Raw genomic sequence first — 57,671 nt, 5'->3', positions numbered from 1 at the left:
GCGGCAAAGGAAAAATGATCTTCCTTCAGAAAGGATACAGGAGTTAGATGATATCGGGTTTATTTGGGATATCTTGTCTTATGAATGGAACGAAAAAATAACTCTTCTTAAAAAATTTAAAGAAAAACATGGTCATACAAAAGTTCCACAAAAAGAACCTATTCTTGGACTGTGGGTAACGAATCTTAGAAGCAATAAAAATAATTTTTCTTCAGAAAAGATACAGGAGTTAAATGATATTGGGTTTATTTGGGATATTGCATCTCATGAATGGAAAGAAAGAATTAGTCTTTTAAAGCAATTCAAAGAAAGACACGGGCATACAAAAGTTCCGCAAAAAGAACCTATTCTTGGACAGTGGGTGTCAAATATAAGGCAAAAGAAAAATAGTCTTCCTTTAGAAAAGATACAGGAGTTAGATAATTTTGGGTTTATTTGGGATGTCCCATCTTATGAATGGAACCAAAATATCATTCTTCATAAGGAGTTCAAAGAAAAGCATGGACATACAAAAGTGCCACGAAAAGAACCTATTCTTGGACAGTGGGTGCAAAATATAAGGCAAAAGAGAAATAGTCTTCCTTCAGAAAAGATACAGGAGTTAGATGATATCGGTTTTAGTTGGGATAATCATCATGCCGATTCATGGAAAAAAAATATTATTCTTCTAAAGGAGTTCAAAGAAAAGCATGGACATACAAAAGTGCGACATAAAGAACCTGTTATTGGAGAATGGGTTGCACGTTTGAGATCAAAAAAAATTGATCTTTCTCCAGAAATGATACAGGAATTAAATGATATCGGGTTTATTTGGGATATCTTGTCTTATGAATGGAACGAAAAAATAACTCTTCTTAAAAAATTTAAAGAAAAACATGGTCATACAAAAGTTCCACAAAAAGAACCAATTCTTGGGACTTGGACAAATAGTATAAGAACAAGAAAACATAAACTATCGCATGAAAAGATACAGGAATTAAATGATATCGGGTTTAGTTGGGATAATCATCATGCCGATTCATGGAAAAAAAATATTATTCTTCTAAAGGAATTCAAAGAAAAGCATGGGCATACAAAAGTTCCACAAAAAGAACCAATTCTTGGGACTTGGGCAAATAGAATGAGAACAAGAAAACATAAGTTATCACAAGAAAAGATACAGGAGTTAAATGATATCGGGTTTAGTTGGGATAATCATCATGCCGATTCATGGAAAAAAAATATTATTCTTCTAAAGGAATTCAAAGAAAAGCATGGGCATACGAAAGTACCATCAAAAGAATCTATTCTTGGACCGTGGGTGTCAAATATAAGGCAAAAGAGAAATAGTCTTCCTTTAGAAAAGATACAGGAGTTAGATGATATCGGATTTATTTGGGATATCTTGTCTTATGAATGGAACGAAAAAATAACTCTTCTTAAAAAATTTAAAGAAAAACATGGTCATACAAAAGTGCCACGAAAAGAACCTATTCTTGGACAGTGGGTGTCAAAAATAAGGCAAAGGAAAAATGATCTTCCTTCAGAAAGGATACAGGAGTTAAATGATATCGGGTTTATTTGGGTTACTAGCAATAAAAAAAATCTTTGATAGAGATTTCGATTTTCATGTTTAAATGTAGTGTTATATTGGTGTTATATGAGTTTTGCGTTCCTTGTAATCTATTGCTATAACAGTAGTTTGGGGTTAGGTAGTGTATTCGCTATTTATTTCAACATATTTTTTAGAAAGATCGCACCCCCAAGCTGTGCCTTTCGATTCGCCAGAATTTATATTAATCATAATTTTTACAATATCATCTACCAAATATCTACCTTTCATTCTGGACTTAATATAGTCTGTAACTTTTTGTGGATCATATTTATTTAACTTGCCTTTTTCCAAAATGTGGGCGTTTCCTATATACAAGTCAACGTCATTAAAATTAAATTTAACTCCAGAATTACCTGCAGCAGAAATAATTCGTCCCCAATTTGGATCACAACCATGTATCGCAGTTTTTACCAAGGCAGAATTACAAATAGATTTCGCGAGCATAATTGCATCATCTGTATTTTTTGCTCCTTGAACCAAAACTTCTAATAAACAATTTGCTCCCTCTCCATCCCTTGCAATATTTTTTGCCAAGTTCTGACATACAATATCAATCCCTTGTTGGATAATTGGAAAAAACCTTTTTTCAATTTTCTCTCCTGCATTTATTCCAACAAAAGAATCATTTGTGCTTGTCTCTCCATCAACTGATATTGCATTAAAAGATTTTTGAACCGCAATAGCAATCATTTTGTCCCATTCTTCTTTTTGAATACCCGCATCACAGGTTAGAAAAGCAAGCATTGTAGCCATGTTGGGGTAAATCATTCCTGAACCTTTTGCAAATCCTGCTATTTTTATTTTTCTACCTTGAATAATCGTCTCTATTGACACTTTTTTTAAAGTCAAATCCGTAGTTAAAATTGCTTCTGCTGCATTTGCAAAATTATTACCCTTTAATTCACTAACTAAATTCGGTAAATTTTTTACTAAATCATTTATTTTTATTGGAACACCAATTACACCAGTTGAGCACATTAAAACTTCTTCTTCTTTTATTCCTAAAAGTTCCGCAACCTTTCCTGTTGCAATTTGAAAATGTTGAATGCCAAGATTTCCTGTACATGCATTTGCTTGACCAGAATTAATTAATATTGCTCTTACAAAACCTGAAGTTGTTTTAATCCTTTCCTCACAAATATCCACACAAGAAGCTCGAACAATTGATTGGGTAAACATCCCACTAAAAATACTTCCTTCTGGAGCGACTATTAGTGCTAAATCTTTTTTATTAGAAGCTTTTAAACCAGCAGATACCCCAGCAAAAAGAAACCCCTTAGGTGTTACCTTTCTGTCATCAACAAACGACCAATTGGAATCTAACTGGCTCAAACTTTTTGGTATTTTAATTCATAATAACTACTCTTTAAAACTAAAGAAACTAAGTAATTAGATTATTATTAATTATATGGATATTCTTCAAAAATTAAAAAACAACCAAAGAAGGATTGGTTTAACAGGAGGTATTGCAAGTGGGAAAACAACCATAACTAATTACATAAGAAAACATAAAAACATACCAATATTAGATGCAGATCATTTTTCAAGAGAATTAATCAAACCAAACACATATGGATATAAAAAAATTTTAGATTATTTTGGAAATAAAATTATTGATAATAAAAGCAATTCAGAAAGGGAAATAAACAGAAAACTTTTAAGGAACATTATTTTTAAACATTCAGAAAGCAAGGAATGGATTGAAAAACTACTTCACCCTTTAATTAAAGAAAGAATGATAGAAGAATGCAGTCAATACAGAAATAATCAAACTATAGTATTGGTTATTCCATTATTGTTTGAAGCAAAATTTGAAGATATTTGCACTGAAATATGGTTAGTTAAATGTCCTAAAGAAATACAAAAAAACAGACTTATCACAAGAGATAAAATTAGCGAAAAAGAAGCATATGAATTGATAAATTTTCAATTAAGTTTTGAAGAAAAAAGAAAATTCTCAGATATTATTTTAGAGAATTCGGATGATCAAAATAAATGGATCAATACGATAAATGAGCTTCTTTAAGCTTTAGCTATTTAATTTTTCCATAAGAAGTTTATTTGCAAGTTTAGGGTCAGCTTTACCTTTTGTTCTTTTCATAAGTTGACCAACAAAAAAACCAAGTAACTTAGTTTTGCCATTTTTAAATGCTTGGACTTCATTTGGATGTTCATTTATAAGTTCATCAATTATTGGTGAAATACTTGAAGAATCAGATATCATTGCCAACCCTTTTTCTTCAACTAATTTTTTCGGGGAAATATTTTTTTGAATAAGTTCAGGTAAAATTTCTTTTGCAATTTTTCCACTAATTATATTTTTTGAAATCATGTTAATCATTTCAGCAAGATTTTCAGGACTAAGCTTTAATTCACTAAAACTTAGTTTGTTTGATTTTAAATAGCCCACAATGTCACTTGTTACCCAATTTGAAGCTAGTTTAGCCTCAGCACCATTTGCTACTGTTTCTTCAAAAAAGTTTGCCATGCTTATTTCATCAGAAATTACCCTTGCATCATATGCAGACAACCCAAATTGACTTACGTATTTATATCTTTTCTTTGAAGGTAATTCTGGTAGTTCTTTAAACCATATTTCTTGTTGGGCTTTTGTTATTTCAATTGGACCTAAGTCAGGATCAGGAAAATATCTATAGTCACTACTACCTTCTTTTAATCTCATACTTTTCGTTAATTGCTTAGCTTCATCCCATAACCTTGTTTCTTGGAAAATTTTTCCTCCATTTTCATAAACTTCTATTTGTCTTGCTATTTCATAATCACAAGCCTTTTGAATTGCAGAAAATGAATTCATATTTTTTATTTCCACTTTGGTACCAAAAGGAGCATTAGGTCCTTTTCTTACTGAAATATTGACATCGCAGCGTAATGAACCCTCTTGCATATTTCCGTCTGATACCCCTAGATATCTAACTGTTCTTCTAATCTCTGAAGCGTATTCAGATGCCTCTTTACCTGATCTAATATCTGGTTTACTTACAATCTCACACAATGCTATTCCGGCACGATTGTAATCAACTAAAGAATACTTAGAGCCAGCTAATCTATCACTTCCTGAATGGACTAGTTTTCCGGCGTCTTCTTCCATATGTAGCCTTTCTATACCAATTTTTTTTATATAAGGTTCTTTGTCCTTTTCAATTATTTCAACCTCTAACCAACCATTTTCAGCTAGTGGCTCATCAAATTGTGAAATTTGATAATTTTTAGGAAGATCAGGATAAAAATATTGTTTTCTATCAAATTTACAATGTTCTGCAACGTTTAAATTTAATGCTAACGAAGTTTTTACAGCATACTCAAGAACAGTCTCATTCAGAACTGGAAGAGTTCCTGGTAAACCACAAACTACAGGATCTATATGGGTATTAGGTGCATCACCAAAAGCTGTTGACGCAGATGTGAATATTTTACTTTTCGTATTAAGCTGTACATGAGTTTCCAAACCAATCACAGCTTCCCAAGATTCCAAATTGTTCATTATTAAAAGTCTCTTTATTAATATTATTGGATATAAAGGAAAAGAGGACCAAAACACAAATAAAAATATTAATTTTTAAATGGCACAAGAAACCAAAAATTCAATATTAATCATTGGAGGTGGACTTTTAGGTTTATCTATTGCTTATGAATTTTCAAGAAATAGCTTCAAAGTTTTAGTTTTAAGCAAAAACAGAAATGAATCAGCTGGATTTGTTGCTGCAGGAATGTTAGCTACTCATGCTGAAGGGCTCGAAGATGAATTACTAAAATTTGGCCAAGAAAGTCAAAATCTAATTCCAAAGTGGATACAAAGTATTGAACAAGATAGTAATATTAAATGCGGTTTAAAAAAATGTGGCATTGTAGTTCCTTTTAAAAACAAAGAAGATCTTGAAGCGTTTCCCACTTATGAATATGGAAAATATTTAAATCACAAAGATCTTCAAACAGAAATCAATGGAATGAATTCTATTTGGAAACATGGTTTACTTTTTGAACAAGATGGTCAAATAGATAACCGAAGAAAACTGATGCGTGCTCTTGAGAGAGCATGCTCCTTGAATGGAGTCGAATTTCAAGAAGGATCAGAAGTAGAGGATTTAACATTCGAAAAAAACAAAATTACAGGTGCAACAGTTTTATGTGCCACTGGGGAAATAAAAAAAATTAACTGCGAAAAAGCAATTATATGCAGCGGTGCGTGGAGTAAAAAAATTTTTAAAAAAATTCCAGTCTTTCCTGTAAAGGGACAAATGCTATCAATACAAGGTCCAACAAATTTTTTAAAAAGGGTTATTTTTGGTCCAAAAACTTATCTAGTACCCCGTGATGATGGACTTATTATAGTTGGAGCGACAGTTGAAAAAGATTCAAAATTTAATCAAGGTAATACTCCTAATGGAATAAAACAACTGCAAGAAGGCATTCGCTCTTTATTGCCAGAAGCTATTAATTGGCCACAAATGGAACATTGGTGGGGCTTTAGACCTTGCACACCAGATCTAAAACCAATAATTGGAAAATCAAAAATTGAAAATCTTTATATAGCTACAGGACATTACAGAAATGGAGTTTTATTTTCTGCAATAACAAGTGATCTTCTTTTGAAAATAGTTCAAAATAAAAATCTCAAAGAAATAGAGAAAAGCTTTTTAGAAAAATTTAGTTTAGATAGATTTGCGATTTAAATTTTAATTTTCAGATCGCCATTTCGAATCAGAAGTTTCCCACTCACATAATTCCTCTTCGTTAAACCATAGATTAATTTCAAATTTTGCTGTATCTTCTCCATCAGAACCATGAATAATATTCCTCCCAATATCAATAGCTAAATCACCTCTAATTGTTCCAGGCTCTGCTTCCAGAGGTTTTGTTGCACCTATTAGTTTTCTAGCACTCAAAATAACTCCTTCGCCTTCCCACACCATTGCTACAACAGGACCACTTGAAATAAAGTCTACTAAATCACCAAAAAAGGGTCTTTCTCTATGTACTCCATAATGATTTTGAGCAAGTTCTTTTGAAGGAATTAATTGCTTTAATCCAACCAATTTAAATCCTTTTTTTTCAAATCTGCCAAGAATCTCAGAAACATATCCTCTTTGAACTCCATCTGGTTTAATTGCAATAAAGGTTCTCTCTTTGGTCATTTAGTTAATAATCACTCTATGTATATTCAACTTTTGGGTGGTAACTTGGCAAGTAATCATTAAAATAAAAGATATTGTTTTAAGTTATTTTCAAAAACATTTATTAATCACTAAGACATAAATTGACCAATTTTGAGCCGAAAAAATTCAAGAATATTTGGACTATTGAAGATAGTATTTCGTCTTATAATATAGACAAATGGGGAGATAAATATTTTTCTATAAATTCCAAAGGAAATATATCAGTAACTAAAGATATAAAATCTGAAAATAAGATTGATCTTTTTAAGCTTGTCAAAGAACTTAAGAGTAGAGAAATAAATCCTCCATTAATCATAAGATTTAATGATATCTTGAAAGATCGAATAAATGCATTACATGACTCTTTTTTAAAAGCAATAAAAACCTATAAATATAAGAACATTTATCAAGGCGTTTTTCCTGTCAAATGTAATCAACAGAAAAATGTCCTAGAAAAGATAATAGAGTTTGGTAGCCAATGGAATTTTGGTTTAGAAGTAGGAAGTAAATCAGAACTATTAATTGGCCTTGCACTTCTTGAAAACCAAAATTCATTACTAATATGCAACGGATATAAAGATAAAAAATATATTGAAATTGCTACTTTGGCCAGAAAACTCGGCAAAAATCCAATAATAGTTATTGAACAACGAGATGAGGTAAAAAGAATTATTCAAGCAGTTCAAGAACTTAAAGCGACTCCATTGATAGGAATTAGAGCAAAGTTATCAAGTAAAAGTAGTGGTAGGTGGGGTAAATCTATTGGAGATAATTCCAAATTTGGATTATCAATCCCAGAAATTATGTTGACAATAAAAGAACTAAAAGAAGCAAATCTTATCAACGAAATGAAATTGCTCCATTTTCATATAGGCAGTCAAATAAGTGATATTGCTGTGATCAAAGACGCATTACAAGAAGCGAGTCAAATATATGTTGAACTATGCAAACTAGGCGCTCCAATGCAATATATCGACGTTGGGGGTGGATTAGGAATAGATTTTGATGGAACTAAAACCTCCTCCAACACTTCTACTAATTATTCTCTCCAAAATTATGCTAACGATGTAATTGCAACTATTAAGGATTCATGTGAATTAAATAATATCAAGCATCCAACCATAATCTCAGAAAGTGGAAGAGCAATAATTAGTCATTGTTCAGTTTTAATTTTTAATGTCTTAGGAACAAGTCATGTCAGTTCCAAACTACAAATTTTTGATAAAAAAAATCAACAATTAATAATTTCAAATTTACTTGATACTTTCTATGAATTAAAAAAACTTAAAAATAAAAAAATAAATTTATCTCAAATAATTGAACTATGGAATGATGCAAAAAAGTTTAAAGAAGATTGCTTAGTCGCTTTTAGATTAGGATTTTTAAGTTTGGCAGAAAGAGCTTATGCCGAAGAACTTACTTGGGCTTGCGCAAAAGAAATTTCTAATAACCTGAATAATGATGAAATCAATCACCCTGATTTATCTGAAATTACAGAAACTCTTGCATCAACTTATTATGCAAATTTATCTATATTTAAATCTATTCCTGATAGCTGGGCAATAAATCAGATTTTTCCAATAGTACCAATACATAGGCACTTAGAGGAGCCGTTCTGCAAAGGCAACTTTGCAGATTTAACTTGTGATTCAGATGGGAAACTAAATAATTTTATTGATAATGGAAAAATTAAATCACTACTAAATTTGCATAAGCCAGAAGAAGATAAAGATTACCTAATTGGAATTTTTATGACTGGAGCCTATCAAGAAGCATTAGGAAACTTGCACAATTTATTTGGCAGTACCAACGTTGTTCATATAGACATAAATCAAGATAATTCATATAAGGTCAGAAATATTATTAAAGAGGACAGTAAATCTGAAATTTTACAATTATTAGATTACAGTTCAGCTTCTTTGGTTGAATCTATAAGAATTAATACTGAATCAGCAATTGATCAAAAAAAATTAACTATTGAAGAAGCAAGGAAATTAATGGATCAAATCGAAATTAGTCTCAGAAAAAGTAGTTATTTATCAGAATGACTAGCTAATGTTTTTTGCAAATAATTTTTAGCATAATCTAAAGCATCACTTAACTTATCAATATCTTTAGCACCTGCTTGAGCAAAGTTAGGCTTTCCTCCTCCACCTCCCGAACAAATTCTTGCAATCTCATTAATTAATTTACCTGCATGCAATCCTATTTTTACTGCATCATCACCTAAAGAAACTACAAATAACAACTTTCTATTTTCTGGATTTGGTATTCCCCCAAGAATCACTATTGCTTTATTTCCCAAATGAGAAGTTAAATTAAGTGCTGCAGATTGCAAAGAATTCCCATCTAAGCCATCAATCTGATTTACTAAAATTGAAAAAGAATTTACTATTTCTGCGGATGATTTTATAGAAGAGTATTTAAAATATGCAATTTCATCTTTCATTTTTTGTATCTCTTTATTCTTATTAATAAGCTCTGCTTGCAAATTATTAACCCTTTCAAAAAGTTGATTAGGATTTGCTTTTAACAAATCACTTAGTTGGTTTACTAATGCATTTCTATCGCTGAAATAGTCTAATGCTGATTGGCCTGATAATGCTTCGATTCTTCTGACTCCAGCTGAGATGCCTTCCTCACTAATTATTTTGAAAGAACCTAATTCGGATGTAGTTTTAACATGTGTGCCACCACAAAGTTCCATTGAAACTCCTGGTACATTAACAACGCGAACTTCATCATCATATTTTTCTCCAAACATGGCGACTGCACCCTTTTCAAGAGCCTCACTCTTAGACATATTTTTTATTTCTAGAGAATGATTTTCCATAATCCAAGAGTTAACTAAAGTCTCAATCTTAGAAATTTGATCTTTAGAAATAGGATTAGAAGAATTAAAATCAAATCGTAATTTATTAAAGGCTACTAATGAACCTTTTTGTCCAACACTTTCATTAATAACTGATTTAAGTGCAGATTGTAATAAATGAGTAGCTGTATGATTTGCAGCAGCCTTAGCTCTATTAGAGGAGCTAACATTAGTCTTAACTTTTTGTCCAATAGTTAATTTTCCTTTTTTGATCGTTCCATAATGTAAAAAAACATTTTTCTTTCGCATGACATTATCAACTAAGACCTCAACATCGTTTGAAAATATCGTTCCAATATCACCAACTTGCCCGCCAGATTCTCCATAAAAAGTTGTCTGATCAAGAACAATTAAAACTTTCTGACCTTCACTTGCTTCCTTAACTAATGTTGAATCCAAGAATATACCCTTTATTTCAGCTTCCGAAAGGAGTGACTTATAACCATTAAAAACAGTTTTGTTAAAAACATCTATTTCTCGCTCTAATGATCCCTCTAATGTCAAATCAATATTACTTGAAGCAGCTTTAGCTCTCTCTTTTTGTACATTCATTTCTTCTTCAAAACCCTTTACATCTACACTGATACTATGTTCTTCAGCAATTTCTACAGTAAGTTCAAGAGGAAATCCATAAGTATCATAAAGTTCAAAAGCTTTAAAACCAGAAATTAATTTCTGCCCTGAAGAAATTAACTCATCTAGCAATTTCTCTCCTCTTTCAAGAGTTTCCCTAAATCTTATTTCTTCAATTTTTATCTCATTCAAAATTAAATCATTATTATTTTTTAAATCAGGATAATTATTTTGCATTAAGTTAATTCCGACACTAGCAATATGAGGTAAAAATTCATTTGTTATACCTAATAATCTGCCATGTCTGACCATTCTTCTAATAAGCCTTCTTAATATATATCCCCTACCGAGATTGCTTGCTGATACTCCATCAGAAATTAAATGAATAACAGCTCTTGTATGATCACCAATGATTTTTAAAGAAATTTTATTTTTATCATCTGAAGAAAAATAATCAATATTTGCAATCTCACAAATTTTTTGAATAATAGGAAAAATCAAATCTGTCTCATAATTATTTTGCTTTTTTTGTAGTATTTGAGCCATCCTTTCAAGACCCATTCCTGTATCAATATTTTTAAATTTTAAATCTGTCAATTTTCCATTAGGATCACGATTATATTGCATAAAAACAAGATTATAAAATTCAATAAAACGATCTCCATCTTCTAAATCAATATTCTGCAGACCCTTTTCAGGATGAAAATCATAATAAAGTTCTGAACAAGGTCCACATGGACCTGTTTTGCCAGATGACCAAAAATTATCTTCCTCACCTAGTTTCACTATCCTATCTGGATGAATACCAATTTCATCACTCCAAATTTTTGCAGACTCTTCGTCTTCGTGAAAAACACTCACGATTATATTTTCAACAGAAAGTTGATAAATATTAGTAACTAATTCCCAAGCCCATTGAATAGCCTCTCGTTTAAAATAATCTCCAAAGGAAAAATTACCAAGCATTTCAAAAAAAGTATGGTGTCTAGCGGTAACTCCAACGTTTTCTATATCGTTTGTTCTGATGCACTTTTGGCTAGATGTAGCCCTTTTTGATGGTCTTTCTTTTAAACCTAAAAACACTGGTTTAAAAGGTAGCATTCCAGCAATTGTTAGCATGACCGTAGGGTCATCTGGAATCAATGATGCACTTGGAATGATTTTATGTAATTTTTCACTGTAAAATTTTAAAAAAGCATTTCTTATCTCATCTCCAGTAACTATTTTTTTAATTAGTTGAGATGTCATTTATCCAGAATAAGAAGATTAAAAATTAAAGAAAAGCGTAATTTCGGTTATTTCGCAAAAATAATCACGCGAATTTATATTCTATATAACTAAAGTTAATTTATAAAGCTAATTATCCTATGATAGCCTCTGCCCAGACAAGTAATTCTAAATTGGCACCAAATAATAGCAAGTTGACGGTTCAATCTCAAAATTTTGCTGATGATTCTTGTGCCATAAGATCTTTGGATTGGGATCGTAGTAGATTTGATATTGAATTTGGTTTAAGAAATGGAACTACTTACAATAGTTTTATTATTAAAGGCGAGAAATTAGCAATTATTGATACTAGTCACGCAAAGTTCGAAGAATTATGGTTTGAAGAATTACTGAAAAAGGTAAATCCGCAAGAAGTTGATTATTTAATTACTAGCCATACAGAACCTGATCATTCTGGTTTAATAGGTAATCTTTTAGAATTAAATCAAAATATCACAGTAGTTGGATCAAAATTAGCACTTAAATTTATTGAAGACCAAATACATATTCCCTTTAAACGTCTAGAGGTCAAGAGTGGAGAGTTTTTAAATCTCGGAACTAATCCTAATAGTGGTTTACAACATAATATTGAATTTATAAGTGCACCAAATTTACATTGGCCAGATACCATATTTTCATATGATCACAGCACAAATGTTCTCTATACATGCGATGCATTTGGTCTCCATTATTGTTCTGACGAATTTTTTGACACTGATCAAAAAGAAATATACGATGATTTCCGTTTTTATTACGATTGCCTTATGGGTCCAAACGCTAGAAGCGTTATGCAGGCAATTAAAAGAATAGATAAGCTACCTAAAGTAAAAACAATAGCCGTTGGTCATGGGCCTTTGCTCCATAATCAGGTCAATTTTTGGAAAGGAAAATATCTAGAATGGAGTAGTAATAAAAGCAAAGGTAATGATTTTGTGTCAGTCTGCTACATAAGCGACTATGGTTATTGTGATCGACTCAGTCAAGCAATATCTCATGGAATAAGCAAAGCAGATGCACAGGTTCAATTAATTGATTTAAGATCTTCTGACCCGCAAGAATTAACAAGTTTAATTTCCGAATCAAAAGCAGTAGTCATTCCCACATGGCCAGTAGACTCAGATAATGAATTAAAAGAATCTCTCGGTACTTTATTTGCAGCACTAAAACCAAAACAATTTACTGCAGTTTATGATGCATTTGGTGGAAATGATGAACCAATAGATTCCTTAGCAAATAAATTAAGAGAACTTGGTCAAAAAGAAGCTTTCTCTCCATTAAGAGTTAAAAATATCCCAGATCCCATTGTTTATCAACAATTCGAAGAAGCTGGAACTGACTTGGGTCAATTGATCAATAAAAAGAAGAATATTGCCTCTATGAAGAGCCTTGATTCAAATTTAGATAAAGCATTAGGGAGATTAAGTGGAGGATTATATGTAGTTACAGCGAGCCAAGGCGAAGGTTCTACATTCAGACAAAGTGCAATGGTCGCAAGTTGGGTTAGTCAAGCAAGCTTTTCTCCACCAGGTATTACAGTTGCAGTAGCAAAAGATAGAGCTATTGAATCATATATGCAGGTTGGGAAAGGTTTTGTTGTGAATATTTTAAGGGAAGATAACTATCAAAAAATGTTCAGACATTTTTTAAAAAGATTTGCCCCTGGAGCTGATAGATTCGCAGATGTAGATGTAATTAGCAACATCGCTGAAGGAGGACCAGTTCTTTCAGATTCACTCGCCTTTTTAGATTGTAAAGTTAGTTCCAGGCTAGAGACTCCAGACCATTGGATAATTTACGGAATTGTTGAAAATGGTAATGTTTCTGACTTATCATGCAAGACAGCAGTTCATCACAGAAAAGTTGCTAATCACTATTAGAAAATAAGTCTTTTAAATGTCAGATATTAGTATAGGCTTACTTGCAGAAAATCAAAACTTATCAGAATTTGAAATTACTGACAATTTCTCTTGTGTAAGATTCTTAGACAAAAAAAAAGAAAGATTTGAACTTGAATTTAATCTTGAAAAAGGAACCTCTTTTAATACTTTTTTCATTAGAAGTAATGCGGAACTTTTTATTATTCATCCACCTGAAAAACAATATTTAAATTTATTTAATAAAGTAATTTCTAGGTTTTGTGATCAATTTAAATTAGACAATATCAACTTCATTTCTGGTCATATTAATCCCCAAATTATTGAAACTATAAAAAATATAAGTACCCAATTTCAAAACACAACTATTACTTGCTCTAATCCAGGTTATAAACTTATAAGCGAACTTTGGAATCAAAGAAATCCTAACTTAGAGAACTTTATTGAAATTCAATTACCTGAAATAAACATAATCAAAAAAGAACTTAATTTAGAATTAGATAAAGTTTCACTAGAGTTAATTCCTATTCCAACAGCTCGCTGGCCTGGTGGCTTGATAATTTATGAACGTAACCAAGAGATACTTCTTAGTGAAAAAATTTTCTCTGCACACATTGCATCTAAATATTGGTCTGAAACAAATCGAATTAGTACAGAAATTGATAGGAAACATTTTTATGATTGCTTAATGGCACCAATGTCTAATCAAGTAGTATCAATAACTGAAAAAATTTCAGAATATGAGATTAAAACTATTGCACCATTACATGGTCCAGCAATCGAATATAGCTTAAAAAGCTTTTTAAATGACTACATTAGATGGGGAGAGAATCTCTTAACAAATAATCCTAAGATCGCTCTGATATATGCAAGTGCATATGGAAATACAGCCTCAATAGGTGATGCATTAGCTAAAGGGATAAATCGAACCTCTGTAGAAGTTGAAAGTATTAATTGTGAATTCACACCTAATGATGTACTCGTAAAATCTATCCAAAATGCTGATGGATATTTAATAGGATCACCCACATTGGGTGGTCACGCCCCAACTCCAATAGTTAGTGCACTAGGAACATTATTAGCAGAGGGGAATAGAGATAAGCCAGTGGGAATTTTTGGCAGTTTTGGCTGGAGCGGCGAAGCTATAGATTTACTTGAAACAAAATTAAAAGACGGAGGTTTTAAGTTTGGTTTTGACCCTGTAAGGATTAAGTTCAGTCCAAATAAACCAAAGATTAAAGAGTTAGAAGAAATAGGAACTCACTTTGGAAGAAAAATCATAAAAAAAGCAAAGATAAAACCTAGAAAATCAGATACTGGAATGATTACAAGCAAAACAGATCCAAAGCTACAAGCTCTTGGAAGAGTAATTGGGTCACTCTGTGTCTTGACAGCCTCTAAAGGCAAAGATGAGAATAATATTAAAGGGGCTATGCTTGCATCTTGGGTTAGTCAAGCAAGTTTTTCACCGCCCGGGTTAAGTATTGCAGTAGCAAAAGATAGATCGGTTGAGTCTCTTTTGCAAATAGGAGATTCATTCGCATTAAATATTCTTAGTGAAAAAGATTATAAAGAACCTTTAAAAAGATTCACAAAGCCCTTTGCACCTGGAGAAGATAGATTTGAAGGAATAAAAATTGAATTAACTCCTAACGAACAGATAATCATTCCTGAATCGCTCGCATGGTTAGATGCTTCTGTAAAAGAAAGAATGGAATGTGGAGATCATTGGGTAATTTACGCCGAAGTACTACACGGTAATATACTAAAATCCGATAGTTTAGCGGCAGTTCATCATCGCAAAACCGGCGCTAACTATTAAATTTATTTATCTAATTTATGACTGAAACAAAAGATCTAATAATCATTACAGCTAGTTGTGGTAAAAATCTAGAACTTTCTGAAAAATTTCTTGAAAAAAGTAATGAACTTAAAATAAGTTCTGAAATTTTAGATCTTACCACTCTTGATATTCCATTATTTAATCCAAGAATTCACAGCAAAGAAAATATTCCGCATGAAATAAAAGATTTAAAAAAAAGGCTTTTCAAGATTGAAAGATGGGTGATTTGTGCGCCTGAATATAATGGATCTATACCTCCTATTCTCTCCAACTTTATAGCATGGCTTTCTATTTCAGGAGATGACTTTAGGAATTTATTTAATGGTCAACCGATTGCAATTGCCACATTTTCTGGTGGCATAGGGTTAGAACTGCTGACCTCATTACGCATTCAATTAGTGCATTTAGGGAGTCAAGTATTAGGGAGGCAGCTTTTGTCCTCATATAGTAAACCTATAGATACAAAAACTATTGAAGATATTATTCAAAGACTTTTACAAATGAAAAAATTAAAAACATAAACTTTTAAACAAAAAATTCTTATCATTTTTTTTCATTCCAAACTTTTAATATTTGTTTAGCCATTGGAAGCGCATGCACCGAGCCTCCACCAGGAGTATTTTGTGCAAAGGCAACTACAAGCAACTCACTCTTTTCTGAAGGAGCAAAGCAAACGAACCAAGCATGATCTAAGCCACCTTCACCATCTTCAGCAGTTCCTGTTTTACCTGACACCGGAGGTAAATTTGAAACTCCATAATTAATTGATACCCCTGTACCAGACTCTACTACTTTCCTGAGACCACTTTTTATCAATTGAATATTTTGTGGATCAACGTCAATTAGAATACGTTTTTTATCAAAACGACTTTCTACATCTTTTTTAGTCAAATGTGGAGTAACTAGATAACCTCCATTTGCGATTGCAGCATATGCTCTAGCTATTTGCATCGGAGTTACTTGAACGACAAATTGTCCAATAGACATACTCGCAATATCTTCTGGAATCCATGGAGTTCTTCCAGGTTCGCTCCATCCTCTACCTTTTTTTGCCCATTCACTACTAGCTACTAATCCTATATTTTCTTGTTCAGAAATTTCAATTCCGGATAAAGAATTAAAGCCAAGTTTTCGGGAGACCTTATGAATTTCATCAACTCCTACTCCATATCCGACTTGATAAAAAAATGTATTACTCGAAACTCTTAAAGCATCTTCATAACCTATCACGCCAAAACCTAAATCATTGTGCTCTCTAAAACATTGGCTTCCATAAGTTATACATGGTTTCGTATCTAACATGGTATTTCTAGGAAATTTACCACTTTCTAAGCCCGCTAAAGCAGTTACAATTTTCCATACACTTCCTGGATCATAAGCATTTAATGCTCTATTAAAAAGAGGTTTTTCTGGAGAATTAAATATCTTATTGTATTCTTTTTCAGGCTTAAAGTCCTTTGAAAAAAAATTCAAATCAAAGGTAGGCTTACTTGCCATCGCCCTTATTGAACCATCTCTGGGATCCATTACTATTATCGCTCCTGCTTTTTTATCTTTAAGAACTTCCTCAGCAACTAATTGCAAATTTATATCGATTGTCAATTCAACATCATTACCTTTTATTGAAGATTTTATACCCAACGATCTTTTAAATTTTCCTAATGAATTTACTTCAACCATTTCGCCACCCCATTCACCTCTTATAAAGTCTTCGTAAACATATTCAATTCCTGTTCTTCCTATTAAGTCGTTTAATTTATAACCCTTTTTAGATAATAATTTATATTCTGATTCAGTAATTGGCTGAGTATATCCAATTACATGGGCAGCAAGGGACTTATAAGGGTAATTTCTAATTAATTTGGTTGCTATTTCAAAACTATTTAAATTACCTTCATTTTCCTTGAATTTTATTAATTGTTTTACATTTAAATCATCAAGAATAGTTACTGAGAGTTTTTGATTTTTTAGACCATCAGAATATTTTTCTTGAATTACATTACTGTCAATATCTAACAAGTTAGAAATACTTAATTTATGGTTTTCCCAATTGCTTTTATTAACAGATTGAGGCTTTATTATTAAAGAATATTTAACTCTACTATCTGCTAAAACATAACCATTCTTATCTAGTATTCTTCCACGTATTGGCTGTGAAGCAATAAGTCTGATCCTATTATCATCTGACATCTTCTTAAAAGATTCATAATTTAAAAGTTGTAAAAAAATTAATCTAAATAGAATCAATAAAAACGAAATAGAAGAAAAAATAAGTAAGACTAAAGGTTGTCTTTTTAAAGAAATAAGTTTTTTATTTGAACTTGTTTTTATCAAAAATATAAAATTTATTTAAATATTGTTTTTTCTATTAAAGAAATGGTTAATTTTATCTCTTTAAGTCTATTGATTAAATCTTTATAATCACCTTCTTCTTTGTTCAGATGAAAGTCATCATTTTCAATATTATTTGAAGTCGAATTGTTACTCATAAAACTTATATTTTTTTTAAACAGTTATGTAAGTTAATATAATTTTAAATAAGAAATTTATTTTTTCAAAATATTATTAACTTAGAAACTAAAAAAATATCGAAAACAAATTAATTTAATTGATCTATATTTTGTTCAAAATAAGGATTACAACTACTTTTTGATATCCCTAAAGACCATCCAATAAATGAAGAAATAAATATCGTGACGATTAACGGAAAAATCGCTTGTTGAGTATTGTCAAGACTAAACCATTCCCTCCAGCTACTAAAAAATCTCTCTCTTTTAAATTGTCTTTTTTCTTTTTCTAACAATCTCGCTTTTTTGGCGAAAGATTTTGTTACCCACTTTTCGAAAGGAATCTTTTTTATAATCGCCATTTTTCTTTCCACTTCTAATAATTGTCCAGAACTAAGATAAGGATGAAATGTACTTATCAATTCAAGAGTTTTTAAAAACATCTCAACAGTTGCATCTTTTATTAGCTTTTGCTCATGACTTAAATCAGCCCACTCTATTTCTGGATAAAAACGGTTTCTATTTGGTGAAATTTGATCCTCTGACATTTGACCAGGTTCTCTTAGCCATCTATTAGTGTTTTCGTCAAATCTGCGCCAATATAAAAAAGGATTAATAAAAATTGTTTTACCAGATACTTTGACTATATCTTGTTGAAGATGATTAGTTATTTTTCTTTCAGAATTTTTCAAAAGTATAAATTAATAATCTAATTAAAGATTATCTTTTATTCGCTATTTTTCCAGAAATATGAAAAATTATCCTATGAATATTAAGTTACGGATAACTGCCAACGCTTCTTTAAATAATTACAGTATTCGCAAGTTAAAGAAGGTTTCGGGAAATTATCCGAACGTAATAAATTGACCGTATCAATTATTTTATTTTCTACCCATGAAGTAGAACAATCTAATTTAATTAGATGTACTTCAAAATTTAATTGGTTATTAAATAAATTTTCATTTTTCTTTCCATTGAAATATAAAAGATAGGCTTCTTTAGCCACTTGAAAACCATTTTTTTTAAATAACCACTGATACATCTCTAATTGTCTCTTATAAGCTTTTGCATATTCGTATTTATGAAAAGTCTCAGTCCAATCAAAATTATTTCTAGATGTTGCTTTTACATCAACGATAATAAGATCACCATTTTTTTTCTGCCAAATATCATCCACAGCTCCACCAAAATCATAATTATGTTCAATTGACTTATATCTTATCCCTTTAAAATTACTTCTCCAACGTTCTAAGTCTTTGTGATTAAAAGGAACAGCATCAATACCATGTTCAATCAATAAAGGATGCGGCTCCTGAATTTTTCTGTAGTAATCAAATTCATTTTTGCATAAACTATCAACAGCTATATTTAAAGTAAATGGTAATGATGGTGGCTTTATTTGATATTTTTTGTCAAGCACACAACATCTTGGACAACTAAGATATTTCTCAACAGTAGATCGACTTAATTTAATCATCTCGCTCATTACGATTAATATCCCAATTGAAAATATCTCTTCAATAAAATAAAGGTCTTAAATTTTTTAGAAAAATTATTCACTTACTCCTACTCAAAGGTTCTACCCAATTTTGATGTTTCAAAGTCATTGTTATCATTGACTTCTTTTAAATTAAAATTCACGAAACAAACCCGCGATAAACCAATTAGTTCCATTCTTTATACTTTGCGTTGTATTTATATGAATTAATTGTAAAGACTTACCAAGTAATAACAAGCAATATACTTAATGAATATATTTTAAACTAACAAAAACATTTATAATTTTTAAACTCTTATGGCAGGTTTTGGAGATGACAAAAAATCTCAAAAGAAAATAAAAAAAAATCTAAAAAACAATTACTTTAAAGAGCAAATAATTCAAAATGCTTTTAAGTGTCATATGGAAGGAAATATTTCAGAAGCAACAAAATATTATAAATCTTTTATAAATAAAGGATTCGAAGACAAAAGGGTATTTTCTAATTTTGGTTTGCTTTTAATAGGACTAGGAAAATTAAAGGAAGCAGAATTATTTACTCGTAAAGCAATAGAACTTAATCCTAACTACGCTATCGCTCACTCTAATCTGGGAGGGATATTAAAAGAGTTAGGAAAATTAAAGGAAGCAGAATTGTCTACTCGCAAAGCACTAGAACTGAATCCTAATATCGTTAACGCAAATATGAATCTGGGAGGGATATTAATAGAATCTGGAAAATTAAAGGAAGCAGAATTATTTACTCGTAAAGCAATAGAACTAGACCCTAAATTAGCAGATGCTTACGCGAATCTGGGTCTCATATTAAGAGATCTAGGAAAATTAAAGGAAGCAGAATTATCGATTCTCAAAGCAATAGAACTTAATCCTAATTTAGCGTTTGCGTATTTTAATATATCAACTCTTAAATACTCCAATAAAAATAAAAAATGGCAAGAAACACTTTTTTCGGAAAAATTTTTAGATAACAAAAGCAAAAAAGATCAAGTTAACATTTACTTTGCGAGAGCAAATATTCTTCATAATGAAAAAAAATACCAAGAAAGTTCTAGATACCTTAAATTGGCAAATGAATTTAAACTTGATATAAAAAAGTCTCACTCTGATTACATAATCAATAAATCTAAATCATTACTTATTGAAACAGATAAAAAAAGCATTAATCAGAAAAAAATCAAACAATATCCGCAAAGTATTTTTATTGTAGGAATGCCAAGAAGTGGTTCTACATTAGTTGAATCAATCCTTAGTATGAATAGCGAAGTTTTTGATTTAGGCGAAATTAATATACTAGAAGAATCATTCCTTCAACAAAAAAACATCGATCAAAAATTTAATCTTACTGATATTTATTGGGACAAAATTAGCAAATATACTGAAAATTTTTATATCACCACTAACAAATGGTTATACAACTATCAATATGCAGGAATCATATCAAGAGAAATAAAGAATGCGAAAATCATTCACTGCTTTAGAAATCCATTAGATAATATTCTTTCAATTTATCGGGCAAATTTTACCAAACATTATGAATTTTGTTCTTCCTTAAGAGATTGCACAAAAATTTATTTAGATCAGGAACAAATAATGAGTAATTATAAGAATAGATTTCGATCAAAAATATATGACTTAAATTATGATTCATTAGTTTCGAATCCTAATAAGGAAATTAAATCTTTAATCTCATGGTTAGATTGGCAATGGGAAGATTCATATCTATCGCCTCATTTAAATAGACGCTCAGTCTTGACAGCAAGTAGTGTTGAAGTTCGTTCCCCAATTAATGTTAAATCAATTGGTGGATGGAAGAATTACAAAGATATGCTGCAACCATCTATAGAAATACTTAGTCAAACTGAAAGATATCGAAATTTGGTTTTATAAATCCTCCACAAAAATAAGTTAGTTTTTTTCACAATTAACTTTTAATTAATATAACAACTGTAGAGAAAACAGACTTTATACTATTTATCTTAAGAGACGGTCAATTAGGTTAGTGACAAATCCACGACAACGAAGGGCTGGAATCTCAGTAATTCCGTTACCATATCATACGTGACAAACCGCAAAAATAGGGATATCACTACAATCTGACCCTATAACTTATTCCCACTCAATAGTTCCAGGAGGTTTGCTTGTAATATCATAAACAACTCTATTAACTGAAATTACTTCATTTACTATTCTATTAGCAATCCTCTCCAAAATCTGAAAAGGAATTTTTGACCAATCAGCTGTCATGCCATCTTCACTTGATACACAACGTAAAACTATTGGCCATGAATAAGTCCTTTTATCACCCATAACTCCTACAGTTTTTACAGGTAACAATACTGCAAAAGCTTGCCAAATATCGTTGTAAAGACCTGCTTTTTTAATTTCGTCTCTTACTATCCAGTCTGCATCTCTTAAACAATCAAGTTTTTCATTATTCACCTCTCCCAAAATTCTTATAGCTAATCCAGGTCCTGGGAATGGATGCCTTTTTATAATTTCATCTGGCAAACCTAAAGCAGCGCCGACTTTTCGAACTTCATCCTTAAAAAGTTTTCTTAATGGCTCAACTAATTTAAATTGTAAATCTTTTGGCAATCCACCTACATTATGATGACTCTTTATTTTTACAGCTATCCTCTCACCTGTCTTAGGATCAATATTAGTACCAGCACTTTCAATAACATCAGGATATAGAGTACCTTGAGCTAAATACTGAAAAGGTCCCAATCTATTACTTTCCTCTTCAAATACTCTAATAAATTCTTCACCAATAATTTTTCTTTTTTGTTCTGGATCAGTAATTCCTTTTAATTTGGCAATAAACCTTTCTCTTGCATTAATGTATTCAACTTTAATGTGAAATTTCTTATCAAAAAAATTCATTAAAAATTCTGGTTCACCTTTTCTCATGAAACCTTGATCTATAAACATGCAAGTAAGCTGATTTCCAATTGCTTTATTAAGAAGAAAGGCAAGAGTTGAGGAATCAACTCCCCCTGATAAAGCAAGCAATACTTTTTTGTTGCCAACTTGCTCTCTTATTCTTGGAATAGTTTCTTCTATATATGTTTCGGTTGTCCAATCAGCCGTACAACAAGAAATTTTATAAACAAAATTTTTAATTACCCTCATTCCAAATTCTGAATGAACAACTTCAGGATGAAATTGTACGCCAAATAATTTCTTTACATCATTTGAAATTGCTGCATGGAGTGTGTTCTCGGTATGAGCAATCTTATTAAATCCATCAGGCAAACAATTAATTGAATCGCCATGACTCATCCACATTATAGATTTATCTTCTACATCAAAAAGAAGGTCAGATTCTTGATCTATATTTAGTGGTGCTCTACCATATTCAGCTTTTTTGGTTGCTGAAATAACAGTTCCTCCAAGTTCCTTGACCATTAATTGCATTCCATAGCATATGCCAAGAATAGGAATTCCTAAATTAAAAATTTTTTCATCACATCTGGGAGCATTTTGTTCATATACAGAATTTGGGCCTCCACTCAATATGATCCCTTTAGGATTAATTCTATTAATATCCTCAATTGAAATAAAATTACTCACTACAAGAGAGAAAACATTAGTTTCTCTAATTCTTCTTGCAATCAATTCAGAATATTGAGATCCAAAATCTAAAATTAATATTGAAGGATCTCGTTCTTTTTTTAAAGATGTTTGACTCATGTATAAAAGTTAGCTCAATTTATTTACAAAAGCATAATGAATCAAAGTTAATCTCATTGAAAATAAGAAATATACTTATTACCGTTAATTCCAGCCCACCTTATTTTCCTTTTTCTATCAAAAATGATTGAGGCAATTTCCATTTCAGTTTTTACATACCTATTTACATAAGTAAAAGAACGCTTTTCAATAGTATTTGATAAACTCTTGAATAATTTATCAGTTAAAGATTGATTAAATCTCTCAAGAAGTAGTAATGCATCCTCAAGATTATTTAATTGAGATAATTCAACTATTATTCCAGGTGGTACTTTCTCTTGAACAGCTAAATAAACAAGAATCTCAATTCTTGCATCAGCTAAATGATTATGTGTATGAAAAATACCACCTGCTAACTTAATTAATTTTCCGTGATAACCAAAAAGAATTACAGTTTTAACTTTTTTTATTGCAGCATAAACTAATAATGGTCCTATCCAATTTCCAATTTTGATAATTGGCAAATTAATATTATAAGTTTTAGCTAAATTTAACCCATTTTCACCAATAACAAAAACAACTTCTCCTCTAAAATCATTTTGTATTAACTTTACTAGATTAGTTTTAGCCTCTTCTAATTGATCAGGTGAAGCACTCGAATAAGTCTCAGCAGAAGTACCAATAATAGATAATCCATCAACAATACCAAATGACTTATTACTCGTTCTTTCAGCTAAAAATGCACCCTTTGGGAAAATAATTTCTAATTTCAAATTAAAGCCTTCAGGAAGGATATCTAATAAATTTACATATAAAACTTCTTTGGCAAAATTAGAAATACATATCTCTGATGTATCTTCTTTTATACCTACACCAGATCCTGCAATAATATTTATTGGAATTGTTTGAACAGGATTATCGAAAGAAATTTTTTCTAAAGAGACTATTGTCCATATTTCTAAGTTTTGCGTAATGTCAAGATCTAAGCCTGACTTTGCAAAGGTAATTCCTAATACTTGTGAATCATCTTTAAGTAAACCAACAGAATGAATTTCGATTTTTATTTCTTTATTTTCATTTGGAATTTTTATTAGTTCATAATTCTCAAATGGTAACCCTACTAGTTTTTTTAATGCTGACCTAGCAGCTCCAGCAACCCACAAAGGTAAAGAAAATCCTTTTTTCAAATCAAGTAATTGAAAAATATATAATGAGAACTAATCTAAGAATGACCTATTTATCAAAAAGTGGCCATACAACAAAAATTATCATTGATGATTCCTGGACCCACACCAGTTCCAGAAAAAGTATTACAAGCATTAAGTAAACATCCAATAGGCCATCGCAGCAAAGAATTCCAAGATCTCGTAGAGAGTACTACTAAAAATTTACAATGGCTTCATCAAACTCAAAATGATGTTCTAACAATTACTGGAAGTGGGACTGCCGCAATGGAGGCCGGAATAATAAATACCTTAAGTAGAGGAGATAAAGTAATTTGTGGAGACAATGGAAAATTTGGAGAAAGATGGGTAAAAGTTGCTAAAGAATTTGGTCTAGAAGTAATAAAAATTGATTCAGAATGGGGTACTCCACTTGATCCAGAAAAATTCAAAAAGGTATTAGAAGAAGATACACAAAAAGAAATTAAAGCTGTTATTTTGACTCATTCTGAAACCTCAACAGGTGTAATTAATGACTTAAAAACCATAAGTTCATATATTCGCAAACACAATACAGCTTTATCAATTGTTGATTGCGTTACAAGTCTTGGAGCTTGCAATGTTCCAGTAGATGAATGGGAATTAGATATCGTTGCTTCAGGATCACAAAAAGGTTATATGATACCTCCAGGGCTTAGTTTTATAGCAATGAGCCAAAAAGCATGGGAAGCTGCAGAAAAATCTAATCTACCAAAATTTTATTTAAATTTAAAATCATACAAAAAAAGTCTTTTAAGTAACAGTAACCCATATACTCCAGCAGTTAATTTGGTTTTTGCTTTAGATGAATCTTTAAAAATGATGAAAGAAGAAGGCTTAGATAACATTTTCTTCAGACACAATAAACATAAATTAGCAATGAGCAATGCTGTAAAGGCTTTAGATCTTAAATTATTTGCTGATGAAAAATACTTGAGCCCATCAATTACTGCGGTAAAAACTGAAGGAATAGATGCTGAAGAATTTAGGAAAACTATAAAAAATAATTTTGATATTTTACTTGCTGGTGGTCAAGATCATATGAAAGGAAAAATATTTAGAGTCGGGCACTTAGGTTATGTTAATGATAGAGATATTATTACGGTGGTTTCTGCTATAAGTAATACACTTCTCAACCTCGGTAAAATTACAGCCAAACAAGCTGGTGAAGCATTAAAAGTTGCTTCAAGATATCTAGCAGAGAATTAAGTTAAGTTCCTGGCTCTTCAATATTTCCGCCTAATTCAACAATCTTTTTTCTAAGAACAATTGATTTTTTTTCATCACCGTTGGTTTGTGCGATTGCAAGAGCAAACTCTAATTTTTCGAGTTGGTGGCCACCCTCAATAAAAGATAATTTTTTCTTTATGCGGTTTTTATTATCTTTATATGAAATTTGTGAAGACATAAAAATTCATGCTTTAAATATCATTATGACAACAAAAGGGGACATTACGAGAGGAAATCAAAAATATTATTTGACTATAAACTTAAGCAAATAAATTTTTTTCTAATATTATGTCCAAACATCACTAAAACTTATGTCAAACGTAAATCTCATATATTACCTTCTTGCTGGCGGAATTTTTGGGGCTTTAGCTCTAAAAACAGGCATCCCTGCAGCTCCTCTTGCAGGTGCCTTAATAGGCGCAAGCATACTTAGCATTAGTGGCAAAGTCGATATTGCAGAGTGGCCAATAGGCACAAGAACAATTTTAGAAATCGGCATTGGAACAGTTATTGGTACATCATTAACCAAAGACTCATTAATGGATCTTCAAACCTTATGGAGGCCTGCTATATTAATAACTTTTACTTTAGTTATTACAGGATTAGCAATTGGATTATGGACAAGCAGATTACTTAATATCGATGTGATAACAACAATTCTTGGTGCGGCGCCAGGGGGTATTAGCGGTATGAGCCTTGTAGGGTCAGAGTATGGGGTAGGAGCTGCAGTAGCTACACTACATGCAGTTAGATTAATTACTGTGCTTCTAATTCTTCCTTTAGTTGTGAAATGCTTGAATATATTTGGAGTAATTAAATCTTAAATTTCTATAGACATATTCATAATAAAAGATATTTTTAAATAGAAGATAAATGGCTAATGCAAAGCTTAAAGAATAAAAAATTAATATTAATATCGTTCGGAGTTTTCACTCCTCTAATCATTATTAATGCAAAAGTAAATGCAAGTTCATTTGGGGCAGAAATTTTTTGTACTATGCGAGATGGCGGAAATGACCATGAAAGTAGTTGGGACGCAGCTTATACATATATAAAAAAACAAAAGGGAGGATTATTCAAAGTTTCACCTAAAAATGCAGCAGCACAAATTACTGAAACAGTTATAAGAGAAAGAGAAAAATTTAGTTATTGTGTTGAATATTTAGATAATCTTCATCCAAATAGAAAACTAATACGAGATTTAGAAAAAGAAGAAAAAAGAAAAGAAAAAGAAGCACGAGATATAGAAAACAAAAGAATAAAATTAGAAAAAGAATTAGAAGAAACTAATAAAGCAATTTCTGATGAATTTACTGATGAAACACTTGATAGATATAGTTATTAATCAAGTTTTTAGAAAAATAATAATTTTTTTATTTAATAAATACTATTTTGTATCTAAACACACTAAAACATATTTTTACTTGCAAATTTAGACTAAAAAAGGTGAGTAATTATTGACTTTTAATATATTCAAGCCATTATTTACTTAACTAAATATTCTGAATGCATATCAACGATGCGGTGTTTTTAGAGGATTTATGTCCTAAGTTCAGATTTAGACAATGGCGAAAATCTATCCATAGGTTTACAGGAAAAAGTTGTATATATTGCGGAAAACCATCTGAATCTATTGACCATGTAATACCGCGATGCCAAGGAGGCTTAAGTACAACTGAAAACTGTGTCCCTGCATGTCTTTCCTGTAATGGGGATAAATCAGATGAAAATGCTTTGTATTGGTATAGAAGACAAAAATTTTATGATCCTCGAAGAGCAATGGCTATAAGAGCTTGGTTAGAGGGAGATTTAAGATTAGCTATTAGATTACTGCAATGGGCTAATCCTAATTTTAAAGTAAAAAATAAAAATTACGAAAAAAATAAATCAGAATATAAAGCAGCTTGACTACCAAACATTACATATTTTTCTAGAGTTATAACTCTCACATATGTTTTCCAATTCTTTTGGAGATTCTGGAAATATTAAAATTGTCGAAAATGCAAGAAGAAAGACAAATAATTTTTGATAGAATTTAAGATTAACTAAACTAACTTCTTTCTCTACAAGACGGGGATAACTTTTGCTAACAAAGAAAGTTTTTGATTTTAAATCGGGCTTAAGAGCTGTCTTCATCATTAATTAATACATATGTACTACTTTAACGAAGCATGAAAAAACCTGCAAGTTTAATCGGAAATAAAAATAAATTTTTAGTCTTTGGATGTGGTTTCAGCGGTAGTTATTTTGCAAAAACTATTAAAAAATTTGGTTGCACAGTTTTAACAAGCTCAAGATCTAGAGGCATGGATCCAAATAATTTTGTTTTCAACAGTGAAAACGGTGTGGTTCCTGATGCAAAAATTTTTGATGGCGTAACCCATATTCTTAGTTGCATTCCTCCCGACAAAAATGGAAAGGATCCAGTATTAAGAATTCTTAAAAATAAACTAAAAAGTTTGTCGCTAGAATGGGTTGGCTATTTATCTACAACAGGAGTTTACGGGAACACCAACGGTGATTGGGTTTCTGAAATTCATAAACCAAACCCCTTTCAAAAAAGAAGTTATAAGAGGTTAAATTGTGAAAAAGAATGGATTGAATCTGGTTTACCTATACAAATTTTTAGGTTACCTGGTATTTATGGGCCTGGAAGATCCACTTTTGAAGCAATAAAAAATAAAAAAATTCGTGTTATATCAAAAAAAAATCAGGTATTTTCGAGAATTCATGTTGCAGATATTGTAAATGCAATTATCTATCTATTACAAAACAAAAATTCCCTAAAGTTTTACCAAATTATTAATATTGCAGATGATGAACCCTGTTCTCAGTTAGAGGTTATTCAATATTGCTACGATTTACTTGGTTTAACAATGCCAAAGCCAATATTATTTGAGGATGCGAGAGAGGAATTATCACCTATAGCTCAATCTTTTTGGATGGAAAATAGAAGAGTTTCAAATAAACTTTTATGCGAAACACTTGGATATAAGCTAATTTATAAAAACTATAAAATAGGCTTAAAAAACTGTTACCTAAATAGATAAAAATATATTTAAAACTTTTTATGAATTTTCAAAATACAAATAAACCATTAAAGGTAGTAATAAGCGTAGGAGATGAGTCAGGTATTGGACCCGAAATAATCTTAAAAGCACTTTGTTCTAATGAGATATCAGAAAATATTGAATTTAAGTTAGTTGGATCAAAAAAAAATTTACAAAATACATATGAACATCTTAGATCCTTAGGATTAGAAAACCTTGCAAATCCTAAAAATTTAAAGGTAATAGATCTCGAGATTTCTCCATCAAATAATAACCCTAAATCAAATTATGGTGATTCAAGTTTCCAATATTTAAAAAAAGCAATTGAAATTGTAAAACAATATCCCAACTCAGCGCTAGTAACTGGGCCAATTTGCAAGAAATCATGGTCTCTAGCAGGGCATTACTTCTCTGGTCAAACCGAAGTACTAGCAAAATCATGTGGAGTAAAAAACGTTGGAATGTTATTCACAGCAAAATCACCAATTACAGGTTGGAGATTTAATACTTTACTAGCTACAACCCACATAGCACTTTGTGAGGTTCCAAAGATATTAACTACAGAATTAATACACTCTAAATTAGACCTTTTCAAAGATTTTTGTAATACCTTTATTGATAAACCTACTTTAAAAGTAGCAGGGCTGAACCCCCATGCCGGCGAAGAGGGCATTTTAGGTCATGAAGAAAAAGATTGGCTTAATGACGCATTAATTACTTGGAGTAACAAGAATAGAGATATAAAATTATTAGGACCTTTATCACCAGATAGTTGCTGGAATTCTTCCGTAAAAGCCTGGAGTGACAAAAATGCTGAAAAGCATGATGGCATTCTTGCTATGTATCATGATCAAGGTTTAATACCAATGAAAGTCATAGCTTTTAATTACTCAGTCAATACCACAATCGGTTTACCCTTTATAAGAACATCTCCAGATCATGGAACGGGATTTGATATTGCTGGCAAAGGAATTGCTCAATCTCAAAGCATGATTGAGGCTATAAAGACTGCAATAGAAATGACTAAAAATTCAAGATTGCTTAACACGCATTAGAACTTGACCAAATTCAACTGGCGTCCCATTTTCAACGAGAATCTCTACAATTTCAGCATTAAATTCAGATTCAATTTCATTCATTAACTTCATTGCTTCCAAAATACAAATAGTTTGGCCAACCTTAACATTATTTCCTACTTCGACGAATGGCTCCTCACCAGGCGCTGCAGCCCTATAAAATGTACCAACCATAGGAGATGTGATTTCAGTTAGGTCAGAGCTTCCTGGGGGCGCTACCAGAGGTACTTCAGGCTCATTAACAGCTGGAATATTATCGTTAATAGTTTTTTGATTAGCATTTGTTTGCTTATCAAATGAAGTATTAGAAACTAAATTATTTAAAACTTGGTTCTGATCATATAGATTCCTTTTTATTTCGAGTTTAAAATCTTCTCCCTCTAGCGAGAACTCTTGTATATCACTTGCAGAGATTTTCTCTATTAAGCGATTTAAGTCTTCATGATCTAATTTCATAGCCATTAATTTTCACGTCCTAGGTAACTGTCATTACGAGTATCAACTCTAATCATTTCTCCCACAGAAATAAATAAAGGAACCATAACTTGAGCACCTGTCTCTAGAATAGCTGGTTTTGTGCCCCCACTAGCAGTATCGCCTTTAACTCCAGGATCAGTCTCTGTAACTTTCAAAGTAATAGATATTGGAAGTTCTACTTCTAAAACTTTACCATTATGAAAAATTACATTAACCTCCATTCCCTCTTTCAAATACTTTGCACCTTTACCGATTTGTTCAGAGGTCAGACTTGTCTCTTCAAAACTCGTCATATCCATAAAAACATAATCACCAGACTCCACATAAGTATGTTGCAGGTTAGACTTCTCAAGGATAGCCTGCTGTACTTGTTCTCCGGCTCGAAAAGTTTTTTCAACCACGTTGCCGCTTTGAACTGATTTTAATTTTGTTCGCACGAAAGCAGAACCCTTACCAGGCTTGACATGTAGAAATTCTACAACACGCCAAACTTGTCCATCCAATTCGATGGTTGTACCTGTGCGAAAATCGTTACTGGAAATCATTCCTGTATTAAATCCTCATGGATCATAAACCTGCAAGAGTGCTATGCAAAAATTCTTATCAAATCAGAACAAACTTTTATTAATTCTATCAATCGCAATTTTTCAGATTTTTCTCTTTAAGCCGATTCAAGTACTAGCTGATTTACCTACTGGAAATGCAGTGAAAGACCCTAATGCAATCCTCAGAAATGCACTCCCTATCAAGCAAGTTGAGTTACAAGAAATTCAACACAAATTGGAAGAAACTAGTGATCTTGTAAGAGGAGGAAGATGGCCAGCTCTTACGAAAACTGTTACAAAATGTCAATCTTTACTAAAAAAATACCAAAATCGAATTATCCAAGAATTACCAACCGATAAAAAGAAAATTGCTGAAAAAACATTTTTAGAGCTCAAAGAAAATTTTGATAACCTTCTAGATCAGTCTAAATCAAAGGACAAATACTCATTTGTAACCACCAGAAGAGAGGCTTTAGATAAAATAGGCGGATTAGAAGAATATTTTCTACCAAATGAATTTCCTTACGAAATTCCAGAAGAGTTTGATAACCTACCAAGATTACTTGGCAGAGCAAAAGTAAATATAAAAACTTCTAAAGGAGATATGCAGGCTATTGTGGATGGATTTAACGCTCCTCTTACAGCAGGCGCGTTTGTAGATTTATCTTCAAAAAACTTCTACAAAAATTTACCTATTAACAGAGCAGAAGAATTTTTTGTACTGCAAACAGGTGATCCAACTGGTAAAGATATTGGATATGTAGATCCTGAGACAAACGAGGAACGTCACGTTCCTCTCGAAATTAGAATTCCTAATGAAAAAAATACTTTTTATAATCAAACATTTGAAGATCTAGGTCTTTACACAGAGACGCCAACATTACCTTTTGCAACACTTGGAACTCTAGGATGGTCTCATTCGAATACCGCAGTCGATGATGGCTCATCGCAATTTTTCTTTTTCTTATATGAAGCAGAATTAAATCCAGCAGGTCGCAATTTAATCGACGGAAGGAATGCTGCTTTTGGTTACGTTGTAGATGGATTTGATGTATTAGAAGAACTGACTAAAGATGACACAATAATTTCAATTGATGTTTTAGAAGGGATTCAAAACCTCAAATTAAATGCATAAAGAAATACTAGAAGATATTGGGGAAAAAGAATTAATTAATAGGCTAGGAAAATTTATGCCTAAAAATCAAGTTTCAGATGATTGCGCTTTGATTAAAACTAAAAATGAAAATTTACTTGTTAATACTGATTCTTTGGTAGAAAATGTTCATTTTAATACAATTTCTATTTGTCCTCAAGACCTTGGTTGGAAAGCTGTTGTTAGCAACATCTCTGACTTATTATCAAGTGGAAGCAAAAAAACTATAGGTATTACAATAAGCCTAATTTTACCTGCTAAAACTGAGTGGATTTGGATTGAAGAATTATACAAAGGGATAAATAAAGCATTAAAAAAATATGGCGGGCTTATTCTAGGGGGAGATTGTTCAAAAGGGAATGAAAAAATCATTTCAATTACAGCCTTTGGGATTCAAGGTGAACTTGAATTACGAAGAAACGCATGTAAAGCAGGAGATATTATCTTAACGACAGGAATGCATGGCCTTAGCAAGCTAGGCTTTATGATACAAAATAAAATAAATTTCGATAATAATTTTTCTCTAAATGAAAGATTAATCAGTAAGTCAATTAAACATTTTTGTCGCCCGAAAGTTTACCCAATTTTTCTCACAAATCTCATTAAAACTCGATCCAATAAAAAAATAAGAAGAATAGGGTGTACTGATAGTAGCGACGGTCTTTTTCAATCTATACAAGATTTAGCAATAGCTAGCAACTGTAAAGCGATCATGAATTATGAAAAAATGCCCAAAGATAAGAATTGGCCAAAAGGAGATAAATGGGATGAATATTATTTTTTTGGAGGTGAAGATTACGAATTAGTATTCTCTTTACCCAAAAAATGGGCCAATAATTTATGCAAACTCGATAAAAATATTTACGAGATTGGTTATTTCGTTAATGGTAAACCATCAATAGAATTTAAAGATAAAAATAAAAATCATTTATTGAAAAATATACCTTTCAAGCACTTTTAATTATTCCCAATTTTTAGCAACAATCTCTGCTAAATCAACAACCCTTTGACTATAGCCCCACTCGTTGTCATACCAAGCAAGGACCTTAACAAGATTGTCGCCGATACACATAGTGAGGTCGCTATCTACAATTGATGATTCATTGGTACCTGCATAATCGCTTGAAACTAATGGTTCATCTCCATACTTAATAATTCCTTTCATTGAGCCTAAAGATGCTTCCTTGAGAGCAGTGTTGACTTCTTCAGCTGTGACAGATTTAGAAGATTCAAAAACAAAATCTACTGCTGAAACATTAGGAGTTGGAACTCTCATTGCAATTCCTGTTAATTTGCCTTTCATTTCTGGGTATACCAGAGCTACTGCTTTTGCAGCTCCTGTAGAAGTAGGAACAATGTTTGTAGCTGCGGCTCTAGCCCTTCTTAGATCTCTATGACTATTATCTAAAATTCTTTGATCCCCTGTATAACTATGAATTGTAGTCATCAAACCTTTATTAATCCCAAAAGTTTGGTCTAAAACTTTAACTACTGGAGCTAAACAGTTCGTTGTACAACTAGCATTACTCAAAATATCATAATCTTTATGTTTATATGTATCAGCATTAACTCCAACTACATAAGTACCAACACCATCGCCTTTACCGGGAGCAGTTAAGATTACTTTTTTTGCTCCTACCTCTAAGTGCTTACTTGCACCTACGTCTGTATTAAATACTCCAGTAGATTCAATAACCAAATCTACACCCCATTCTTTCCAAGGGAGGTTCATAGGGTTTCTATCAGAGAAACATTTAATTGTCTTGTTATTAATTACAAAAGTATCGTCAGTGTATTGAATATCAACACCATCCAGTTGACCAAGGACTGAGTCATATTTCAATAAATGAGCATTAGTCTTAGGATCAGAGGTAACATTAATCCCAACTACCTCAATATTGGTGTAAGCCCCTCTACTAAGCCAACAACGCATAAAGTTTCGACCAATTCTGCCAAAGCCGTTAATTGCAACACGCAAAGTCATAACTAATAATTTCTAAATGATTAACCTAAGTTGCTGATCATACTGAATTTTGTGCAATAACGTAAGGTTTTTTTAATTTATTAAGCAAATCAGTCTAGTTTTGTATTAATTCAAGAAAAAAAAACATTTTTTTTTAAGAAAAATTAGCAAAATTTTACCTAGAAGTTATTTTGATTTAAGTAAAAGATAAACATTGGATAAAAAATTACTGTTGAAAAGTCATTTTCATTTTATTGGGATTGGAGGTATTGGGATGTCAGCATTAGCAATAGGTTTACTTAAAAAAGGTTGTTCAGTTTCAGGATCTGATTTAGTTAAAAATGATGAAACTAAAAAATTGGAAAAATTAGGTGTAGAAATTTTTTCTTCTCAAGTTCGCCAAAATATTGAATTTGTGATTTCGAAATTTACCAACAAATTGATTAATTTTGTTGTAAGCTCTGCGATCAAACCAGAAAATGAAGAATTTTCGTACTGCAGAGAAAAAAATTTATCAATAAAACATCGTTCAGAGATACTTGCAATGCTAATGCGTACTTATACTTCATTCGCGGTAGCCGGCAGCCACGGGAAAACATCAACCAGTACATTTCTATCTACAATACTTGAATTATGTACACGTAATTCTTCTTCAATAACTGGAGGAATAATTCCTATTTACAACTCTAATTGTCATTTAGAAAATACAAAATACTTAGTAGCTGAAGTTGATGAATCGGATGGAACAATTAACAAATATAAGTCTGATATCGGAATAATCAATAACATTGATTTTGATCATTGCGATCACTTTTCTAATTTAAGTGAAGTCATATGTTCATTTAATAGTTTCGCTAAAAACTCGAAAAAATTACTGCTTAATTTTGATTGTGAAACCTCAAGCAATAATTTTTATTCTAATTTTAAGTGGTCAAACACTACAGCTAAAAACGTAACTTATGCAATAATTCCGACTGAAATTAATGCGAGATATACAATTGGAAAATATTATGAAAATGGAAATCTTATTGGTAGTTTAAAAATTCCAATTCCAGGGTTACACAATCTATCTAATATCACCGCAGCAATAGCAGCTTCAAGAATGATAGGAGTAGATTTTATAGAAATTAAGAAAAATATAAAATATCTGAAACTCCCAAAAAAAAGATTTGAATTCAGAGGTCAAATAGATGAAAGAAGTTTATATGATGATTATGCACATCACCCAAATGAAATAAAAGAGACGATTAAATTAGGAAGATTATTGATTCAGCAAAAACATAATAATGAATGTCAACAAAGAAGATTAATAGCTATATTTCAACCTCATAGATACTCTCGAGTAAAGCAATTTACTAAAGAATTCGCTGAAGAATTATCAAAGGCAGATGTTATTTATGTAACCAGTATTTATGGAGCAGGGGAAGGAAACGAAGAAAAAATTACTTCGAAAATGATCACTGATTTGATTTATAAAAAAAACGAAAATGTTAGTTACATAAATAATTATTATGAAGTTACAAAGAATTTTTACGAATTAACTCAAAAAGGGGATTTAATTTTGAATATGGGAGCCGGTGATTGTCATATTCTCTGGTCAATTTTAAATGAAAAAAACAATTAAATTAGATAACTAATTTATGAATAAAAAAAATTTTTTTGAAAACTGTAATTTAAGTAGTTATACAACTATAAAAGTGGGTGGAATAGCTGAATATTTTGCTGAGCCAAGAAGCATTGAAGAATTCTCATATCTAATAAAATGGGCTAATTTAAACAAACAAAGATGTCAAATAATTGGCGCAGGTTCAAATCTTTTAATAAATAATATTTTCATAAAAGGCTTAATTGTTTGTACAAAAAAATTGAAATCACTAAAAATAGAGCCATATTCAGGAATTGTTGAAGCGGAAGCAGGTGTAATGCTCCCAACATTATCTAATTCTCTTGCTAAAAATGGATTACAAGGAGGGGAATGGGCTGTAGGAATTCCAGGAACATTAGGAGGAGCAATTTATATGAATGCTGGCACAGGTAATTTATCGCTAGCAAAAAATCTTATTTCCGTAAAAGTTATAAATAATAAAACTCATAAGATACTTGAAATTGAAAAAAAAGATATCAATTTTGAATATAGATTTAGCTCTTTTCAAAGAAATGATTTAACAATTATTAGTGCAAGATTACATTTTGAACCTAATGGAAATCTAGAACAATTAATTCAAACAACCAAAAATAATCTTAAATTAAAAACAGACACACAACCATATCATCTACCAAGTTTTGGTAGCGTTTTTAAAAATCCTGAGAATAATTATGCAGCAAAATTAATTGATGATATGGGTTTAAAGGGATTTAAAATTGGCGGTGCTGAAATTTCTACAATGCATTCAAATTTTATAATTAACACTTCTTCAGCAAGTTCAAAAGATATTTATGAATTAATAACAGTAATTCAACAAAAAGTACTACAAAACAAAGGGATTTATTTGCAACCGGAAGTAAGAATGATTGGTTTTGACTATCCTTACTAAAGAAACGTTTTAACAAAATGGCGGGTTTTGGACTTCCTAACTTTGGACAACTTACAGAAGCTTTTAAAAAAGCTAAACAAATTCAGCAAGATGCTCAAAAATTACAAGATGAACTTGAAAATATGGAAATTGAAGGCAAAAGTGATGATGAAATGATAAAAGTTTGGATAAGTGGGAACCAACTTCCTCTAAAGGTAGAAGTACAAGAAAATATCTTTAATTCAAATAAAGAACAAATAGAGAAAAATATTCTACAAGCTATCAAAAAAGCTCATGAATTATCAACTACAACTATGAAAGAAAGGATGAATGATTTGACTGGTGGATTAAATCTTAATCTTCCTGGTTTTGATAATAGTGATTCTTAGAAGACTCAATCATTTCTTTATAAAAAGAATATCTTTCAAAGGATTTATTTAAATTACATCCCTCATCTTTTAAATGTAAGCAGTTACGAAATTTACACTTAATTCCTTCTTCAACTATCTGTTTATGTATTTCTGAATAAAGATTTGGTAACAACTTAATATCAATCTCTAGAGTTTGCATATTAAAACCAGGAGTATCCACAATATAACTTTGATTCGATATAGAAAATAACTCAACATTGCGAGTAGTATTTTTTCCTCTTTTAATTTTATTGGAAACTGGTGCAGTACTATTTTCAAGACCTGGAATAATCATATTAAGCAAAGTAGTTTTGCCAACTCCTGATGGGCCCATAAAAATTGAACATTCTTTTTGCTTTAAATCAGCTAATAAATTTTTAAAGCAATCAGAATTCTGTAAATTTAAAGTTATTACTTGGTAGCCCCATTTCTCAAATTTATCAAGTAGATATGATCTTCTTTTATCAGAAATTAAATCACACTTTGTCAAAACTAATGAGACTTCAACTCCTATTGATTCTGCTGATATCAAAAACCTATTGACTTGAGATAAATTTAACTCTGGTTCTTCAACAGAAAAAGTAACATATATGTTAGAAATATTTGCAACTGAGGGTCTAACTAAAAGATTTTTTCTTTTTTTTAGACTTGTTATTACTGCGCGTTTACCTTTAAGATCAATTTTTTCAATCGCTACTTCGTCTCCAACATAAATTAATTGATCCCTGAAATTTATGGACTTCTTAACCTTACATAAAAATTTCTCGCTATTTAAAGAGTTTTCTTGATTTTTTAAATCAACTAAAAAATAATCGTTAAATTTTTTTGTAACTAAACCTAAATATTTACTGTTAGTTTTCATTCAATATTTTTATTTTTATAAATTTTTCATTTTCTTTGATTTGTTTAAACAAACATCCAATCTCTTTTAAGTTGTTTAATACCATTTCTTCAGGTTCACCTTTATCTAGTTCAACAATAAGTTGTTCGTTTTTGGATAACTTCTCCAAAGCCAATTTGATTTTGACAACATTTAAAGGACATGGGACAGATTTAAGATCCAAATGCTTTAAGGAAGTCATTAAGAATCTTTACCAAATAATTTACTAAAAAGTCCACTAGTGGAATTAATATTTTTATCTGAATATTGAGAAGCTAAACCCTCCAAAAGCTCTCGTTCTCCATCTGTTATACGAGTTGGTAATTTTACTTTTACTAAGACTTCATGGTTTCCTCTCGCAACTGGATTACCAAGCCTAGGTACCCCTTTATTCTCAAGTGAAAGAGTTGTATTTGGCTGCGTACCACTTGGAATTTTTAAATTAACTTCTCCATCAACCGTAGTAATTTTAACCGTGTCGCCTAAGATAGCCTGTAAATAACTCACTGCTATTTCTGAGTAAATAGTTACACCATCTCTTTTAAGTTTTGAATCATTCTTAACCTTTATAAAGACATAAAGATCTCCAGGTGGGCCCCCTTTTAAACCAACATTTCCCTCACCGGAAACTCTTAATTTAGTACCGGTATCAACTCCTGCAGGTATATTAATTCTTAATTTTTTTCTGACTTGCTTCACTCCATTACCGCCGCAATTTACACATGGATCTGCAATTATCTGACCAGCCCCATTACATGAGGGACATTCAGCTACTTGTGTGAAATTACCAAAAGGTGTTCTTGTAGCTCTTCTAACTTGTCCACTTCCACCACATGTTGAGCAAGTTTTGGGTCCGGTTCCTTGTTTTGCACCCGTTCCCCTACAGACTTCACATGTTTCCAGATGAGGAATTTTAATTTCTCTTTGTTGACCAAAAATTGCATCTTTAAATTCAACATTAAGGTCATACCTTAGATCATCTCCTTGTTGAGGACCTCTTCTTTGTGTTCTTCCACCCTGTGGATTTTGCCCCCCAAATCCATTAAAAAAAGTTTCAAATAGATCAGCAAATCCACCCATGTCTCCCATATCAGGCATCCCAGCTGCGCCTCCAAGGCCAGCCTCTCCAAATTGGTCATACCTGGCTCTAGTTTCAGGGTCAGCTAATGCTTCGTAAGCCTTACCAATTTCTTTAAATTTATCTTCCGCACCAGGTTCTTTATTAACATCAGGATGGTATTGTCTTGCTAATTTTCTATAAGCCTTTTTTAAGGTATCTGCATCAGCATCTCTTGAAACTCCAAGTATTTGATAGAAATCAGCCATTAGATAATGCTTAAGTAAAAATTTGGAATTTATACATCTTCAGAAGTATTTTCCTCTGAATCAATATCCCCTTCAACTTTATCCTTTTCTACTTCCTCTTGTGAATTTTGTTTTCCAGGTCCCATAGAAACTTTTACCAAAGCATGTCTCAAAACCTTACCTTCAAGATGATATCCTCGCTGCAATTCTTCAATTATAAAATCTTCTTCAAACTTTTCACTAGGCTCTCTTAATACAGCTTCATGCAAGCTTGGGTCAAATTGCTGACCAACAACTCTCATGGGGGAAACTCCCTGTTGTTTCAAAACTTCTACCAATTGTTTATATAATCCTTGATAACTTCTATGAAGAGATTGAGCTTCTTCACTTTCAGGTTTTAGTTGTTGTCTTGCTCTCTCGAAGTTATCAACAATAGGTAGTATTGCAGTTAAAGTCTTTGAAACAAGTTGAATTTTTAAATCATCCTGATCTCTAGACTGCCTTTTTCTAAAATTATCAAAATCTGCTGAAATCCTTACATATTGATTTTTTAATGTTTCATGCTCTTTTTCTAATTGCTCTAATCTTGCATCATTATTAGAAATAGAATTTTTTAATTCTTCGGTATTTATTTCTTCTGTTTTTTGAGAAGATAATTCATTATTTTCAGTAGTTAATTCTTGCGCAGATGATACATTTTCAAGAGCATTATCCTGATCAGAAAGATCATTTTCTTTATTATCAATATTGTCTGATTGATTTTCAATCATTTTTCTAAAATTTAATAAAACTATTCTCCAACAAAGTGATGCACAAAACAAGTTGCGGAAGGCCGCACAAATATTTAGTCAGGAACAAACCTTAATGCTAATCCATTATTACAGTATCTTTTGCCAGTAGGAAGTGGCCCGTCATTGAAAACATGTCCTTGATGACCTCCGCATCTAGCGCAATGATATTCGGTTCTAGGAACAATTAACTTAAAATCAACTTTAGTTTCTACTGATCCTTGAATTGAATCCCAAAAACTTGGCCATCCTGTACCACTATCGAACTTTTTATCTGAAGAAAAAAGGGGCAAATCGCAACCTGCACAGTGAAAAATGCCTTTTCTTTTCTCATTATTTAATTGGCTACTGAAAGCTCTTTCAGTCCCTTCTTCCCTTAAAATATAATAAGATTCTGGACTAAGCCTAGATTTCCATTCATCTCTTGAGAAATTCCACGCTTCTTTAGAAGCAAGTGAAGATGCTAACACTTGCATAGGTTTAAAGAATATCTTTAAGATTGACATAGTAGGAATTAAAATAAAAATTCTTCTTGATAGAAATTGATTCATATATCTAAATCAAAAAAAATAATGAGTTACATTCAACATAATTCTATAAAAAATATTCATAAATTAAGTATTGCTCCAATGATGGACTGTACTGATAAACATTTCAGAATGATAATGAGAAAAATAAGTTCTGAAGCTCTGTTGTATACAGAAATGATTGTGGCCCAAAGTTTAGTTCATACGAATAAAAAAGAAAATTTTCTAGATTTTAATGGTGAAGAACATCCGATATCGATTCAGTTTGGTGGGGACGATCCTAAAATCCTTAAAGAGGCAGCTCGAATGGCGCAAGATTGGGGTTATGACGAAATAAACTTTAATGTTGGTTGTCCGAGTCCAAGGGTCTGTTCTGGAAATTTTGGCGCTTCACTTATGAAAGACCCTGAAAAAGTAGCAAAATGTATAGAATCCTTAAAACTTAATTGCGATTTACCGGTTACGATCAAACACAGAATTGGTGTAGACAATGATGATAGTTTCGTTAAATTGAATAATTTTGTGAGAATTGTTGCAAATGCTGGTGCAGACAGATTTACCGTTCATGCAAGAAAAGCCATATTAACAGGTCTAAATCCAAAACAAAACAGGACCATACCTCCACTAAATTATGATGTAGTAAAAAAATTGAAAAATTTAAATCCAAGCTTATTAATAGAAATCAATGGGGGTTTAACAAATATAGATGAATCATTAAAAGCCTTAAATGATTTTGATGGAGTTATGATAGGACGGTCAATATATAAACATCCCTTAAGATGGTCTGAAATTGATCAAAAGATTTATGGAATTAATACAAAACCCAAATCTGCTTCGAATATTATATTCTCCTTAATTCCATACATAGAAAAACATTTAAGTAATGGAGGAAAATCTTGGGATATTTGTAAACATCTTATAAATTTAGTTGAAGGTATACCAAAAGCTAAAATTTGGAGAAACCAAATTTCAAATAAATCAATAAAAAAAGAATTAAATATTGAATATCTATTTAAATTAACAACAGCGCTTAAAGAAATGGGTTACTAATTTGTCTCGTTTGAAGCATTGTTCTCGTTGGACACTCCCCTCTTTCTCCTGCTCCTACCATTTTCATATTCAGAGTTTTCAGAAGAATTTCCATAACTTCTGTCTTCCCAGCCTTCTGCTCCAGAAGATTTATTAACGTAAGAGCTATTAGATCCGTTATTACCTCCACCGTAGCCACCGCCATAGCCACCGCTGTTATTGCCACCACCGTAGCCACCGCCATAGCCACCGCTGTTATTACCTCCACCATAACCACCGCCATAGCCACCGCTGTTATTACCTCCACCGTAGCCACCGCCATAGCCACCGCTGTTATTACCTCCACCATAACCACCGCCTCTTCCTCCTCTACGAGATCCACCAGAACTTCTTGGCTCAGCTTTATTAATTCTTAATGGTCTGCCCATAAGTTCCCTGCCTTGCAAACCATCAATAGCTGTTGACTCAATCGCTTCATCTGCCATTTCAATAAATGCGAATCCTCTTTTCCTTCCAGTATCTCTCTCTAAGGGAAGGGAACAATTTAAAACTTCACCAAAAGGGGCAAATAATTGTATAACATCTTCGCGCTCTGCGCGGAAAGGCAAATTGCCAACAAAAATACTCACTTTAAACTCAACAAAGAAAAATTACCTTATAAAAAAACTACAATAAGTAGTCCCAGATCGTTGCTTTACTATTCTACTTCAAAGTATACCCTTGTTGTAGAAAAATAATTTAGATTCAAAGTAACAATTTTTTTTGCCAATTATTAACCTCTTTTTCTACCTGAACAAAACCTGTACCTCCTTCGCTATTTCTTGATTTAACGACATTAAAAGGCTTAAGATCCAGAAAAACATCCTCATCAAATTTGGGATGAAATTTTTTAAATTCATTAATTTTGAGATTTTTAAATAATATTTTTCTCTCTAGGCAATATTTGACTATTTCACCAACAACTTGATAGGCGGTCCTAAAAGGGACATCTTTACCCACTAAGTAATCTGCCAAGTCGGTAGCATTAGAAAAGTCGTTTTCTACAGAATCAGATAGATTTTTAACATTAAATTCAATACCCTGATTAATTAAAATAGTCATTGCTTTAATACAAGACGATATTGTTTCTGCAGTATCAAATATTGGCTCTTTATCTTCCTGAAAATCCTTATTGTATGAAAGTGGTACTCCTTTGACCATCGTTAACAATGCCTGGAGATGTCCATACACTCTTCCTGTCTTACCTCTTATCAATTCTGGAACGTCAGGATTTTTTTTCTGCGGCATTAAGCTACTTCCCGTTGCACATTTATCTGTTAATTTCGCAAAAGAAAATTCATCAGTTACCCATAAAATTATTTCCTCTGAAATTTTACTTAAATGCGACATCAACAAGGCAGATGCAGAAACAAACTCTATACAAAAATCTCTGTCACTAACTGCATCAATACTATTTTTATAAATTTTTTCAAAACCCAATTCTGCAGCTGTAAAGTGCCTATCTATTTTTATTTTTGTTCCAGCTAATGCTGCAGCTCCTAACGGCGAAGTATTTACTCTTAAGCGTACTTCTTTAAACCTTTCGCGGTCTCTTTGGAGCATTTCTATATAAGCCAATAAATGATGAGCCAAAGATAATGGTTGAGCTCTTTGCATATGAGTATATCCAGGAATTAAGGTGTAAATATTGGATTTCGCGAGATTTAAGAAGGATTTTTGCAAATCGGTTATTAGAATTTCATTATTGTCAATTTCTTTTCTTAGCCACAATCTTAAATCTGTGCCAACTTGATCATTTCTACTTCTACCTGTATGTAATTTTTTTCCAGTTTCACCAATTAAACTGATTAGCTTTTCTTCAATGCAATAGTGAATATCTTCTGAAGGTGGACCAGGAGAAAATTTACCTTCCAAATAGTCAACTTTTATTGACTCTAAACCATTTATAATTTGTAAAGCTTCAGTCGAGGATAATACTTCTGTTTTGCCAAGCATTTTCGCATGAGCAATCGAACAATCTAAATCTTCTAAAATAAGCTTTCTATCAAAAAATATTGAAGCATTAAACTTTTCAATAAAAGTGTCAAGTGCATTATCAAACCTTTTACTCCAAACTTTTGCCATATCAATAATTAACTTTAAGTATCTCTAATAAAGCATTTTTTTATGTGTGTGACAAAAATATCTATTTCAATTGAAAAATAACCATCGAGGCGTCATCTTCCAAGTGTCTATTTTGTCCAGTAAAATCATCTAACTTTTTAAATATTTTATTTAAAATTTCTTGGGATGAATATGATTGCTTGCAAAATTTTGTAAGCGTTTTAATTAACCTTTCCTCGTCAAATCTTTGCCCTAAGGAATTAGAAGTATCTATTACTCCATCTGTGTAATAGAGAACTAAATCATTTTGATTAAGCTTTATTTCACCACATTGGTATTCTGCATCTTTTTGTAGTCCAAGTACAAATCCTTCTGCATCTAATTTAATAATTTTCTGATCTGAACTTTTCCAAAGCAGAGGAGGATTATGTGCTGCATTAGCGAATCTCAATTTTCTAGTTCTAGGGTCATAATCTGAGTAAAATAAAGTCACAAATCTATGTGATTGATCTAAATCATTTATTGCTAGTTGATTCAAATCATGCAAAATTCTATCTGGAGGCAGACCTGTAAGAACCTCAGCGCGTAGCATTCCTCTCAACATCGTCATTAAAAGGCCAGCCGGAATCCCTTTACCCATGACATCACCTATAACAAAAGCCCATCTTGATTTTTCTTTTCTTTTTTCAGAGATATTCGTCTTCAAGCACATAAAATCATAGTAATCCCCTCCGAGCTGAAGAGCTGGTCTACAATGAGCTGCTAAATCTATACCATGGATAATTGGGCAATAATCCGGAAGTAATTGAGATTGAATTTCAGCACCAGTGGAGATTTCTCTATCTACGTTTTCATGCTTTTTCTTTGTTTTTAATAAATAGTGATTTTCTAATCCAACAGCTAGACAATTTTCAATAAAATTAAAATTACTATCTTCAGTAATCGACTGTATATAAATATCTTTGCTAAAAATATAAATAAATCCTCTACATTTACCTCTAGATATTATTTTTTTTGTTTCAATTTTATATTCTTTAAAATTATTTTTTAAAGCATTTTCAAAAGTTAAAATTTCTTTTATTTTAAAATTTTTTGAAAAATGAAATTGATTCAAAAATTTATTGATTTCTTTTTGAATTGTTAAATATTTATCATTAACAGAAATTTTTATATTTTCATTCCATATATCACCCTCATAATTTAAAGGAATAATTAAAATTATATTCTCAGAAAAAATATGTTTAAAAATTAAAGAAATATAATCTAATAATTTATTTATGTTGGAAAACGATTTTAAATAATATGCTAGTGAAGATGCAATTTCAGCAAATTTATATTTATTTTTTAAAATTTCTGTAGATTCGTTTTCTAAAAAATTTTTAATAAATTTGTTCGAAAATATTTTTTCTTTTTGATAGTTTGTCAAAACAAATCTAATAGATAAATATGTTTTAACATTAAATTTTAATTTTTTAAAAAAATTAATTAAATATTTATTTATCTGCGAGCATAGCCTCTACAAATTCATAACTATTAAAAGGTCTCAAATCTTTTATACCTTCACCAGCTCCAATAAACCTTATAGGCAAATTTACTTCTTCCGATACAGCTAAAGATACTCCTCCTCTAGAAGTCCCATCTAATTTAGTAATAATTGCTCCACTTAAATCTGCTGATTTAGCAAAACTTTTTGCTTGCTTTAAGCCATTTTGACCCTGACTTGCATCTAATACTAATAATGATTCAACAATTGCATCTGGAACCTTTTTATCAATAATTTTTTTTATTTTCGCTAATTCATCCATCAAATTATTTTTTGTTTGCAATCTACCCGCTGTATCAACAAGTAATAAATCAACATTTCTTTTTTTTGCAGAATTAATTGCGTCAAAAACTACAGCGGCTGGATCAGCATTTTTTGATTGATTAGATATAACGTCAACATTACTTCTATCTCCCCATACTTTAAGTTGTTCAACTGCAGCCGCTCTAAAAGTATCAGCAGCAGCTATCAAAGTTTTATAATTACTTTTGGATGACAAATATGCTAATTTTCCTAATGTAGTAGTTTTGCCAACACCATTAACACCTACTAATAACCAAACATTTAACTTACCCTTTTGGGGAACTAGAAGATCAGTACCGGAATTTTTTATTGGTTTATCAATAATTAATTTTAATTCCTTCTTCAAGAATTTTATTCCTGCTTCTCCTCCCACAACTTCCTCGTTTAATTTTGTTCTGAGAGAACTTATAACTTTATCGGTTGAATCAATCCCTACATCAGCCCTTATTAATAAAGTCTCTAAATCATCAAGAGATTCCGGAGTAAGAGGATCGTCTCCCAATTTGTCCAATAATTCAGTGACAAATCCTTTTCGGGTTTCTTCTAATCCTCTCCGTAATTTAGTTAACCAATCAATTTCATCAATCGATATTTGATTTATTTTTTTTCCTTGAGCAGCTAATACCATTGCAGACCAAGTAAAATTGTCATCAAATTCTCCTAATTCAGTTTCAGGAGTATTTTTAGACTGTCCTAGAGTATTTTCTTTATTAACAATTTCAACCAATTCTTGTTTTTGCTCTTCTTGTTTCTGTAATTCTTGTTTTTGCTCTTCCTGTTTCTGTAATTCTTGTTTTTGCTCTTCCTGTTTCTGTAATTCTTGTTTTTGCTCTTCCTGTTTCTGTAATTCTTGCTTTTGCTCTTCCTGTTTCTTTTTTAAAAGAGCATAAGCTTGAGCAGCCCACTCTCGAGAATTATCAGGATTAGTATTTGTCATTATTATCTATAATTCGTAATTAAAATTTTTAAACAATATATATATTTATATCAAATAATTATGACAATGAAATTGTTTGTAATCTCCTTAAAACGCCATTAATAAATTTTCTTCCTTTCAAATCACTATATTTATTAGCTAAATTAACAGCCTCATCACAAGCAACAGCGACAGGAGTATTCAAAAAATTGATGTCAACATAAGCTAAACGCAAAATATCCCTATCAATTCGTGGTAATCTTTTTAATCTCCAACCATCCATGACTTGATCGATATCAGAATCAATACTTTTAAGGTTATTTATTATATTACAAATCCTTTGATTCACATCCTCTCTAATATCTATTTGACCGCTAGAAATAATTAATTTGGGAAAATCTAAAGTTACTGAAAGTGTATTCATTACATTTTCAATTTTTGTCAGAGATTTTTTTAACTCATCTCTAACATTTGAATAAGAAGAATCAACACCTTCTTGCAATTCACTATCTAATATTTTTTGTGAGGCATTTTCCAACTCTGACTCGCAATTATCTAACTCCTCTCTGCAATGGTTTATCAGTGAATCAATTGCGGATTCAATAATTTCTTCTATCTGAAATTTATTTAGTTTAAAATCACCTTTATCTTTTATCAGGCCAAGAGAAATTAAAGACAATTCTCTAGAAAGGGATCTATTGTGCATCAATTAAGAAGAAGTATTAGTGGAAGCTCGTAATTGAGAAAACAATTTTGAAAATGTTGGATTTGTAGTATTATTTTTCTCATCTGGATTTACTATCCCCGCAGAAATTATTGTTCTAAAAGCATCTTCAACAGAAATATCCAAATCCTTAACAGAAGATTCAGGGACGAGTGTATACCATCCCGTAGTTGGGTTTGGTGCTGTAGGTATAAAAACACTAAGTAACTTTTCTTCCAATTCTGGCTGTAGAGAAGGTCCTACATCTCCAGTTACAAAGCCTACACTATAAAGTCCCTCACGAGGATATTCAACTAAAACTACTCTTCTAAATCTATTAGATTTATTACTTAAGAAAGTTTCCAGCAATTGTTTAAGAGTTTTATAAACTGCTCCTGCTACTGGAATTTTTGATAAAGTGCCCTCTCCAAATTCTAATAGCCATCGCCCTACAAAATTTCTCGCCATCAAACCTATTAGCAAAATCGCTAATAGAGGAACAGTTAACCCTAGTGTAAGATTAATTAAATCTTGTAATAAGGGATTTAGCGTAATAAATGGATTTAGTTGCTTTGGGACTGAAGTAACTAAGGTTAAAACAAATTTACTAACTAATGATGAAAGCCAGATTGTTGTTGCTAAGGGTATTACCACTAAAAGCCCTGCAATAAGATCATTTTTGAGATCTTGTTGAAGCCTAGATCCTAGATTAGAATCTTGATTTTGATTAGATTCAACCAAAATAACGTTTTAACTATATTAACTTTACTAATAATTTAACTGTTTTTACTAAGTTAGGATATATTTTTCTTAAATATATCTATTTTATTTATAAGTTTATTCTGCAAAAAGAACTTTTAAAAGAAATGATTGATACGATTCAAGAAAAAAAAGAAATAAGTAAAAAATTAAAAGAAAGAGCTATTTTTGAAGGTTTTTCAGTTGCCGGAATAGCTTCATTACCAGGAAGTTCACGCGTAAAATTAAGAACCAATGCATTAGAAAGATGGTTATCAAATAACTATCATGCTGAAATGAAATGGATGGAAGCAGAAAAAAGAAAAAATATAGGCTCACTTTTTAAAGATGCAAAAAGTGTTTTAAGCGTTGGATTTACTTACATTAATTCACAAAACAGCAACAATAATTTCCTTAAGGTAGCTAAATTTAGTCAAGGTGAGGATTATCATAAAGTAATTCACAAAAAATTAAAGAATATTGGTAAATGGATCGACCTAGAAATTCCTAATTGCAAATGGAAAATATGTGTTGATACCTCTCCGCTTCTTGAAAAAGCATGGGCAGAGGAAGCAGGGATTGGTTGGATAGGTAAAAATAGTAATCTAATAAGCAAAAAAAATGGTTCTTGGTTTACTTTGGGGTTCATGATTCTAACAAAAGATTTAATGCCAGATAAACCTCATGAATCACTTTGTGGAAAATGTGATATTTGTATTGAACATTGTCCCACAAAGGCAATCGTAGAACCATTTGTAATACAATCAGATCTTTGCATTGCGTATCACACAATAGAAAGCAGAGATAAAACTATTCCAAAGAAAATAGAAAAAAATTTAGGTGGATGGGTTGCAGGATGCGATATTTGTCAAGATGTTTGTCCATGGAATAAATCAGTGCCACACAACAATAATCATGAAACTACGCCAAAAGAATGGATTAAAAATCTTACTAGTGAGTCCCTCAAGTGGGAGGATAAAACGTGGCAAGAAAATCTTAAAGGAACTACTTTAAAAAGAATTAAACCATGGATGTGGAGAAGAAACATTCAAGCAAATATAAGTAATAAGAAAATTAAAAAATGAAGAAGTTTTTAAAAAAAACAATCTGGATATTCTTGATCTCTTTTTACTTTTTTCAAATAGAAATAGTTCGAGCAATAATTCCCTATTATTATTTCCCAACAATAAAAAATTTACAAAAACAAAGTTTATATATTGGCAAAAATGCATATCAACTACTATATTTTGGTCAATATGAAGACAGCCTTAACTTAGCCAAATTAGCAGTAAAAATAAATTCAAAAGATGAAAAACTATGGTTGATTTTGGCTGAAGCACAAATAGCTAACAAAAAATACAAAAACGCGTTAAATTCTCTAAATAAAGCTGAACAGATCAATTCAAGTATAAGCGAAATATATTTTGCTAAAAGTAATGTTTATCTAAAAATTTCACAACGAACAAAAGCAAAGAGTGCTTTAGAAAAAGGAATAAAGATTGAGCCTAATAATCACAAAGCTATTTTTCAATTAGGAAATATTTTATTAATGGAAAAAAATTATTTGGAAGCTATCAAATTGTTTGATAAATCTATAAAAATCAAACCTGATTTCTGGCAAGCAATCAATAATCAAGGTTTAGCTTATTTCGAGAGAAACAACATAAATCTCTCAATCAAACTTTTTGAAAATGCAATCTCAATTGAGGAAAATGCTGAACCATTACTAGGCCTAGCATCATGTATAAATATCCACAATAATAAATTAGCAATTCAACTAGCAAAAAAAGCTTTGAGTAAAGATCCCAAATATGTCAATTATGATTATAGAAAAGAACAGTTATGGGGAGAAAAATTACAAGCCAGCACAGAAATTCTTTTACAAAATGAACAATTAAAAAAAGATGTAATACTGGCAAAATCCAAAATAAATCAATCATCTTAATGTTCAATACTGGTAATTATTGTTTTACCTATTAGTCTTAATTTAGTTAGTTCATAATTTTAAATTTTGCGCTCTAATGGATAAGAAAAATTTCACTTCCATATCACTTCAAGAAGAAATGCAACGTTCTTATTTGGAGTATGCAATGAGCGTAATAGTTGGACGTGCTTTGCCTGATGCAAGAGACGGTCTTAAACCTGTACAAAGAAGAATCATATTTGCAATGTACGAATTAGGTTTAACTCCTGATAAACCATTTAGGAAGTGTGCAAGAGTTGTTGGAGATGTACTTGGAAAGTACCATCCTCACGGAGATCAAGCGGTATATGATGCATTAGTAAAACTAGTACAAAATTTTTCAACTAAGTATCCTACTCTTGACGGTCATGGAAATTTTGGATCTATCGATAATGATCCGCCGGCAGCAATGAGATATACTGAGACCAGATTAGCTCCAATAGCTCATAAAGGATTTCTTGAAGAAATTGGATCAGAAACAGTAAACTTTTCAAATAACTTTGACGGTTCTCAAAAAGAACCAGATGTTCTTCCAGCCCAACTTCCATTTTTATTATTGAACGGCTCAACAGGTATTGCTGTTGGCATGGCAACAAATATTCCGCCTCACAACCTAGGTGAAATTGTTGATGGCTTAGTTACCTTAGTTAAAAATAAAGATATTAGTGATAAAAAACTTTTTAACATTATCAAAGGACCTGATTTTCCTACAGGAGGAGAATTAATTTATAGTCGTGCAATAGAAGAACTTTATCAAACTGGAAAAGGATCCATAACGATAAGAGGGGTTATAAATACGGAAGAGGTAAATTTGGGCAAAGGGAAACATAAAAAGAATGCAATAATCATTAAGGAACTTCCTTACCAAATTAATAAAGCAGGTTGGATTGAAAAACTCGCAGAACTTGTAAATGCAGGCAAAATTATTGGAATTTCTGATATTAGGGATGAAAGCGACAGAGATGGAATGAGAATTGTAATAGAACTAAAAAAAGATTCTAATTCTGAACTTGTTATTTCTAATTTATATAAAAAAACAACTCTACAAACAAACTTTGGCGCAATATTCTTAGCTTTAATTAAAGGGAAGCCTGTACAACTAAATCTTAAAAAATATCTTAACTATTTTCTTGAATTTAGAGAAGAAACAATTAGAAAAAGAACTTTTTATTTTCTAAAAAACACCCTTGATAAACTAGAAATATCAGAAGGTTTATCTAAAGCTACAAAAGACATAAAAAAAGTTATCGCAATTATTGAAGAATCAGAAAATTCTGTGCAGGCTAGATCAAAATTAGTAGAAAAATTTTTTTTAAGTGAAAAACAGGCAAATTCAGTTTTAGATATGCCACTAAAAAAATTAACAAATCTAGAAAAAAATCAAATTGATAATGAAATAAAAAATTTAGCAGAAAAAAAGAATTATTTTCAAAAATTATTGAACGAAAGAGAATTATTACTTAAATTACTCATAGAAGAATTATTAATATTAAAGAAAAAATATAATGTTATACGTAAAACAAAAATAATTAAAAATTTAAATCAAAATGAAGAATTAGAAACTCTTAATAATCAGATATTAGAAGACTTTATAAATAAAAAAACAAAATTATACATAGACAATAGACTTTATTTAAAAAGGATGATTTTAAGTAATTACAAGAAATCATTTGAGGGTGTAAATAAAATTATAGATAATAAAAATATTCAAAAATTTATATGTAATATTGAAAAAAATACAAAATTAATAGGAATCACAAATACGGGAAGAGTATTTAACATTGATTGGGAATCAAGTATTAATAAAGACTATAAATTAGATAATAAAATTCTTGGAAATATTCATCCAAGTGAAATAATAAATTTTCATTCAATTAAAAAAGAAACTAGAAATTATTTATGCATATTAAATTCGGATGGAAGATTTAAAAAAGTTTTATTTGATAAAGATATGATTAAAAGCAATAGATCTTTCACTATTACAAAATTAAAAAATAATTTAAAAACAGTTGATTCTTTTATTTCTAATGAAAGCAAAAATTTAATAATATTAACCTCAATAGGAAGAATTTTTAAATTTAATTTATCAAATAAATTTCTAACGGCAACTTCTAAACAATCCAAAGGATTAATAATTGCAAAGCTTTTACCAACTGAAAAAATCGTTTCCTGTTGTACATTTCATGATGGAGAAAATATTTTTTTAATTTCTAAACAAGGAAAAATCTTCTGCATAAATAGTAATGAAATTTACTGCTCAAATGAATACAGTTTGGGATATTTGAACGAAAAAACCCAACTTAAAAACGATTACTTCCTAAAAATAATGGCAAGCAACCATTACCTTGATATTGAAACTAATAAAAATAAATCTGCAAGATTAGACTTAAATAAAATAAATTTCAAATCCAATAAATCAAACTTTTTAATTGATTTTTTAAAAATAGATAATGATGAATACCTTGAAAATTGTTTCCGACTTGAAAACTTTCTCAACTAAGATTTATATTCATTTTCAACCCAATTTAAGTATTCTTGATTTACTGTTCCAGTTACATAATCACCAGTGAAACAACTCATCTCTAAACCTTTAATAGGAGAATCACTAATTATAGATTTACGCAAACTTTCAACACTTTGATAAACAAGATTATCAATTTCAAGTTTATCGGCGATTTCACTTATTGTCCTATTATGTGCTATTAATTCATCTCTATTAGGCATATTAATTCCATAAACGTGAGGATAACGAACAGGAGGAGCTGCTGATGTAAAAAAAACTTTGTTTGCTCCTGCATCTTTAGCCATCTGCACAATTTCTTTTGAAGTAGTACCTCTTACTATCGAGTCATCAACAATTAATACATTTTTATTTTTAAACTCTGCACTCATAGCATTTAATTTTTGCCTTACAGATTTCTTACGTTTCTGCTGACCAGGCATTATAAATGTTCTGCCAACATATCTATTTTTAAAAAAACCTTCCCTATATTCTATCCCTAACTGTCTTGCAACTTGCATTGCCGCAGGTCGAGAAGAATCAGGAATAGGCATAACTACATCAATATCTCCAGAATTAATTGTTTCTTTTATTGTTTCTGCTAAATAATCTCCCATCTTTAAACGAGCTTTATAAACGGAAATTCCATTCATAATTGAATCTGGCCTTGCTAAGTAAACATATTCAAAAGCACAGGGAAATAGCATGGGATTATCAGAACATTGCTTAGAGAAAAACTCCCCATCAAGATTTATAAAAACAGCTTCTCCTGGATCTACATCTCTCACTACTTGATAATCATTATTCTCAAGTACTAAAGATTCGCTTGCAACCATCCATTCTTCTTTTTTTGTGGTTAAGGAAAGTCTTTTCCCTATGACTAAAGGCCTTATCCCAAAAGGATCTCTAAATGCCAATAAACCATGTCCTGAAATTAATGCAATTGAAGCATATGATCCCTGAATTCTTTTATGTAAAGATTTGACCGCACTAAAAATAATATCAGGTTCTAATTCTTGATTATGAATTTGTTCTTGTAATTCTGTCGCAAATACATTTAACAACATTTCAGTATCACTTGAAGAATTTGTATGCCGCTTGTCCACATTAAATAACTGTTTTTCTAAATCTCTGGTATTAGTCAAATTTCCGTTATGTATCAAAACAATTCCATAAGGAGCATTAACATAAAAAGGCTGTGCTTCTTCTACACTTTCTGCTGATCCCTTAGTTGCATACCTAACATGACCCAATCCAATTTTGCCAATTAAATTCCTCATATCTCTAGTTCTATAAGCAGTATTAACCTGACCTTTAACCTTATGTATATGGAAAACAGTATTTTCCATTGTTGCTATCCCTGTTGAGTCTTGACCTCTATGCTGCAGAAGCAAAAGACTATCGTAAATTTGTTGATTTACATCATTCGAAGAAACGATTCCAACTATTCCGCACATAACTTAATATTTTAAAATGATAAATAGTTGAGAAATATTTTTCATATTTAAAAGTAATCTGAAATACTATTATTAAATTTTTCGGTTAATTCCTCAACCCTAATATTGCAAATATTTTTTTCGTTGATTTTTATCTTCAGCGTATCACTAGATACGTATCCTATTTTTTTTACATAAACACTTGATGGAAAATTTATTTGATTTTGTTTTAAATAATTAAACCATTCATTTTGTTTCATTTTACTAATTGAAAAAATAATTCTTGACCCCCCTTCGGCAAATAATAAATTATCAACTCTATTTAAATCTTTCTCTAATTCTATAGTTGCACCCCTTGCGGACAAAATACAAGACTCTGCTAAAGCTATAGCTAAACCTCCGTCACTTATATCGTGAGAAGAAACTACAAGACTGTTTAAAATCGCATTTCTTAAAAAACTCTGACAAAACTTTTCATCCGACAAATCTATTTTTGGAGGCCGACCTGTAATTTCTCCATGAAAATATTCCAAATAAGAACTAGCTGCAGTTGTCGTATCTGATTTATAAGAACCAATTAACCAGATTTGATCTTCAATATTTTTCCATTCACTACTTATAGCTTTTTCGACATTATCTATCTTTCCAACCATTCCAATAACAGGAGTAGGATTAATAGGAGTAATTAGATTATCTTTATTTTTTGATTCATTATATAAAGATACATTACCTCCTGTAACAGGAGTTTCTAAAGCTTTACAGGCTTCAGCAATTCCATTACATGAAGATGAGAGTTGCCAATATCCTATTTCATTCTCAGGAGAAGAAAAATTTAAATTATTTGTAATTGCTACTGGTTCAGCACCAACACAACTAACATTTCTAGCTGATTCTGCTACAGCAGCGATAGATCCTCTAAAAGGATCAAGCGCAACCCATCTACTATTACAATCAACTGAAGCAGCAACACCAGAAAATACTTTATTTTTACTTTTTTTATTTTGTTCCCTTAGTCTTACTACAGCTGCATCTGATTTTCCAGGTGTAAATACTGTATTTGCTTGTACTTGAGAGTCATATTGTTTATAAATCCATCTTTTAGAAGCTATTGATGGATTAGAGAGTAGCTTTAAAATGATTTCTGAAAAAGAAAATTTTTTATTTTCCTTCAATGAAAATATTTTTTGCTCGTTAATTTCTGGTAAATCATTTTCTTTCCATTCCCATTTATTTAAAAGATCGTCGGGTGGATTATTAATCACATTGTGAAAATTTACAGGAGTATCATCAGATAAGGCAGAAGTAGGTATTTGGGCCACAATATTACCTTTATGAGAAATAATTACCTCATTAGTTCCTATAACTTCACCAATAACACTGGCATATAATCCCCATTTATTAAATTTTTCAATAAGATCACTAATTTTTTCTTCCTTAACCACAAACAACATTCTTTCTTGCGATTCAGATAATAAATATTGATATGAAGACATATCATCTTCTCTAGAAGGGACCAAATCTAAATCAATAGATATCCCTAAATTTCCATTTGCGGCCATTTCTGCGCTACTGCATGTTAAACCTGCAGCACCCATATCTTGAGCTGCAATTACATCCCCTGTCTTGAAAGCATCCAAACAAGCTTCAATAAGACTTTTCTCAATAAATGGATCACCTACCTGAACTGCAGGTCGATCATCCAATGAAGTTGTAGTTAATTCTGAACTAGCAAAACTAGCACCTCCAACACCGTCTCTGCCAGTTGTATTACCAACATATAATACTGGTGATCCTACATTTTTAGCTCCAGAACAAACGATTTCCTCGGTCTCTAAAAGTCCTAAAGCCATGACATTCACTAGAGGATTTCCAGAGTAACTATCATCGAAGTCAATTTCACCTCCAACAGTAGGCACCCCTACACAATTTCCATAATGTGCAATACCCGATACAACTCCTCGTAGTAAATCAACATTTGATGATTTATCAAGGTTACCAAATCTCAATGAATTCAACACTGCTATTGGCCTTGCACCCATTGTAAATATATCTCTTAAAATTCCTCCTACACCTGTTGCTGCGCCTTGAAAAGGTTCAATAGCAGATGGATGATTATGACTTTCTATTTTAAAAACAAGTTTTTGATTATTTCCAACATCAATAACGCCAGCATTTTCTCCAGGTCCAACTAAAACATTTTTACCTTTAGTAGGAAACTTAGATAGTAAAGGTTTTGAATTTCTATAACAACAATGTTCAGACCACATAACGCCAAACATGCCTAATTCCGTTCTATTAGGTTTTCTCTTTAATCTTTTGCAAATTTCTTCGTAATCATTAAGTGTTAAATTTTCAACTTTTAATGCTTCATTAAGATCAAATAGATCATTATTTTCATGATTTATCATTATTTATATCCAAGGGTCATCTTCTTTTTTTTCACTAAACTCTCTAGAGGTTCTGTCGTTATTATAAAAACTTTTTTGTTTAAAATCTAAATTTTCGCTTATATCTTCATCTTCTTCAAGCCATTCCTCTAATCTATTAGAAGCAATATTTTTCATATCATCAAATCTATCAAAAATTTTTTTCCCTTTTTGCATAAATTCATTTTTAATACTTGATTTTATTAAAGATAAATCATCTAACGAATTGCTTTTACAAAATACCAATCCCGGTTGTTGATCATTGATATTATCAATAGTTAATTTCCATCTACTAGAACCTGGAATCTTAGGGTTAGATCTAGAAACTAAGTAATACTTAATGTTTCCCGTTTTCATTTCAAATAGAAAATCTGCAATGACTCCTATTTTTGATCCATTTATATTTATAAGATTAGCTTCTATTAAAGTTGGGAACCTATTTAAAGTTGCTAAATCCGAAATAGCTGGATCACCTTTGACATAAATTTCATTATCTATTATTTGAGTAATTTGATTTAATCGCCAAACATTTCTTTTTAAATCAAAATTTGAAGGACGAGAGTACCATCCTAAAATTCGATGAACTGGAGGATGCATCCAAACATTTTCACCATTTCCATAATTAAGGACCATATTGCCCTTAACAATATAATTTAATAATTCACTTAATAAAATTTCTTTAGGTAATTTCAAGTTAAGAACGAACCTGCACTGGCATAACTAGATACGTAAAAGAATTGAGATTATCTTCTGGTACAAAAACAGCTGGAGTAGTTGCAATATTACACTTTAAAAGTACATTTTCAGAGGCAATAACTTTTAAACCTTCTAACAAATATCTTACATTAAATGCAATATCAAAATTTTCTCCTGAATAAGAAACAGGTATTGATTCATTTGCATTTCCAATATCTTGAGCATCTGCGCTGATTGAAGCTAAATCTGTATCATCTAATTTAATCTTTACAACACTACTTTGCTGATCTGCCAAAACAGCAATTCTTTCTAATGAATCAATTAATTTTTTTGTATTAAAATTTATAATTTTAGAAAAAGAATCAGGAATTAATTGTGAATAATTAGGATAAGTACCTTCTAAAGTTCTCGTAGTAATTATTTGATTAGAAGATATAAATACTACTTGACCTTTGTCATAGAAAAGCTTAATTGAATTTTCTGAGCTTCTCAAAGATACTAGTTTTTCAATTTCTCTTAATGATCTAGTTGGGATAGTTACCGATAAATCATCAACATTTGAAGATAAGTTTTCTTTATTTTCAATTTGTTCTTCCTTACCAATTAAGGCAACAGCCAATCTATGGCCATCTGTAGAAGCAGACTCTAAATAATTTGGTTTGAAAGTAAAATTGACACCTGTGAGTAGTTGCTTTGAATCATCATTACTACTGGCAAAAATGGTAGATTTTAAAGCCTTTAAAAAAGAACTAGGCTCAATATTCAAAGAAGTACCGCTTTCAACAAATGGCAAATTAGGATATTCATCAGAGGGTATCCCTTTTAGATTAAAAGAACCTCTATCACTTTTTATTAGAATATTATCTGAATTTTCGTCTACTTCTAGAGAAACAGGAGTTTCATTAGGTAGTTTGTTTACTATTTCTGATAAAAGTTTTGAGGGTATAGTGATAGCTCCACTATTTTTGACAGTTCCATCAAAAGAAGTTTGAATTCCTAAATTTAAGTCAAATCCTGTGACACTAATTTTATTAGTTCCTTCGTCAGCTGTTAAAAGTATGTTTGCAAGAATTGGATGCGTTGGCCTTGAAGCAACTGCCTTGCTTACTAGTTGTATAGCATTATTTAATTCATTTTGATTACAAATAATTTCCATCAGAATTTGGAACTTTTTACAAATACAATATACTTTTATCGTAAATTAAATTCAATAAATTTATTTTTGCTCTTTTTCTAAAATATAAATAAAAAAATAAATAAAAGTTTAGTAGTAGTAGTTCTTGTGGAAACTGTGGAATTCTTTATTTAAACAGTTTAACTATT

The 57,671-nt window shown here is 31.0% G+C and carries 52 protein-coding genes (1 of these 52 running past the window's edge); 23 read left to right on the top strand and 29 right to left on the bottom strand.

Translation table 11 applies throughout. The features are described 5' to 3' along the window. On the top strand, positions 1-1,591 hold the 3' end of the coding sequence (locus A9601_RS09370; RefSeq protein ID WP_011817530.1) for a DEAD/DEAH box helicase. It extends 2,435 nt beyond the left edge of the window; only the last 1,591 of its 4,026 coding nucleotides appear in the window; the start codon falls outside the window, past its left edge; the stop codon is at positions 1,589-1,591. A 96-nt stretch (positions 1,592-1,687) separates the two neighbouring features. Here A9601_RS09370 and argJ read toward each other — a convergent pair whose 3' ends face one another. Further along, the gene (gene argJ, locus A9601_RS09365) at positions 1,688-2,926 is read right to left on the bottom strand and encodes a bifunctional glutamate N-acetyltransferase/amino-acid acetyltransferase ArgJ (RefSeq protein ID WP_011817529.1); all 1,239 of its coding nucleotides are present in this window, start codon (positions 2,924-2,926) and stop codon (positions 1,688-1,690) included. A gap of 76 nt (positions 2,927-3,002) precedes the next feature. Between argJ and coaE the strand changes: the two genes are divergently transcribed. Beyond that, positions 3,003-3,620, top strand: coding sequence for a dephospho-CoA kinase (coaE, locus tag A9601_RS09360; protein WP_011817528.1), 618 nt, complete (start codon positions 3,003-3,005; stop codon positions 3,618-3,620). Between the two features lie 3 nt (positions 3,621-3,623). On the opposite strand, the gene gatB is transcribed toward coaE, so the two are convergent. Next, positions 3,624-5,096 (bottom strand): Asp-tRNA(Asn)/Glu-tRNA(Gln) amidotransferase subunit GatB, encoded by a 1,473-nt coding sequence (gene gatB / locus A9601_RS09355; protein ID WP_011817527.1) that lies wholly within the window; start codon positions 5,094-5,096, stop codon positions 3,624-3,626. Positions 5,097-5,175: 79 nt separating this feature from the next. Between gatB and thiO the strand changes: the two genes are divergently transcribed. Next, positions 5,176-6,285, top strand: a complete 1,110-nt coding sequence (gene thiO, locus A9601_RS09350) for a glycine oxidase ThiO (protein WP_011817526.1) — start codon at positions 5,176-5,178, stop codon at positions 6,283-6,285. Between the two features lie 3 nt (positions 6,286-6,288). Here thiO and ndk read toward each other — a convergent pair whose 3' ends face one another. Further along, the gene (gene ndk / locus A9601_RS09345) at positions 6,289-6,747 is read right to left on the bottom strand and encodes a nucleoside-diphosphate kinase (RefSeq protein WP_011817525.1); all 459 of its coding nucleotides are present in this window, start codon (positions 6,745-6,747) and stop codon (positions 6,289-6,291) included. Between the two features lie 122 nt (positions 6,748-6,869). Here ndk and speA point away from each other — a divergent pair, with 122 nt between their 5' ends. Then, positions 6,870-8,816, top strand: a complete 1,947-nt coding sequence (gene speA, locus A9601_RS09340) for a biosynthetic arginine decarboxylase (RefSeq protein WP_011817524.1) — start codon at positions 6,870-6,872, stop codon at positions 8,814-8,816. Here the strand turns inward: speA and alaS are convergent. Further along, positions 8,801-11,461 (bottom strand): alanine--tRNA ligase, encoded by a 2,661-nt coding sequence (alaS, locus tag A9601_RS09335; protein WP_011817523.1) that lies wholly within the window; start codon positions 11,459-11,461, stop codon positions 8,801-8,803. The genes speA and alaS overlap by 16 nt on opposite strands. Before the next feature lie 119 nt (positions 11,462-11,580). On the opposite strand from alaS, the gene A9601_RS09330 reads away from it, so the two are divergent. The 3 genes from A9601_RS09330 to A9601_RS09320 are packed head-to-tail and all read left to right on the top strand — an operon-like array spanning position 11,581 to position 15,717. Continuing rightward, positions 11,581-13,356, top strand: a complete 1,776-nt coding sequence (locus A9601_RS09330) for a diflavin flavoprotein (protein ID WP_011817522.1) — start codon at positions 11,581-11,583, stop codon at positions 13,354-13,356. A gap of 16 nt (positions 13,357-13,372) precedes the next feature. Next, entirely contained in the window at positions 13,373-15,175 is a 1,803-nt protein-coding gene (locus tag A9601_RS09325) for a diflavin flavoprotein (protein WP_011817521.1), read from the top strand. A 17-nt stretch (positions 15,176-15,192) separates the two neighbouring features. Next, complete coding sequence (locus A9601_RS09320; protein ID WP_011817520.1) at positions 15,193-15,717, top strand: NAD(P)H-dependent oxidoreductase; 525 nt, start codon at positions 15,193-15,195, stop codon at positions 15,715-15,717. Positions 15,718-15,739: 22 nt separating this feature from the next. On the opposite strand, the gene mrdA is transcribed toward A9601_RS09320, so the two are convergent. From mrdA to A9601_RS09305, 4 genes are all read right to left on the bottom strand, one after another. After that, entirely contained in the window at positions 15,740-17,530 is a 1,791-nt protein-coding gene (mrdA, locus tag A9601_RS09315) for a penicillin-binding protein 2 (RefSeq protein ID WP_071813214.1), read from the bottom strand. An 11-nt stretch (positions 17,531-17,541) separates the two neighbouring features. Beyond that, positions 17,542-17,685 (bottom strand): hypothetical protein, encoded by a 144-nt coding sequence (locus A9601_RS18525; protein WP_011817518.1) that lies wholly within the window; start codon positions 17,683-17,685, stop codon positions 17,542-17,544. Between the two features lie 110 nt (positions 17,686-17,795). After that, on the bottom strand, positions 17,796-18,395 hold the full coding sequence (locus tag A9601_RS09310; RefSeq protein WP_011817517.1) for a hypothetical protein: 600 nt from the start codon (positions 18,393-18,395) through the stop codon (positions 17,796-17,798). An 80-nt stretch (positions 18,396-18,475) separates the two neighbouring features. Continuing rightward, on the bottom strand, positions 18,476-19,189 hold the full coding sequence (locus A9601_RS09305) for a PD-(D/E)XK nuclease family protein (protein WP_011817516.1): 714 nt from the start codon (positions 19,187-19,189) through the stop codon (positions 18,476-18,478). Positions 19,190-19,498: 309 nt separating this feature from the next. Here A9601_RS09305 and A9601_RS09300 point away from each other — a divergent pair, with 309 nt between their 5' ends. Further along, entirely contained in the window at positions 19,499-21,088 is a 1,590-nt protein-coding gene (locus A9601_RS09300; protein WP_011817515.1) for a tetratricopeptide repeat-containing sulfotransferase family protein, read from the top strand. Between the two features lie 219 nt (positions 21,089-21,307). Here the strand turns inward: A9601_RS09300 and guaA are convergent, their stop codons facing one another. Then, positions 21,308-22,894 carry a glutamine-hydrolyzing GMP synthase gene (guaA, locus tag A9601_RS09295; protein WP_011817514.1) on the bottom strand — a complete coding sequence of 529 codons (1,587 nt, stop codon included), beginning with the start codon at positions 22,892-22,894 and terminating at the stop codon, positions 21,308-21,310. 53 nt (positions 22,895-22,947) lie between these two features. After that, on the bottom strand, positions 22,948-24,060 hold the full coding sequence (cbiD, locus tag A9601_RS09290; protein ID WP_041484495.1) for a cobalt-precorrin-5B (C(1))-methyltransferase CbiD: 1,113 nt from the start codon (positions 24,058-24,060) through the stop codon (positions 22,948-22,950). A 60-nt stretch (positions 24,061-24,120) separates the two neighbouring features. Between cbiD and A9601_RS09285 the strand changes: the two genes are divergently transcribed. Beyond that, positions 24,121-25,284: a pyridoxal-phosphate-dependent aminotransferase family protein gene (locus A9601_RS09285; protein WP_011817512.1), complete on the top strand. Its 1,164-nt coding sequence runs from the start codon at positions 24,121-24,123 to the stop codon at positions 25,282-25,284. 1 nt (position 25,285) lies between these two features. Here A9601_RS09285 and A9601_RS09280 read toward each other — a convergent pair whose 3' ends face one another. Further along, a complete protein-coding gene (locus tag A9601_RS09280) occupies positions 25,286-25,483 on the bottom strand; it encodes a hypothetical protein (protein ID WP_011817511.1) in 198 nt (65 codons plus the stop codon). Between the two features lie 133 nt (positions 25,484-25,616). Here A9601_RS09280 and A9601_RS09275 point away from each other — a divergent pair, with 133 nt between their 5' ends. The 5 genes from A9601_RS09275 to pdxA all read left to right on the top strand — a co-directional run bounded on the left by A9601_RS09275 (position 25,617) and on the right by pdxA (position 29,410). Then, positions 25,617-26,129, top strand: a complete 513-nt coding sequence (locus A9601_RS09275) for an AbrB family transcriptional regulator (protein WP_011817510.1) — start codon at positions 25,617-25,619, stop codon at positions 26,127-26,129. Between the two features lie 56 nt (positions 26,130-26,185). Further along, positions 26,186-26,650: a DUF6554 family protein gene (locus A9601_RS09270; RefSeq protein ID WP_011817509.1), complete on the top strand. Its 465-nt coding sequence runs from the start codon at positions 26,186-26,188 to the stop codon at positions 26,648-26,650. Positions 26,651-26,811: 161 nt separating this feature from the next. Further along, positions 26,812-27,213, top strand: coding sequence for an HNH endonuclease (locus A9601_RS09265; RefSeq protein WP_011817508.1), 402 nt, complete (start codon positions 26,812-26,814; stop codon positions 27,211-27,213). Positions 27,214-27,476: 263 nt separating this feature from the next. Then, positions 27,477-28,355, top strand: a complete 879-nt coding sequence (locus A9601_RS09255) for an NAD-dependent epimerase/dehydratase family protein (RefSeq protein ID WP_011817506.1) — start codon at positions 27,477-27,479, stop codon at positions 28,353-28,355. 20 nt (positions 28,356-28,375) lie between these two features. Beyond that, positions 28,376-29,410, top strand: coding sequence for a 4-hydroxythreonine-4-phosphate dehydrogenase PdxA (pdxA, locus tag A9601_RS09250; protein WP_011817505.1), 1,035 nt, complete (start codon positions 28,376-28,378; stop codon positions 29,408-29,410). Here pdxA and accB read toward each other — a convergent pair. Together accB and efp are read right to left on the bottom strand one after the other, a co-directional pair. After that, on the bottom strand, positions 29,387-29,893 hold the full coding sequence (gene accB / locus A9601_RS09245) for an acetyl-CoA carboxylase biotin carboxyl carrier protein (RefSeq protein WP_011817504.1): 507 nt from the start codon (positions 29,891-29,893) through the stop codon (positions 29,387-29,389). The genes pdxA and accB overlap by 24 nt on opposite strands. Continuing rightward, positions 29,893-30,453, bottom strand: coding sequence for an elongation factor P (gene efp / locus A9601_RS09240; protein ID WP_011817503.1), 561 nt, complete (start codon positions 30,451-30,453; stop codon positions 29,893-29,895). The genes accB and efp overlap by 1 nt, the downstream gene beginning before the upstream one ends. A gap of 43 nt (positions 30,454-30,496) precedes the next feature. On the opposite strand from efp, the gene A9601_RS09235 reads away from it, so the two are divergent. Next, positions 30,497-31,588, top strand: coding sequence for a peptidylprolyl isomerase (locus A9601_RS09235; RefSeq protein ID WP_011817502.1), 1,092 nt, complete (start codon positions 30,497-30,499; stop codon positions 31,586-31,588). Continuing rightward, positions 31,581-32,567 carry a thiamine-phosphate kinase gene (gene thiL / locus A9601_RS09230; RefSeq protein WP_011817501.1) on the top strand — a complete coding sequence of 329 codons (987 nt, stop codon included), beginning with the start codon at positions 31,581-31,583 and terminating at the stop codon, positions 32,565-32,567. The genes A9601_RS09235 and thiL overlap by 8 nt, the downstream gene beginning before the upstream one ends. Here thiL and gap read toward each other — a convergent pair whose 3' ends face one another. Next, positions 32,568-33,590 carry a type I glyceraldehyde-3-phosphate dehydrogenase gene (gap, locus tag A9601_RS09225; protein ID WP_011817500.1) on the bottom strand — a complete coding sequence of 341 codons (1,023 nt, stop codon included), beginning with the start codon at positions 33,588-33,590 and terminating at the stop codon, positions 32,568-32,570. 193 nt (positions 33,591-33,783) lie between these two features. Between gap and murC the strand changes: the two genes are divergently transcribed. The 3 genes from murC to A9601_RS09210 are packed head-to-tail and all read left to right on the top strand — an operon-like array spanning position 33,784 to position 36,471. Further along, positions 33,784-35,193, top strand: a complete 1,410-nt coding sequence (murC, locus tag A9601_RS09220) for a UDP-N-acetylmuramate--L-alanine ligase (RefSeq protein WP_041484493.1) — start codon at positions 33,784-33,786, stop codon at positions 35,191-35,193. A 16-nt stretch (positions 35,194-35,209) separates the two neighbouring features. Continuing rightward, positions 35,210-36,103 carry a UDP-N-acetylmuramate dehydrogenase gene (gene murB / locus A9601_RS09215; protein ID WP_011817498.1) on the top strand — a complete coding sequence of 298 codons (894 nt, stop codon included), beginning with the start codon at positions 35,210-35,212 and terminating at the stop codon, positions 36,101-36,103. A 17-nt stretch (positions 36,104-36,120) separates the two neighbouring features. Beyond that, positions 36,121-36,471, top strand: coding sequence for a YbaB/EbfC family nucleoid-associated protein (locus A9601_RS09210; RefSeq protein WP_011817497.1), 351 nt, complete (start codon positions 36,121-36,123; stop codon positions 36,469-36,471). Here A9601_RS09210 and rsgA read toward each other — a convergent pair. The 5 genes from rsgA to msrB all read right to left on the bottom strand — a co-directional run bounded on the left by rsgA (position 36,437) and on the right by msrB (position 40,016). After that, positions 36,437-37,354 (bottom strand): ribosome small subunit-dependent GTPase A, encoded by a 918-nt coding sequence (rsgA, locus tag A9601_RS09205; RefSeq protein ID WP_011817496.1) that lies wholly within the window; start codon positions 37,352-37,354, stop codon positions 36,437-36,439. The two genes, A9601_RS09210 and rsgA, sit on opposite strands and share 35 nt — an antisense overlap. Continuing rightward, complete coding sequence (locus A9601_RS09200) at positions 37,344-37,574, bottom strand: sulfurtransferase TusA family protein (RefSeq protein WP_011817495.1); 231 nt, start codon at positions 37,572-37,574, stop codon at positions 37,344-37,346. Before A9601_RS09200 ends, rsgA begins: the two co-directional genes overlap by 11 nt. After that, the gene (gene dnaJ, locus A9601_RS09195; RefSeq protein WP_011817494.1) at positions 37,574-38,698 is read right to left on the bottom strand and encodes a molecular chaperone DnaJ; all 1,125 of its coding nucleotides are present in this window, start codon (positions 38,696-38,698) and stop codon (positions 37,574-37,576) included. The genes A9601_RS09200 and dnaJ overlap by 1 nt, the downstream gene beginning before the upstream one ends. Before the next feature lie 29 nt (positions 38,699-38,727). Further along, positions 38,728-39,447, bottom strand: a complete 720-nt coding sequence (grpE, locus tag A9601_RS09190; RefSeq protein ID WP_011817493.1) for a nucleotide exchange factor GrpE — start codon at positions 39,445-39,447, stop codon at positions 38,728-38,730. 74 nt (positions 39,448-39,521) lie between these two features. Further along, on the bottom strand, positions 39,522-40,016 hold the full coding sequence (msrB, locus tag A9601_RS09185) for a peptide-methionine (R)-S-oxide reductase MsrB (RefSeq protein ID WP_011817492.1): 495 nt from the start codon (positions 40,014-40,016) through the stop codon (positions 39,522-39,524). A 21-nt stretch (positions 40,017-40,037) separates the two neighbouring features. Between msrB and dusA the strand changes: the two genes are divergently transcribed. Beyond that, entirely contained in the window at positions 40,038-41,042 is a 1,005-nt protein-coding gene (gene dusA / locus A9601_RS09180) for a tRNA dihydrouridine(20/20a) synthase DusA (RefSeq protein WP_011817491.1), read from the top strand. Here dusA and A9601_RS09175 read toward each other — a convergent pair. The 6 genes from A9601_RS09175 to A9601_RS09150 form a co-directional block, all read right to left on the bottom strand. Continuing rightward, positions 41,039-41,650 (bottom strand): RNA recognition motif domain-containing protein, encoded by a 612-nt coding sequence (locus A9601_RS09175; protein WP_011817490.1) that lies wholly within the window; start codon positions 41,648-41,650, stop codon positions 41,039-41,041. The two genes, dusA and A9601_RS09175, sit on opposite strands and share 4 nt — an antisense overlap. A 115-nt stretch (positions 41,651-41,765) precedes the next feature. Further along, complete coding sequence (gene argH / locus A9601_RS09170; protein ID WP_011817489.1) at positions 41,766-43,145, bottom strand: argininosuccinate lyase; 1,380 nt, start codon at positions 43,143-43,145, stop codon at positions 41,766-41,768. Between the two features lie 61 nt (positions 43,146-43,206). Further along, positions 43,207-44,550 (bottom strand): PP2C family protein-serine/threonine phosphatase, encoded by a 1,344-nt coding sequence (locus A9601_RS09165; protein WP_011817488.1) that lies wholly within the window; start codon positions 44,548-44,550, stop codon positions 43,207-43,209. Positions 44,551-44,617: 67 nt separating this feature from the next. Next, complete coding sequence (ftsY, locus tag A9601_RS09160) at positions 44,618-45,907, bottom strand: signal recognition particle-docking protein FtsY (protein ID WP_011817487.1); 1,290 nt, start codon at positions 45,905-45,907, stop codon at positions 44,618-44,620. A 58-nt stretch (positions 45,908-45,965) separates the two neighbouring features. Continuing rightward, positions 45,966-46,592: a transcription antitermination factor NusB gene (nusB, locus tag A9601_RS09155; RefSeq protein ID WP_011817486.1), complete on the bottom strand. Its 627-nt coding sequence runs from the start codon at positions 46,590-46,592 to the stop codon at positions 45,966-45,968. Between the two features lie 3 nt (positions 46,593-46,595). Continuing rightward, entirely contained in the window at positions 46,596-47,330 is a 735-nt protein-coding gene (locus A9601_RS09150; protein WP_011817485.1) for a DUF502 domain-containing protein, read from the bottom strand. Between the two features lie 125 nt (positions 47,331-47,455). Between A9601_RS09150 and queG the strand changes: the two genes are divergently transcribed. The 3 genes from queG (at position 47,456) to A9601_RS09135 (ending at position 51,790) form a co-directional block, all read left to right on the top strand. After that, the gene (gene queG / locus A9601_RS09145) at positions 47,456-48,412 is read left to right on the top strand and encodes a tRNA epoxyqueuosine(34) reductase QueG (protein WP_011817484.1); all 957 of its coding nucleotides are present in this window, start codon (positions 47,456-47,458) and stop codon (positions 48,410-48,412) included. Then, positions 48,409-49,272: a tetratricopeptide repeat protein gene (locus A9601_RS09140; RefSeq protein ID WP_011817483.1), complete on the top strand. Its 864-nt coding sequence runs from the start codon at positions 48,409-48,411 to the stop codon at positions 49,270-49,272. The genes queG and A9601_RS09140 overlap by 4 nt, the downstream gene beginning before the upstream one ends. A 76-nt stretch (positions 49,273-49,348) precedes the next feature. Continuing rightward, complete coding sequence (locus A9601_RS09135; RefSeq protein ID WP_011817482.1) at positions 49,349-51,790, top strand: DNA gyrase/topoisomerase IV subunit A; 2,442 nt, start codon at positions 49,349-49,351, stop codon at positions 51,788-51,790. On the opposite strand, the gene purF is transcribed toward A9601_RS09135, so the two are convergent. Genes purF through dnaN form a run of 4 tightly spaced genes read right to left on the bottom strand, consistent with a single transcriptional unit; the run spans position 51,787 to position 57,504 of the window. After that, positions 51,787-53,247 (bottom strand): amidophosphoribosyltransferase, encoded by a 1,461-nt coding sequence (purF, locus tag A9601_RS09130; protein ID WP_011817481.1) that lies wholly within the window; start codon positions 53,245-53,247, stop codon positions 51,787-51,789. The two genes, A9601_RS09135 and purF, sit on opposite strands and share 4 nt — an antisense overlap. A 47-nt stretch (positions 53,248-53,294) precedes the next feature. Beyond that, positions 53,295-55,634 (bottom strand): phosphoribosylformylglycinamidine synthase subunit PurL, encoded by a 2,340-nt coding sequence (purL, locus tag A9601_RS09125; RefSeq protein WP_011817480.1) that lies wholly within the window; start codon positions 55,632-55,634, stop codon positions 53,295-53,297. Positions 55,635-55,637: 3 nt separating this feature from the next. Beyond that, a complete protein-coding gene (locus A9601_RS09115) occupies positions 55,638-56,345 on the bottom strand; it encodes a PRC-barrel domain-containing protein (RefSeq protein ID WP_011817479.1) in 708 nt (235 codons plus the stop codon). Position 56,346: 1 nt separating this feature from the next. Further along, entirely contained in the window at positions 56,347-57,504 is a 1,158-nt protein-coding gene (gene dnaN, locus A9601_RS09110; protein WP_011817478.1) for a DNA polymerase III subunit beta, read from the bottom strand. Between the last annotated feature and the right edge of the window lie 167 nt (positions 57,505-57,671).

This window comes from Prochlorococcus marinus str. AS9601 (genome assembly GCF_000015645.1).
Lineage (GTDB): Bacteria > Cyanobacteriota > Cyanobacteriia > PCC-6307 > Cyanobiaceae > Prochlorococcus_A > Prochlorococcus_A marinus_O.
Note: the sequence above shows the minus strand (reverse complement) of the source record. Positions and strands in the feature narration are given on the sequence as shown.

Bases quoted from the DNA above. Each gene is read 5' to 3' on its own strand.
- murB (WP_011817498.1), top strand. From the start codon at position 35,210: ATGAATAAAAAAAATTTTTTTGAAAACTGTAATTTAAGTAGTTATACA.
- A9601_RS09280 (WP_011817511.1), bottom strand. From the start codon at position 25,483: ATGTCTTCACAAATTTCATATAAAGATAATAAAAACCGCATAAAGAAA.
- thiL (WP_011817501.1), top strand. From the start codon at position 31,581: ATGCATAAAGAAATACTAGAAGATATTGGGGAAAAAGAATTAATTAAT.
- dnaN (WP_011817478.1), bottom strand. From the start codon at position 57,504: ATGGAAATTATTTGTAATCAAAATGAATTAAATAATGCTATACAACTA.
- dnaJ (WP_011817494.1), bottom strand. From the start codon at position 38,698: ATGGCTGATTTCTATCAAATACTTGGAGTTTCAAGAGATGCTGATGCA.
- gap (WP_011817500.1), bottom strand. From the start codon at position 33,590: ATGACTTTGCGTGTTGCAATTAACGGCTTTGGCAGAATTGGTCGAAAC.
- guaA (WP_011817514.1), bottom strand. From the start codon at position 22,894: ATGAGTCAAACATCTTTAAAAAAAGAACGAGATCCTTCAATATTAATT.
- A9601_RS09275 (WP_011817510.1), top strand. From the start codon at position 25,617: ATGTCAAACGTAAATCTCATATATTACCTTCTTGCTGGCGGAATTTTT.
- queG (WP_011817484.1), top strand. From the start codon at position 47,456: ATGATTGATACGATTCAAGAAAAAAAAGAAATAAGTAAAAAATTAAAA.
- coaE (WP_011817528.1), top strand. From the start codon at position 3,003: ATGGATATTCTTCAAAAATTAAAAAACAACCAAAGAAGGATTGGTTTA.
- alaS (WP_011817523.1), bottom strand. From the start codon at position 11,461: ATGACATCTCAACTAATTAAAAAAATAGTTACTGGAGATGAGATAAGA.
- A9601_RS09265 (WP_011817508.1), top strand. From the start codon at position 26,812: ATGCATATCAACGATGCGGTGTTTTTAGAGGATTTATGTCCTAAGTTC.
- A9601_RS09330 (WP_011817522.1), top strand. From the start codon at position 11,581: ATGATAGCCTCTGCCCAGACAAGTAATTCTAAATTGGCACCAAATAAT.
- purL (WP_011817480.1), bottom strand. From the start codon at position 55,634: ATGATAAATCATGAAAATAATGATCTATTTGATCTTAATGAAGCATTA.
- A9601_RS18525 (WP_011817518.1), bottom strand. From the start codon at position 17,685: ATGAGTAACAATTCGACTTCAAATAATATTGAAAATGATGACTTTCAT.
- pdxA (WP_011817505.1), top strand. From the start codon at position 28,376: ATGAATTTTCAAAATACAAATAAACCATTAAAGGTAGTAATAAGCGTA.
- A9601_RS09300 (WP_011817515.1), top strand. From the start codon at position 19,499: ATGGCAGGTTTTGGAGATGACAAAAAATCTCAAAAGAAAATAAAAAAA.
- A9601_RS09270 (WP_011817509.1), top strand. From the start codon at position 26,186: ATGCAAAGCTTAAAGAATAAAAAATTAATATTAATATCGTTCGGAGTT.
- A9601_RS09255 (WP_011817506.1), top strand. From the start codon at position 27,477: ATGAAAAAACCTGCAAGTTTAATCGGAAATAAAAATAAATTTTTAGTC.
- gatB (WP_011817527.1), bottom strand. From the start codon at position 5,096: ATGAACAATTTGGAATCTTGGGAAGCTGTGATTGGTTTGGAAACTCAT.
- A9601_RS09235 (WP_011817502.1), top strand. From the start codon at position 30,497: ATGCAAAAATTCTTATCAAATCAGAACAAACTTTTATTAATTCTATCA.
- accB (WP_011817504.1), bottom strand. From the start codon at position 29,893: ATGGCTATGAAATTAGATCATGAAGACTTAAATCGCTTAATAGAGAAA.
- nusB (WP_011817486.1), bottom strand. From the start codon at position 46,592: ATGCACAATAGATCCCTTTCTAGAGAATTGTCTTTAATTTCTCTTGGC.
- msrB (WP_011817492.1), bottom strand. From the start codon at position 40,016: ATGAATCAATTTCTATCAAGAAGAATTTTTATTTTAATTCCTACTATG.
- A9601_RS09210 (WP_011817497.1), top strand. From the start codon at position 36,121: ATGGCGGGTTTTGGACTTCCTAACTTTGGACAACTTACAGAAGCTTTT.
- A9601_RS09140 (WP_011817483.1), top strand. From the start codon at position 48,409: ATGAAGAAGTTTTTAAAAAAAACAATCTGGATATTCTTGATCTCTTTT.
- A9601_RS09320 (WP_011817520.1), top strand. From the start codon at position 15,193: ATGACTGAAACAAAAGATCTAATAATCATTACAGCTAGTTGTGGTAAA.
- A9601_RS09200 (WP_011817495.1), bottom strand. From the start codon at position 37,574: ATGACTTCCTTAAAGCATTTGGATCTTAAATCTGTCCCATGTCCTTTA.
- A9601_RS09135 (WP_011817482.1), top strand. From the start codon at position 49,349: ATGGATAAGAAAAATTTCACTTCCATATCACTTCAAGAAGAAATGCAA.
- dusA (WP_011817491.1), top strand. From the start codon at position 40,038: ATGAGTTACATTCAACATAATTCTATAAAAAATATTCATAAATTAAGT.
- rsgA (WP_011817496.1), bottom strand. From the start codon at position 37,354: ATGAAAACTAACAGTAAATATTTAGGTTTAGTTACAAAAAAATTTAAC.
- ndk (WP_011817525.1), bottom strand. From the start codon at position 6,747: ATGACCAAAGAGAGAACCTTTATTGCAATTAAACCAGATGGAGTTCAA.
- ftsY (WP_011817487.1), bottom strand. From the start codon at position 45,907: ATGACAAATACTAATCCTGATAATTCTCGAGAGTGGGCTGCTCAAGCT.
- thiO (WP_011817526.1), top strand. From the start codon at position 5,176: ATGGCACAAGAAACCAAAAATTCAATATTAATCATTGGAGGTGGACTT.
- grpE (WP_011817493.1), bottom strand. From the start codon at position 39,447: ATGATTGAAAATCAATCAGACAATATTGATAATAAAGAAAATGATCTT.
- A9601_RS09305 (WP_011817516.1), bottom strand. From the start codon at position 19,189: ATGAGCGAGATGATTAAATTAAGTCGATCTACTGTTGAGAAATATCTT.
- purF (WP_011817481.1), bottom strand. From the start codon at position 53,247: ATGTGCGGAATAGTTGGAATCGTTTCTTCGAATGATGTAAATCAACAA.
- efp (WP_011817503.1), bottom strand. From the start codon at position 30,453: ATGATTTCCAGTAACGATTTTCGCACAGGTACAACCATCGAATTGGAT.
- argH (WP_011817489.1), bottom strand. From the start codon at position 43,145: ATGGCAAAAGTTTGGAGTAAAAGGTTTGATAATGCACTTGACACTTTT.
- A9601_RS09325 (WP_011817521.1), top strand. From the start codon at position 13,373: ATGTCAGATATTAGTATAGGCTTACTTGCAGAAAATCAAAACTTATCA.